Here is a 56,659-nt window from a genome sequence, read left to right as displayed (position 1 = left end):
GTCGACGATCACCACGTCGAAGGCGTTGCGCTCCGGCGAGATCGACGCGACGACCTGCGAGATCGGCATGATCCAGGCGGGGACGGCGGACTGCGCCTGGCGCATGGCCTCGCGCGCCGCGACGCGGAACCGCTCCGCGTGCCGGCCGGAGCCGCGTCCGATCGAGGCGACGTGATCGCGATAGGCGTGCAGCGCCTGGATCTCGTCGAAGGTCATGCGGCGCAGGCACTGCCGCCACGCGCTCGCCGTCGCGATGCGGGTGGTGTAGTGCGCGACGTCCTGCTCGGCGGCCTGCAGATCGGCCTCGAGCTGGGCGTCGTCGCCGGGGTGCACGCGCGAGGCGGCCCAGGAGACCGCCCGGCGCCACGACCAGGCGGCGGCCAGCTCGGGCACCCGCACGTCCCACACGGGGTCGTCCGCGGTGCGGGCGACGAGGTCGAAGAGAGCGGGCGCCTTGGTGCGCAGGCGCAGCGCGAGCAGATCGAGCGCGCCACGGTCGTCCCGGTCGGCACGGGCCGCGTCCCAGGCACGACGGGCGTCGCGGATCGGTCCGTACCGGTACTGGCGCAGCGCGGCGACGAGGGCGTCACCCTCGGGTGAGGGCCCGCGCTCGACGATCTCCTGGACCTGGACCCGCACGGCGTCCAGCCTGCTGTGCGCGTCCCGGGCACCGGCCGCCGCGGAGATCGCGATCACCTGGCGGGCGGTGCTGTCTGTCTCGGCGAGGTCCTTGGGGCGCGGCGCGTGCTCGGAGAGGGCCTGCATCGCTTCGACCAGGCGGTCCCGCTCCGCCACGAGCCGCACGACGGTGCGCGCCCGCAGGAGTTGGTCGGCCGCCTGGCTGAGCCGCTCGCTGCGGCTGCGGGTGGACGTCCGTCCCGACGGGTCGGTGGCGGGCGCCTCCAGCCCGAGGGCGCGCAGCACGTCGCCCACGCGGCCGATGACGTCCTCCACCTTGAGGTGCTGGGAGGCGGCCCGCAGATGCGCCTTGTCGGCGCCCTCGACACCGTCGACGACGATGCCGAGGCCGGTCTCCTCGAACTGCTTCTGCTCGGGCTTGCGGAACCGCTTGCGCGGCTCGTTGCCCATCGCGAGGTAGCGCGCGTAGTCGTCGATCGCGGCGCGATCGTTCGCATCCGGGGTGTCGCTGAGCTCGACCACGACGCCCTCGAGCTCGCCGTCGGCGTTGCGTGCGGTGGCGATCTGCTCCTCGAGCCCGGTCAGCCGCGTCGCGAGGTGGGCCCGGTCGCCGATGAGCATGTCCTCGGCGAGCAGCTGCGCCGACGGCGGGTACCTGCGCACCCGATCGACGAGCTCGTGGATCAGGTCCGCCCGGGCGCGGATCACCGTCAGCCGGTCGGCGTCGACGCCGCCGAGGACGTGCGTCAGGGCGCCGCTCTCGGCTCCGGCGAGCGGCGAATCGGCGAGGGTCGCGCAGAGCGACTCGAGGTCGTCCGCGTCGGGGATCTCGGACAGGTCCGGCAGGTTGTGGGCCAGACGACGGGAGAACAGCTCGTCGTTGCGGCGGAGCAGCGCGATGAGCCGGTCGAACTCGCGGGTGTCGAGCGGCGGTACGGCGCCGTCGACCGGCCCCGGCAGCCAGGAGTACTTGTCGGCGTCCCGTCGGACCTGGGCCACGATCTCGGCGGGCTTGCCCGAGTAGGCGGAGGCCACCCAGTCGGAGTCCTCGCTCTCGGCGGTGCGCAGCGACCAGACCTGGCGGACGAGTTCCTCGCGCCGCTCGACGGCCCGGTCCCGCTTGGCGCGCAGGTCGCGGATCTCGGCGTCGGCGAGGGCCTCGGAATAGGTGGACTTGCGCGTGGCGATCTCGGTGACGGACGCCGCGAGCGAGGCGGAGCCGTCCTTGGTGACGTCGGTGACGGAGACGACGAGCTGGCGCACGTCGGGCGGCAGCTTCTCCTCGAGCACGGCGAGGGCCTGGGCCTTCTCCGAGACGACGAGGACCCGCTGCCCCTTGGCCAGGAGCGCGGCGAGCAGGTTCGCGATGGTGTGCGTCTTGCCGGTGCCGGGCGGCCCCTCCACGACGACGCCGGAATCGGCGCCCATGTGCGCGAGGATGTCCCGCTGCTCGACGTTCGAGGGCAGTACGTAGTAGGCCTCGTCGAGCAGCTCGAGCGGGCTCATCGCGCCGTCCGCGGCGAGCTGCCGGATCCGCTCGTCGGAACTGACGGCCTCGACCAACTGCGCCAACCCGATCGGCACGTCCCGGTCGGGATCGGCGACGTCGGCCTTCATGGCGTCGTAGAACCCGAGGAGCGGCGCGGAGCCGCGGGTGCGCAGCAGGAGCGCGGGCGCGAACTCGATGTGCGCCGCCCCGCCCTCGGTGGCGGCGCCGAGCCACTTCTCCGTGAACGCCTGGCACGCGGGGTCGAGCACGGTGCGCGCGTTCTCCCGCAGCGCGGTCTGCAGCTCGGCGGAGCCGGACAGATCGAACGACGGGAGGCCGGCGAGCAGCAGCGAGTCCTCGACGCGGGGAACGGAGTCGCGCGGGAGCACGACCGTCAGCCGCTTGCCCCGACGATCGCGTTCGAGCAGCACCGGCTGCGTCAGCAGGTGCGCCCGGATGGCGGTGTCGCCGTCGCGGGCGGTGAGCAGCCCCGAGGCCAGCACCAGCTCGACCGATTCGGGGTGATCGGCCAACTCGTCGAAGATCCGGAGGAGCCGCGCGTGCGGCGAGTCCGGGGCGTCGTCGCGCGGCACCGTGAAGATCGTGGCGCCCGGCTTCGCGTCGGCATCCCAGCTGTCCGTCAGCGCGCCCTCGCCGGTCAGCGGGAGCACGGCGAGGTGGTCATCGAGATCCCGCGCCACGACCGAGCGCGACCGGATCAGCTCGTCCAGGTACTGGAGCAGACGAACGACGCGATCCCGACGGCCACCGGGGCCGTCGCCCTGGTCACCGGCGGCGGTCATGCGCTCCTCGAGTCTCTCGGGTCGGCTGCAACCGACAGTCGGCGCGCCCGGTTCGAGCTACACCTTGACTAAAGGTTAATACATCTGTCAGCGAACACCGACCGGGTCGTCAACGCTTGCGACCCGCCCGGAACCGCGACTTACCCGCGCTGGGCCTGCCCGACGGTGCGCCGGGGTCGAGTTCCAGGTTGATCAGCTGGCCGGAGATCCGGGTGCGCTCGAGCGCGTCGAAGACGTCACGTCCCAGGTCGTCGGGCAGTTCGACGATGCTGTGGTCGGGCCGGATGCTGATGTGCCCGAAGTCGCTGCGGCGCAGTCCGCCCTCGTTGGCGATGGCGCCCACGATCTGCGACGGGGTGGCGTGCTGCCGCTTCCCGACCGCGATCCGGTACGGCACCATCGGCCGCCCCGTCTTGCGGTGGGTCGACGGTTCACGATCGCGATCCCGGTCACGGTCCCGGCCGCGCGCGGGGCGCGAGTCCCGGTCGCCGAAGTCCCGGTCCTTGCGGTCGCGCGCATTGCGCTCGCGCTCGGGCGGGTCGGGCTTGAGCAGGAACGAGGCACCGTCGCGCGACTGCAGGGCGAGCGCAGCGGCCACGTCGACCAGCGGCACGTCGTTGGCGCCCACGTAGTCCTCGATGAGGCGGCGGAACAGCTGCAGGTGGTCGTTGGTGAGGTTCTCTGTGATCGACTCGCCGAACTTCTCCACGCGGTGCGCGTTGACGTCCTCCACCGATGGCAGGCCGATCTCGGTGAGCGGCTGCCGGGTGGCCTTCTCGATCGCGCGCAGCAGGTGCCGCTCGCGGGGCGTCACGAACAGCAGCGCGTCGCCCTTGCGGCCGGCGCGGCCCGTGCGGCCGATGCGGTGCACGTAGGACTCGGTGTCGTGCGGGATGTCGTAGTTCACGACGTGGCTGATCCGCTCCACGTCGAGGCCGCGGGCCGCGACGTCGGTGGCCACGAGGATGTCGATCTTGCCGTCCTTGAGCTGGCCGATCGTGCGCTCGCGCTGCGCCTGCACGATGTCGCCGTTGATCGCGGCGGCCGCGTGCCCGCGGGCGCGCAGTTTCTCGGCGAGCTCCTCGGTGGCCGACTTCGTGCGGACGAAGATGATCATCCCGTCGAACTCCTCCACCTCGAGGAGGCGGGTGAGCGCGTCCAGCTTGCGCTGGTGGGCCACCTGCAGGTAGCGCTGCGTGATGTTCGACGCGGTGGCCGTCTTCGCCTTGACGGTGACCTCGACCGGGTCGTGCAGGTACTTCTTGGAGATCTTGCGGATCGCCGGCGGCATCGTGGCCGAGAACAGCGCGACCTGCTTGAACTCCGGGGTGTCGGCGAGGATCCGCTCGACGTCCTCCTGGAAGCCCATGGTGAGCATCTCGTCGGCCTCGTCGAGCACCAGGAACTCGAGGTTCGACAGGTCGAGCGTGCCCTTCGCGAGATGGTCGATCACGCGGCCGGGGGTACCGACGATGATCTGGGCGCCGCGGCGCAGCCCGCTCAGCTGCACGCCGTAGCTCTGGCCGCCGTAGATGGGCAGCACCGTGATGTCGGGCATGTGCACGGCGTACTTGCCGAAGGCCTCGGAGACCTGCAGCGCCAGTTCGCGCGTGGGCGCGAGCACCAGCGCCTGCGGCTTGCGGCTCGCACCGTCGATCTTCGACAGCACCGGCACGGCGAACGCGGCGGTCTTGCCGGTGCCGGTCTGCGCGAGGCCCACGACGTCGCTGCCGGAGAGCAGCGGCGGGATGGTCGCGGCCTGGATCGGCGACGGGTTCTCGTAGCCGACCTCGGCGAGTGCGCGCAGGACGCGCTCATCGATACCGAGGTCGAGGAAGGTCACGGGTTCGGCTTCGTTCTCCGGAGCCTGCGCGTCGTTGACGACGGCGGCGGGGGCGGTGCTCTCAGCACCGAATTCATCAGACATTGTTTCCCCAGCATATGCGGTATCCGTCGCGCACGCGAAACACTATCGGATTCGGACATCCTCCGATAGGTTGTGGGCATTCCACTATCTGTATGAGGAGATGAAGTTGCGCATCGAGTCCACGGAACCGACCCGGACCCACGCACCGTCCGACAACCTGACCACCCGGGTCCGCGAGCTGGCCGCGTCGGCACCGTCGACGGAACTGTTCCTGCGCCCGTCCGGTTCCGGTTGGTCACCCGTGACCGCCGCGCAGTTCAACGAGCAGATCACGGCCGTCGGCAAGGGCCTGATCGCCCGCGGGGTCGAAGCGGGCACCCGCATCGCGATCATGAGCCCGACGCGCTACGAGTGGGCCCTCCTGGACTACGCCAACTGGTCCGTCGGCGGTTCGACGGTGGCGGTCTACGAGTCGAACTCGGCCGCGCAGGTCGAGCACATCCTCACCGACTCCGCGTCGATCGCGCTCATCACGGACTCGCGCGCGACCGCCGACCGAATCGCCGAGGGCGTGCCCGCGGGCACGCAGGTGTGGGTGATCGACGAGGGCCTCGTCGACGCCCTCGTGGCCGACGGTGCCGGTGTCACGGACGAGGATTACCTCGCCCGCGCGACCGCCGTCGAGGCCGCAGCGGAGGCGACCCTGGTCTACACGTCGGGCACCACGGGCAAGCCGAAGGGCGTGGTGCTCACGCACGACAACCTGCTCAGCGAGTACGACGCCATCCACGAGGGCCTCGACACGATGGCCGGGAAGAACGCCAGCACGGTGATGTTCCTGCCACTGGCCCATATCTTCGCCCGCGCGATCTCGGTGGCCGCGGTGCAGCACTCGATCCGCGTCGCCCACACGGCCGACCTGTCGAACCTGACCGGGCTGTTCGGCGAGCTCAAGCCGACGTACATCCTCAGCGTGCCCCGGGTCTTCGAGAAGGTCTACAACACGATGAGCGCCAAGGCCGAGGAGGGCGGCAAGGGCAAGATCTTCAACGCCGCCGTCGAGACGGCGATCGAGTTCAGCAAGGCCCAGGAGACCGGCGGCGCGGGACTCGTGCTCAAGCTCAAGCACGCCCTCTTCGACAAGCTCGTCTTCTCGAAGCTCCGCGAGGCGCTCGGCGGCAACTGCACCTGTGCCGTCTCGGGCGGCGCCCCGCTCGGCGCGCGCCTCGGCCACTTCTTCCGCGGTGCCGGCGTGACCGTCTACGAGGGCTACGGCCTCTCCGAGACCAGCGCCGCCATCACCTGCAACACCCCCACCGAGCAGCGGGTCGGCACCGTCGGACGGCCCGTCCCCGGCAATGAGGTGGCGATCGCCGAGGACGGCGAGATCCTGCTCCGCGGCCCGGTCGTCTTCGGCGGCTACTGGGGCCTGCCCGAGGCCACTGCCGATGCTCTCCGGGACGGCTGGTTCCACACCGGCGATCTCGGTTCCCTGGACGCCGACGGCTACCTGTCGATCACGGGCCGCAAGAAGGAGATCCTGGTGACCGCGGCGGGCAAGAACATCGCGCCGGCGCAGACCGAGGACGCGCTGCGCCAGCATCCGCTCGTCTCGCAGGCCATGCTCCTCGGCGACAAGCAGCCCTTCGTCGGCGCGCTGATCACCCTCGACCAGGAGGCCCTGCCGGGGTGGCTCTCGGCGCACGGCCTGCCCGCCGGGATGACGCTCGAGGAGGCGGCGACGAACGAGACCCTGCTCGCCGAGATCGGTTCCGCGGTGGCCACCGCGAACTCGCTGGTCTCCAAGGCCGAGCAGGTGAAGAAGTGGAGTGTGCTGGCCACGGACTTCACCATCGAGGGCGGCGAGCTCACCCCGACGCTCAAGGTCAAGCGCAACATCGTCATGGACAAGTACGCCGACGACGTGGCCGCGATCTACGCCTGAGCCACTCCCCCACGGAGAACGCCGCCCACTCCCTTCGGGGAGCGGGCGGCGTTCGTCGTCTCTCGCGGACCTACAGGTCGAACTTCGCCCGGATCTCGTCGGAGTTCTTCTTCTCGAAGTAGAAGCCGAGCAGCGGAATGGTTCCCGCGAGCAGCGTCAACAGGAAGCGCGGCGCCGGCCAGCGCACCTTGACGCCGAGGTCCAGGGTCAGGATGAGGTAGATGAAGTAGCCCCAGCCGTGGATGATCGCGATGAAGCCGAGCCAGCCCGGGATCGGCCAGTCGAAAGCGGGCGCCAGCAGGTACTTGTAGATCATCTCGGCACAGAGGATGAGCAGGAAGTAGCCGGTGAAGTTCGCCATGAACCGGTAGCGCTTGAGCGCGCTGGCCACCTGGCCGCGGCGCTTGGCCGCCAGCTTCTCCGCCGTCGGCGCGGGTGCGTCGGTCACTTCTTCTCCTCGGTGTGCTCGCTGCCCGCCAGTTCGGCGAGGAGCTTGTTGTACTCGTCGTGCGCTGGATCGTCCGGTGCGGTGTCCGGGTTCGACGATGCGGTCGTGGCCCGGCTGGGCAGGAAGCCCTCGGGGATCGCGGTGAGCGTGGCCGCGGCCTTCGCCACGGAACGCGGCTCGGTGGCCTCGGGTTCCGCCGCGAGCGGCGGGCCCTCGCTTTCAGCCTCGGCGACGAGTCGGTCCTGCAGCTCGGCCTCATCCTCGAGCTGCACGAACCTGCGGTAACCCCACACGGCCGCGACGGCGAACAACGGCCACTGCAGGGCGTAGCCGAGGTTGCGCGCGGATCCCGCGGTGGACTCGAACCGGCCCCATTGCCACCAGCCGAGAGCCAGGAACGCCACCGCCGCGATCGCCACGAACGCGATCAGCGCGGGACGATGGCGACGACGTTTCACGCCCTCGACGGTACCCGTCAACCCGCTCGTGTCCGAATACCGGTATCGTGACCTGCGCCGCAGCAGAATCGTTCGCTGCCGCACGCGCCCGTGGCGGAATTGGCAGACGCGCTGGATTTAGGTTCCAGTACCTCCGGGTGTGGGAGTTCAAGTCTCCCCGGGCGCACTGGGTATCCCAGCAGGTCGTCGCTTCATCCGCCCCGTGTTCGACGTCGACGGTGGGCTGCGCCCTCATCAAGAACGACCGCGAGTCACCGGCAGTCGCTCAGCTCATGCTCCACGCTATGACAGCCAGCACCAGCCCGCCAACGATCCACGGCCACGTGCGGCGGCGTTTCGGCGCAGAGCCACGCTCGTCAATCATCACTCCTGTGTACCAGGGCCACGTGCTCTCCGCGGTCCACGACCGTCGCGCCAGGTAGGAGTGCACAGCGCCCCGGAACTGTTACATCTCACCCGACGGTGCGCCGTCGACCTCGGGCCCGGTGTCGGGAGCGTAATTGGCGAGGCGGATCAGGAAGGCGAACGCACCGAAGGCCAGGACGAGCATCATCACCCGGCCGAGGCCGACCGCGAATCCCGGCACATCGCCACCCGTGATCGCCGCGAGGAACGATGCACCCGCGATCATGAGACCGATGTCGCAGAGCCCGAACGCCACCGAGGCGACAGAACCCAGGATCGCGGCGCCGCGGCCGAGCGCTAGGAGGCCGAGCCCGCCCAGCGCGATGACAGCCAGGCCGACCAGCACGAGATCGATGCGGATGTTCGACACGAGGCCAGCGGTCAGACCGCCCGCCCCGGACTGGAGTACGCCCGCGACGAGCGGCAACGTGAAGGAGAGGGTTGCCGCAGCCCCCATCCGATGACCATGATTCATGATGTTTAACATATCCCAAAGGATCACGAAGGGCACTGGTCGTGACGGTGCAGGGACAGGAAAGCGCGGTTGGCCCGACGCGGAAACAGCGCTCGACACGAAACCGATTCGCCCCGGCTATCACAGATCAACGCAATCCCGGGAATAGACAACACAACACAGGATACTGTTTCGGAGAATTCGCCTCACCGATTCTCATGAACAAAGATCCAGGCGACAGCACGATTCCCCGCCACAACGGATCCCTTTTCTGTGAATGCCTATGAATTCTCTTCGGCTGACTTCAGCTTGGCCCAGGTACGTTCGGCGAGGTGGCCCGGACCGGCATCCACCGATGCGACCGGGCGACGACGAAAGGAGAACACCATGCTCACTCGTTGGAAGATCGCCGCTACCACCGGCGCAGCCGGCGCCCTCGTCCTGGCCCCCGCCGCGATGGCGCAGGCGGCACCGTCGGACCCCGTCCCCGGGACGAACTGCACCGTCGGCCAGGTGGAACGCGCCCTGATGGCCGTAGCACCCGAGGCGGCCACGGCCGTGAACCAGGTCCCGGGCGGCCGAGCCGAGGCGGAGCGGATCCTCACCCTGCCGCCGGCTGAGCGCACGGCGCGTATTCACGAGCTGGGGCGGCAGAACCCTCAGCTCGCGGCGTACTACGCGCAGAACGAGGGGAAGATCAATCACACGATCGGTGTGGTCGCTTCCACCTGCGCGCAGTACTGACCGCCCGTACGACGAAAGGCGCCGATTCCCTGCGGGGAGTCGGCGCCTTTCGTCGTCGAGAATCAGGAGATCGGGATCTCCTTGATCTTCGAATCCGGCTTCCCCGTGGTCTTGCAGTAGACGATCGCCTGCTGCTGCAATCCGCTCACGATGATCGCCGAGGGCTCCTCGTTGTGCTTGTCCTTGTACAGCTTCGTCACCTGCTCACGCTGATCCGCGTCGGACATCTTCTGGTAGTTCTCGCAGGTGGTATCGCCGCCCTGCTTCGTGCACCCGGTCAGGGTGAGCGCAGCGACGGCGAGCACCGCCGCCCCGAATCGAACACCGGTCGTGGTCATACCCATGATCTGCACCTGCTTCACACTCGTCGGATCGGAACGCTCTGTGACGCTACCGCCACGTGACTCAGTCGACGCAGGGAATCTCGCCACCGCGGAGCGTGGTCCCGGCGTCCGGGACCGGCCCGGCCGTGGCCGACGGTGCCGTCGTCGTGGTGGCGGGGGCGCGCGGCGCCGTGTAGCCCACCGGGTTCGGGACGGGCGTCGCGCCGGCGGTGGATGTGCTCGAGGCCGACTCGTCCGAGTCCCCCTCGGGCACCGACTGCCCGAAGGCCTTCTGCACCTGGGTGCGGATCGCCTTGGGGTCCACCAGGTTCACGGCCTGCTCGTCGATCGTCGAGTAGCCGAGCACGGGGAGCGTCGTGAACGTGAGGTTGGTACCCGCGATCTGGCCGGCCTGCTGCGCGAACTCCTGCAGATTCCATCCGTCGGAGACCACGACGTCCTTCTGCGCCACCGCGATGAGCGACTGCAGCTTCCGGATGTCCCCGAAGACGCCCTGCTTCTGCAACTGCACCATGACGCCGGCGATGAACGCCTGCTGGCGATGCGTGCGATCGAGGTCGCCGTCGGCCAGGCCGTGCCGCTGCCGCACGAAGGCGAGCGACTGGGCCGCGTTCAGCTTCTGGCGCCCGGCGGGGAAGGCCGCACCGGAGTAGCTGTCGCGCACCGGGTTGTTCAGGCACACCTCCACGCCGCCGAGGGTCTTCGCCAGGTCGTAGAAGCCGACGAGGCTCACCTCGGCGAAGTGGTCGATCGGCACGCCGACGAGCTTCCCGACGGTCGCGATGGTCGCGGCGCGCGCGGACTCGCGGGACTTGCTCTCGACGTCCTTGCGGTCCGTGATGCCCTTGGCCGCGAGCTTGTCCGCGACCTCCGCCTTGCGGGTGCCGTAGGCCTCCTTGATCTTGCCCTTCGACCGGGAGTCGACGCCGACGAAGCTCACGTAGTCATCGCGCGGAATGGAGAAGGCGGTGACCTTCTTCCCGTCCGCGGGCACGTGCATGAGGATCAGGGTGTTCGTGTTGTAGCCGCCGTTGTCGCTGGTCCCGGCATGCAGTTGCTTGAGGACGTCGGCAGGCAGGTCGTCGCCGTTCTGGTCCTTGCGGGTGTCCAGACCCATCAGCAGGATGTTCTTGGCCCCACCGCTGGACTTGGCGACCTTGGCCTCGGCGAGGGCCCGGGAGACGTTGAATCCGCCGATCACGAGATTGGTGCTCCACCACAGCGTGCCGGTCACGGCGAGCACGACCACGGACAGCAGCGCGATGGCCACGCGGCCACCGCGGCCCGCCGACGGTCTGCTGTTCACGACGCCACGATACCGTGCCGCGGGGACCTACTCGGGGACGCGCGCCGCCAACTCGCGGAGAGGTTCCACCAGCGAACTCAACGCTCGCGCACGGTGACTCACAGCGTTCTTCTCGTCCGCGGACATTTCAGCGGCCGTCACCGCGGAGCCCTCCGGCAGGAAGACCGGGTCGTACCCGAAGCCGCCTTCGCCCCGCCCTTCCCGCAGGATCGCTCCGCGCCAGGTGCCGCGCACCGTCGTCTCACCGGTGCCGACCACGAGAGCGCAGGCCGAGACGAACTCTCCCCCGCGCCGCGCGTCGGGCACGTCGGCGAGCTGCGCCAGAAGCAGCGCCGTGTTGGCCGCGTCGTCGCCGTGGCGGCCGGACCAGCGGGCCGAGAGCACCCCCGGCATGCCGTTCAGCGCGTCGACGCAGATCCCGGAGTCGTCGGCGAGGCACGGCAGGCCGGTGCGCTCGTACCCCTGCCGGGCCTTGATCAGGGCGTTGCCCTCGAACGACGGTGCGTCCTCCGGCAGTTCGTCGAAGGGCGGGACCTCGTCGAGCCCGACGACCTCCAGCCCGACGATGCCCGCGTCCGCGACGACCTGGCGCAGCTCGCGGAGCTTCTTGGCGTTCCGCGAGGCCAGGAGCAGCCGGGTCACTGCCCGAACTTCTTCTTCTGTTCGCCCTCGAACTCCGGCAGCACGCCGGGGTACGGCGCCGCGAGCGCCTCCTTCTGCACCGCGAACAGCTTCTCGGTGCCCGCGATCGCGGAGTCGAGCATCCAGTCGAGGGTGGTGCGGGCGAAGGTCGCGCCCTCGCCGGTGCCCTGCACCTCGACGAGGGTGCCGGTGTCCGTGGCGACGACGTTCATGTCGACCTCGGCGCGCGAGTCCTCCTCGTAGGGCAGGTCGAGACGGACGCGGCCGTCGACGACGCCCACCGAGACCGCGGCGATGGCGCACGAGATCGGCTGCGGGTCGGTCAGTTTGCCCGCGGCGCCGAGGTAGGTCACGGCGTCGCACAGCGCCACGTAGGCACCGGTGATCGATGCGGTGCGGGTGCCGCCGTCGGCCTGGAGCACGTCGCAGTCGATGGCGATCGTGTTCTCGCCCAGCGCGGCGAGGTCGATGCAGGCGCGCAGCGACCGGCCGATGAGCCGTGAGATCTCGTGCGTGCGGCCGCCGACCTTGCCCTTGGTGGACTCACGACGGCTGCGCTCGTGCGTGGCGCCCGGGAGCATCGAGTACTCCGCGGTCAACCAGCCCTGGCCGGAGCCACGGCGCCAGCCGGGCACCCCCAGCTCGACGCTCGCGGTGCACAGCACCTTAGTGTTGCCGAACTCCACCAGCACCGAGCCCGCGGGGTTCTGGGTGAATCCCCGGGTGATGGTCACGGGGCGGAGTTCGTCGTCGGCCCTGCCGTCTGCGCGTCTGCTCACGCGCCCAGCCTATCGCCTCGGACCGACGGCGGTGCTACAGCTCGAAGACGTCGCCGCCGGTGACCGCATGGACCGGACCGTCGTACACGGAGCGGGCCTCGGCGAGCACCGCCTCGCGCGACGTCCAGGGCGGGATGTGCGTGAGGAGCAGCCGCCCGACGCCTGCCTCGGCCGCGGCCCGGCCCGCCTCCACACCCGACAGGTGCACGCCGACAGGACGATTGTCCGGATCGTGCGTCCAGCTCGCCTCCGCGAGCATCACGTCGGCGCCGCGGGCCAGCTCGACGAGGTTGTCGCAGACGCCCGTGTCACCGGTGTAGGCGAGTACCCGCCCGCTCGGCGCGGTGATCCGCAGGCCGTGGGATTCGGGCGGATGGAACATGCGGAAGGGCCGCACGGTGAAGCCGCCGACCGCGTGGTCCTCCCCCTCCGTCCAGGAGGAGAAGTCGAAGGTGTCGGAGATGTCGTCGAGCATCGCCGCCGTCTCCGCGGACGCACGCCCGATCCGCTCCGGAGTGTCCGCGGGACCGATCAGCCGGGCGCGACCCGAGGCGGGCTGCGGATGGTAGCGGCGCCACACGAGGAGCGAGGGCAGATCGAGACAGTGGTCGGCGTGCAGGTGCGAGAGCATCACCGTGGCGGTGTTCGGATCGACGCGCTGTTGCAACTCACCGAGCACCCCGGGCCCGAAATCCATCACGACCGGCTCGTGCCCGTCCGCCTCCAAGAGGTATCCCGAACAGGCCGCCCGAGGACCACCGACACTGCCGGAACACCCGAGGATGGTGAGACGCATGACGCACATGCTGCCAGATGCGCGATCGTCACGAGGCAATCGCGCCGACCTGATGAGAATTGCCAGGTCCGGACTCGCTGCGGGCGCGGCGCCCGAGGAGCACCGCCGCGAGGACGCCACCGACCGCGCCCCACAGGTGCGCCTGCCAGGAGACTCCCGGCTGACCGGGCAGGACGCCCCAGAGCATGCCGCCGTAGAGCACCATGAGCACCACGCCGACGATCAGGTCGAGCGGCTTGCGTGTGAACAACCCCCGTGCCGCGAGGTACGTCATCCAACCGAACAGCACGCCGGACAGCCCGATCACGACGGTGTTCGCGCCGCCGGTGATCCACACGCCCACGCCGGAGAACAGCCAGATGATCGCCGTGGCGAGGAGGAATCGGCCCGCGCCGGCGAGCAGTCCCACGAAGCCGAGGATGAGCGCCGGAAGGCTGTTGGCGGCCAGGTGCTCCCAGCCGCCGTGCAACAAGGGCGCGAGCGCGATGCCGCGGACGGCGTCGCCGCTCTCGCGGGGATGGATGCCCCACTGGTCGAGGGAGTTGCCCGCCACGGAGTCGACGGCCTCGATCAGCCACAGCACCGCCACGAAGACGACGATCGCGATGGCGGACCTCCCCGCCGTGCTGCCGGCCACCCGCCGCACGGGCGAGCGCTCGTCGTTGCTGGGAACCGTCATGGCGACCTCCTCGCGCGAGCGGAGGCGGGTGGGTGCGTCAGTCACGCCCAGAGCTGGCCGTCGAGGGCCTCCTCCGCATCTTCCAACGTACCGTCGTACGCACCGGTCGACAGATACTTCCATCCCGCATCCGCGACCACGAAGGCCACGTCGGCCCGCTCCCCCGCCGCCAGCGCCTTCTGCGCGACACCGAGCGTGGCGTGCAGCACGCCACCCGTGGAGACCCCGGCGAAGATCCCCTCGTCGTCGATGAGCTGCCGCATCCGGCGCACCGCGTCGTAGGAGCCCACAGAGAACCGGCGGGTGAGCACCGACTCGTCGTAGAGCTCCGGCACGAAGCCCTCGTCCAGGTTGCGCAGCCCGTAGACGAGCTCGCCGTAGCGCGGCTCGGCCGCCACGATCTGCACTCCGGGGACGTGCTCGCGCAGGTAGCGCCCGGTGCCCATGAGCGTGCCGGTGGTGCCGAGCCCGGCCACGAAGTGGGTGATCTCCGGCAGGTCGGCGAGCAACTCGGGGCCGGTGCCCGTGTAGTGCGCGCGGGCGTTCGCGGGGTTGCCGTACTGGTAGAGCATCACCCAGTCGGGGTGCTCGGCGGCGAGCTTCTTCGCCTCGGCGACGGCGCGGTTGGAGCCGCCCGCGGCGGGCGAGGAGACGATCTCGGCGCCGTACATGGTGAGCAACTGTCGCCGCTCCGCGGAGGTGTTCTCCGGCATGACGCACACCAGGCGGTAGCCCTTCAGCTTCGCCGCCATCGCGAGGCTGATGCCGGTGTTCCCGGACGTCGGCTCGAGGATCGTGTCGCCCGGGCGCAGCCGGCCGTCCTCCTCCGCCTCGGTGATCATGCGCAACGCCGGACGGTCCTTGATCGACCCCGTCGGGTTGCGGTCCTCGAGCTTGGCCCACAGCCGCACGTGCGGCGCACCGTCGGCCTCCTCCCAGCGGGGAGACAAGCGCGGCAGCCCGACCAACGGCGTCCCGCCGAGGGACTCGAGGAGCGAGCCGAACCTAGCCACCGGCGCGGCGGGCGAGGCGGGCACGGTGGGACGGCACCGCGGCACTCACCGCGATCCTCCGGCTACGGCGGGCAACACCGTGACGGTGCCGCCGTCGGCGACGGGGGTGTCCAGGCCGCCGGTGAACCGCACGTCCTCGTCGTCGACGTAAACGTTGACGAACCGGTGCAGCGCTCCGTCCGCGACGAGCCGGTCCCTGATCCCGGCGTGCCGGGTCTCGAGGTCGTCGATGACGGCGGCGAGCGTCGTACCCTCGGCGGGCACGCGCTTCTGATCGCCGGTGAGCGGCCGCAGGATGGTGGGGATGGACACGGTCACGGACATCAGGACTCCTCGATGTGGACGGGCTCTTCGGTGATCACGGACTCGACGATGCGGTAGCTGCGGACCTCGGCATCGGGGCCGAGCTCCTCGCGGGTCGAGATGAGCACGTAGTGGGCGTTCGGCTCGGACGCGAAGCTCACATCGGTGCGGGAGGGGTAGGCCTCGGTGGCCGTGTGCGAGTGGTAGATGACGACCGGCTCCTCGCCGGCCTCGTCCATGGCGCGCCAGACGCGCAGCTGCTCGCCCGAGTCGAACCGGTAGAAGGTGGGCGAGCGCTCGGCGTTGAGCATCTCGATCAGGCGCTCCGGACGGTCGGAGCCCTCCGGTCCGGCGATGACGCCGCACGCCTCGTCGGGGTGGTCGCGGCGCGCGTGCGCGATCATCTTCTCCACCAGCTCACGCCGGATGGTCAGGCCCGTCTCGGTCACGCCCCGAACAACCGCACGGGGCGCGGAGCTATTCCGCCTCGCGGTCGAGCATCACCGAGACCAGCACGTCGAGCATCGCCGACAGCCAGTGGTAGACGTCCACGTGGCCGGCGCGACCGGGGTCGTCGGAGGACGGCCCGTCGGGCAGGTCCGCGGTGATGCCGAGCAGGGTGCCCAGCGCGAGCCGCAGGTCGTTGATGCAGGTCAGCCAGTCCTGGGCCTCGGACTCGGTCAGGGTGACGGTGCCGGCCCGCTCGGGCAGGGTGGCCAGGACGGTCTGGGCGGCGTCCCGCTTCGCGTCGATGACCTCGGGCTCGTTGAGGGAGCGCAGGGCGCCGTTGAGGTCGCGCGCCAGTTCGCCCGACGGTGCGTCGTCCGCCCCGGGGGCGTTCGCGTCGGCCCGGTAGAAGTCGGGCAGCAGACGCTGCAGGACGGTCTCCTGCGGCGGCTCCGCATGCCCGGTGCGCAGCCCGGTCAGCTCGGCGAGATCGTCGTGCGGAGCCGAGTCCTCCCGCTCGTCGAACAGCTCGACCAGGGATCCGACGAGGGACCGGACGAGGCCGACCTCCTCCGGATCCATCTTCGAGACGAAGCGGACATCGCCGCGCACGCCTCGCTTGACCTGCCAGTTACGCACTCAGTCGTCGCGCTGCATCGTCGCCCACAGACCGGCCGCATGCAGCTTGCGGACGTCGGCCTCCACCTTGTCGCGGTCGCCCGTGGAGACCACGGCCTTCCCCTCGGTGTGCACCTGCATCATCAGTTCCTTGGCTTTGGCCGTGCTGTAGCCGAAGAGCTTGCGCAGCACGAAGGTCACGTACGACATGAGATTGACGGGATCGTCCCAGACCACCGTGACCCAGGGCTTGTCGATCGCCTCGTCGGTCTTGCGTTCGAGCACCGCGGACGTGCCGGGCTGGGCGGCGCCGCCCCCGGGACCTCCCGGTGCCGCTGCGCTGCTGTCGGTCATGGTTCTAGGGTACCCAGTGTGACGGTAGATGAAAACGGGACCGACATCCCCTGGCGCAGCTCGGCCCTGCTCACCGATCAGTACGAGCTGACCATGCTGGCCGCGGCCCTCAAGGACGGCACCGCGCACCGTCCGTGCGTCTTCGAGGTCTTCGCGCGACGCCTGCCCGCGGGCCGCCGGTACGGCGTCGTGGCCGGTACCGCGCGCGTGCTCGACGAGCTCCGTCGCTTCCGGTTCGGGCCCGACGAGCTCGCCGTCGCCGAGCGCTTCCTCGATCCCGAGACGCTGGCCTGGCTGAAGGACTACCGCTTCACCGGCGAGATCGACGGCTACCGCGAGGGCGAGCTGTACTTCCCCGGGTCGCCGCTCCTGACGGTGCGCGCGAGCTTCGTCGAGGGCGTGATCCTCGAGACCCTGATCCTGTCGATCCTCAACCACGACAGCGCGATCGCCTCCGCGGCGGCCCGCATGGTCTCCGCGGCCGCCGGCCGGCCGCTGATCGAGATGGGCTCGCGGCGCACCCACGAGCGCGCCGCCGTGGCCTCCGCACGGGCCGCGTACCTGGCGGGGTTCGCGACCACGTCCAACATGGAGGCCGCCCGCACCTACGGCGTCCCGTCGGGCGGGACCGCGGCGCACGCCTTCACCCTGCTGCACACCGGCCCGGACGGGCCCGACGAGGAGGCCGCGTTCGCGGCCCAGGTCGCCGCGCAGGGACCGGGGACGACGCTGCTGGTGGACACCTACGACATCACGGAGGGCGTGAACCGCGCCGTGCGCGCCGCGGGCCCGGAGCTCGGCGGGGTCCGGATCGATTCCGGAGACCTCGGCATCATCACTCGGCAGGTCCGCGCGCAGCTCGACGGCCTGGGCGCCACGAAGACGAAGATCGTCGTCTCGGGCGACCTCGACGAGTACGCGATCGGCGCCCTGCGCGCGGAGCCCATCGACGTCTACGGCGTGGGCACGTCCCTGGTCACCGGATCCGGCGCGCCCACGGCCGGGATGGTCTACAAGCTGGTCGAGGTCGACGGTATGCCGGTGGCGAAGCGCAGCTCGCACAAGGAGACCCAGGGCGGCGAGAAACGCGCGGTACGCCTCGCTCGGAGCACCGGGACCATCGTCGAGGAGGTGCTCTTCCGGCCCGGCGCCACGCCGACCGTGCCCGCACGCCTGACCGCGACGCCGCTGCAGATCCCGCTGGTACGCGCCGGCGAGCAGGTCGAGGGGCTCCCCGGCCTGGAGGACGCCCGCACGCACCTGCGCGAGGCGCTCGTGACGCTGCCCTGGGAGGGCCTGGGCCTGTCGAACGGCGAGCCCGCGATCCCGACGCGGTTCGAGGAGAAGCGATGACGACGGCGCTGGTGGTCGTGGACGTGCAGAACGATTTCTGCGAGGGCGGCTCGCTGGTCGTGGCGGGCGGCGCGCAGGTGGCGCGGCGCATCCACGACGACCTGCTGGAGTCATACCCGCTGATCGTCGCGACGCGGGACTGGCACATCGATCCGGGCGGGCACTTCTCCGCGACGCCGGACTTCGTGGATTCGTGGCCGGTGCACTGCCGGGCGCGTACCGCCGGCGCGGAGTTCCACCCGAACCTGCGGCTGCCGCTGCGCGTGCCGGTGTTCAGCAAGGGCGCCTACTCGGCGGCCTACTCGGGTTTCGAGGCGCATGACGCCGACGGCGCCTCACTCGCGGAATGGCTCGCCGCGCACGGCGTCTCGCAGGTCGACGTGGTGGGCATCGCCACCGACTACTGCGTGCGGGCCACCGCTCTCGACGCCCTCGCCGCCGGCCTGACGGTGCGCGTCCTCGCCGACTACACCGCGGGCGTCGCAGAGGAGTCCAGCCGCGCCGCGCTGGCGGAGTTCACCGCCGCCGGGATCACTGTGGCCTGACGCCGGATCCGGTTCAGCCCGGGCGCCGCGCGAGGAGCGCCTCCAGATCCTCGTGCAGTGCGTCGGGGTACTGCATCGGCAGGGAGTGCGTCCCGTCGGGCCACACGCGGACCGTCGCGTTCGGCAGCGTGCGCGCCCGCGCCGCGGCCGCCTCGGTGTCGGTGACGGCGCTCCTGCCGCCGAGTCCGACGAAGACGGGCATCGTGAGCCGCGCGAGCGCGGCGTCGTCGGGCTGCACCGGCGTCGGGAGCGCAGCGCGGTACCCGGCCGCCCCGGCGTCGATCATGGCGCCGATCGGGCTCTCTCCGGTGTCGGCCCCGTCGGCTCCGCCGATCGACGCGAGTCCCTTCCGCCGCCAGGATTCGGGCAGGAAGGGCAGCGCCGAGGGCAACGTGGAGACGTACATCTGCCAGCGCAGGCCCGCGAAGACGAGGATCGGCTCCCACAGCGTGAGCGTGGCGACCCGCTCCGGGAACCGGACGGCGAGGTTCGCGGCGCTCCACGCGCCGAACGAGTGCCCGACGAGGTGCACGCGGCCGAGCCCGAGGCCGGCCAGCGCCTCCGCGAGCCAGTCCGCCTGATCCTCAGGGCCGGCGAACGGCCGATCCTGCACGCTCATCCCGGCGTCCCCCAGCGCGTCGAGGGCGTAGACCTCCCGGCCGCCGAGGCGGGCGAGCACGTCCGCCCACATCGGCACGCCCGAGGACCGGCCCGGGACGAGGACCACCGGCGCCGTGCCGGGCACGGGCTCGCCGAACCGGTAGGCGCGGACGATGCCGTAGCCGGTGCGCACGTCGCGGGTCGCGGTCGGCGCGGGCAGGTCACGGAAGGCGCGGTCGTACCGGGACAGGTACGTCTCGCGCGCGCCCGCCGACCGCCAGTAGCCGACGGGGCTCGGGTCGCGCACCAGGTACGCGCCCGCGGCGCCGAGCACCACCATCGCCGCCAGCCCGATCGCCACCGCTCGGCGGATCCGTCGTCCCATCACACACCTCCTTGGCAATGCATATGCATCGTATCAACGTCGCGATGCGTGTGCATTGCTACGATCGGCGGGTGCCGAAGAAGGTCGACCACGAACAGCGCCGCGCGGAGATCGACCGTGCCGTGTGGGCGATCATCGCGGAGGACGGCGTCGCGGCCGTGACCCTGCGCTCCATCGCCGCGCGCGGCGGGATCTCGATGGGACGGGTCCAGCACTACTTCCCCACTCGCGAGGCGATCGTCGCGCACGCACTGACCTCGTACCTCGCCCTCGCAGGGACGTCGAACCCCGTTCCCGAGGACCGCCGCGAAGCGCTGCTCATGCTGCTCACGCACGCGATCCCCCGCGACGGGACGCGCCGGCTCGGCGCGAAGGTCTGGTACGCCTATCTCGCCGAGGCCGTCACCGACCCGGGTCTCCGTGCGATCGTCGACGAGGCGCTCCGGGGCACCGAGGATCTCGTGACCGAACTGCTCGACGGCGACCGCGGGCGTGCACGCCTGCTGCTCGCCGCCGCGGACGGCCTGGCCTACCGGGCACTGATCGGCGTGATCACGCCGGACGACGCCGACGCTGCCGTCCGCTCGCTCGCCGGGCTCAGCCGCGAACCCGATTGAGGTAGTTGTACACCGTGAACCGGGTCACGCCGAGCGCCTCGGCCACCGCCTCCGCCGACTTGCGGTAGGCGAACGCGCCGCGCTCCTCCAGCAGGCGCACCGCACGCTGCTTCGCGGCCCGGTCGAGCTCACCCAACGGCGAGCCGAGCTCGACCGCGAGGTTCGCCAGCAGGGAGTCCAAGTCCCCCGCCGTCGGCTCGACCGCCGGGAGACGGACTGCGGCGACGACCTTCCCGTCCCACACCAGCGGAACGTCACCGGGCCGCCGGGCATCCGGTTCGACGATCTCTCCGTCGAGCCGGGCGACGAGCTCGCGGACGGCCTCCACCAGCGGATGGTCGACCCCGGAGTGGGGTGCCGGCTCAGTCATCGGCGCGGTCGATCTGCACGGTGATACGTGTGGCGCCGCCCGCGAAGGCCCCGGCCAGCGCCTCACGCAAAGCATCGAGCACCGCGCCCGCCTCCCCCTCCACCGACGTGCCGAGCGGGCCGAAATCATGCTCGAGCCTCCGAGCCCGGAGCACCTCCACGGCCCGCTCGGCATGCGAGGGCACCGCCCCCTCACCCTCGAAGGGCTCGCTGGTGAATTCCGCGGTCAGACGCATGTCCGCATCGTAACCCCGACGAATTTTCAACAAACTGTTGACGTGACTCAGATCACATGTCATTCTTCGATGAGTGGAAAACTTCTTCCGCAGACCGAAAGAAGGCAGGTCAGATGGACCTCGAAGACTTCAACTCGGCGCCTGAGGCCGATATTCGGGCGACTCTACTCGCGTGCTGCGACGTCCGCTCGTGGAGCGATGCGGTCCTCGCCGGGCGCCCGTACGCCGACGCCTCCGACGCCCTGCGCGTGGCCGGCACCGCAGCCCTGGAGTTCACCCCCGACGACGTGGACCGCGCGCTCGCGGCGCACCCGCGGATCGGCGAACGCGCCGCGGGCGCCTCGACCGAGGCCGCCTGGTCGCGCAAGGAGCAGGCGGGCGTCGCCACCGATGCCCGGACCCAGGCCGAGCTCGTCGCCGGGAACCGCGCCTACGAGGACCGGTTCGACCGCGTCTTCCTCATCAACGCGGCGGGGCTTGACGCGAAGACCGTGCTGGCCCAGCTGCATCGGCGCCTCGAGAACACCCCCGAGGCGGAAGCCGCCGAGGTGGCGGCCGAGCTGCGCGGGATCGCCCTGCGCCGCCTGGCGCGCGTACTCGAACTGGAAGACGAACTCGCAGAGAGGCGTTCATGAGCACCGTCACCACCCACGTCCTCGACACCGCGCGCGGCGTGCCCGCCGCCGGCGTCCCGATCCGGATGGAGCGCCTGGGCCCCGACGGCACCGTCGACCCGGTCGCGCAGGGCGTCACCGACGACGACGGCCGGATCCGCGACCTCGGTCCGGACGACCTCGCGGCCGGGGTCTACCGCCTGACCTTCGACACCGGCCGGTACGCGGCCGCCACCGGCCAGGAGAACTTCTTCCCCGAGGTCTCCATCGTCTTCAACCTCAGGGCGGAGGGCGGCTCCGTCCCCCACCACCACGTCCCACTGCTCCTCAGCCCGTTCCACTACTCCACCTACAAAGGAAGCTGACCACCATGGCGATCCACTTGGGCCCCAACCAGTACGGCAAGGCGGAGAACCGCGTGGTGCGGATCTACCGCGACACCGCCCGGCACACGATCCGTGACCTCAACGTCTCCTCGGCGCTGCGCGGCGACTTCTCCGACGCGCACATCAGCGGAGACCAGGGCGCCGTGCTGCCCACCGACACCCAGAAGAACACCGCCTTCGCCTTCGCCAAGGAGAAGGGGATCGGCGCCATCGAGGACTACGCCCTCACGCTCGGCGGCCACTTCATCGACTCCACCCCGAAGGCCGACGGCGCGCGCATCGAGGTGCACGAGTACCCGTGGGACCGCATCCAGGTCGACGGTGCCGGCCACGACCACGCCTTCGTACGCTCCGGCGGCGGCGTCCGGTCCACGATCGTCAACGTCGACGGCCGGGGTGCGGATCGTCGCGCCCACGTCGTCTCCGGCATCCACGATCTGACGCTGCTCAAGTCCACGGGCTCCGAGTTCCACGGCTTCCTCAAGGACAAGTACACGACGCTGCAGGAGACCGACGACCGGATCCTCGCCACCTCCCTCGTCGCCAAGTGGCGCTACGACCACACCGAGGTGGACTGGGACAAGTCCTTCGACTCGATCCGCGCGATCATGTTGCAGCGCTTCGCCGAGATCCACAGCAAGGCCCTGCAGCAGACCCTGTACGGCATGGGCGAGGCAGTGCTGGAGCAGCATCCCGAGGTCGCGGAGATCAAGTTCTCGGCGCCCAACAAGCACCACTTCCTCGTGGATCTGGCGCCCTTCGGCGTCGAGAACCCCGGCGAGGTGTTCATCGCGGCGGACCGCCCGTACGGCCTGATCGAGGCGAGCGTCGTACGCGACGAGGCCTCCGATGCCGGCTCGGCGTGGCACGGCGTCCCCGGATTCTGCTAGGTAGGCGACGAGAAATGGCCACCTCCACCGCCGCGGTCGAACGGCCCGAGGACGAGAAGCTCCCCCTCGGACGCACTTTCATCTACGGTCTCCAGCACATCCTCACGATGTACGGAGGCGTGATCGCTCCCCCCTTGATCGTGGGCGGCGCGGCCGGACTGTCCGCCACCGACATGGGCCTGCTGGTCACCGCCGGCCTCTTCGTCAGCGGCCTGGCGACGATCCTCCAGACCATCGGCGTCGGGCCCTTCGGGGCGCGCCTCCCGATCGTGCAGGGGCTCTCGTTCGCGAGCGTCTCGACGATGACGGCCATCGCCAGGGACGGCGGCGTGCGTCCCATCTTCGGTGCGATCATCGTCGCGGGCCTCATCGGACTGGCGCTCTCGACGATCTTCGCCCGGCTGATCCGGTTCTTCCCGCCGGTCGTGACGGGCACCATCATCACCGTCATCGGGCTGTCGCTGCTCCCCACCACCTTCACCTGGTCGATGGGCGGCGCGGGCGCCAAGGATCTGGGCTCGATGGCCAATATCGGCCTCGCCGGACTCACGCTCCTCATCATCCTGGTGATCAGCCGGCTCTTCCAGGGCGCGGTCTCCCGGCTCTCGATCCTCATCGGCATCGTCGTCGGTACCGGCATCGCGGCCTGCTTCGGCAAGGTCGACTTCTCCCGCGTCGGCAACGGCCCGGTCTTCGCGCTGCCGCCCGTGATGCACTTCGGCACGCCGACCTTCCAGATCGGCGCGATCATCTCGATGACCATCGTGATCCTGGTGATCATGACGGAGACCACCGCCGACATCCTCGCCATCGGTGAGATCGTGGACACCCCGGTGGATGCCAAGCGCGTCGCCGCCGGTCTGCGCGCCGACATGTTCTCCACCACCGTCGCTCCCGCGTTCAGCGCCTTCCCGTGCAGCGCGTTCGCGCAGAACGTCGGCCTCGTGGCGCTCACGGGGATCAAGAGCCGGTACGTCGTGGCCATGGGCGGCGGCATCCTCGCCGTCCTCGGCCTCCTGCCCGTGGTCGGCCGTGTCATCGCCGCGATCCCGTACCCCGTCCTCGGCGGCGCCGGCATCGTGCTGTTCGGCTCGGTGGCGGCGAGCGGCATCAAGACGCTCTCGCGGGTGGACTTCGACGGGAACCTCAACATGGTGATTGTGGCGGTCTCCCTGAGCATGGGGATGATCCCGGTGGCGGCACCGAAGTTCTGGGACGCCTTCCCGACCGCCGTCGGCACGATCATGCACTCGGGCATCAGCGCCGCCGCCGTGGTCGCCGTGCTGCTCAACATCCTGTTCAACGAGATCAAGGCGGGCAACCGCCCCGACGTCTCCGTCTTCGCCGCCGCGCGGGACGAGCGCGGCAACCCGATCCCGAAGCGCGACTGAGAAGCCGCATCGACGGCCGACGGCCGTACGTCTCGACCGGAGCCGGGGTGCACCACGCACTCCGGCTCTCGTCTTTCCGGAACCCCTTGACGTGACTACCATCACATGCCACAATTCCATAGTACGGAAATGATTTTTCCAACAGGCGAAAGCTTGCAGGTCGTATCGGACCTCGCCAGAACCTGCATCGCCCGTACGTCCTGCCTGACGAAGGAGTCCTCATGAACGCGAACGCCCCCGCCCAGTACACGGTCAACTGCTCGATCCTCCTGGCCGACACCCCGATCTTCGAGCGCCCTCGCGTGGCCCGCGAGGCCGGCTTCGAAGCGGTCGAGTTCTGGTGGCCCTTCCCGACGTCCGTGCCCAGTGACCGGCAAGTCGACGCCTTCGTCACCGCCGTCGAGGACGCGGGTGTACAGCTGACCGGGCTCAACTTCGCCGCCGGCGACATGCCGGGCGGCGAGCGCGGCCTCCTCTCCGATCCGGCCCGCGTCACGGAGTTCCGCGACAACATCGACGTCACCCTCGGCATCGGCGAGCGCCTGGGAACCCGTGCCTTCAACGCGCTGTACGGCAACCGGATCGACGGCGTCGACCCGGCCGAGCAGGACGCGGTGGCCACCGAGAACCTCGCCGCCGCCGGGCGCGCCGCGGCCGCCATGGACGCCATCGTCCTGATCGAGCCGGTGAGCGGCGCGCCGCGCTACCCGCTGCTCACCGCGGCGGACGCCGTCGCCGTGATCGACCGCGTCCGGGAGCAGTCCGGTGTCGACTCCCTCCGGCTGCTCGCCGACCTGTACCACCTGCAGGTCAACGGTGACGACGTCACCGCCGCGATCGACGCCTACGCGGACCTGATCGGCCACGTGCAGATCGCCGACGACCCCGGCCGCGGGGAACCCGGCACCGGCACGCTCGACCTCGACGGCCACCTGGCGCACCTCACCCGCGTCGGCTACCGCGGTCCGATCAGCCTGGAGTACAAGCAGACCCAGGACGATCCCTTCGCCTGGCTTCCCCGCGAGCAGCGCTCCGCCCGCATCACGGCCGCCTCCTGACCGCCCACCCCGTGACCCTCTCGATCGACGACCCGACAAGGACTCGACAATGACGAACATCGCCTTCATCGGACTCGGCATCATGGGCAGCCCCATGGCCGTCCACCTCGCGAACGCCGGCCACACCGTCGCCGGTTTCAACCGCACGCCCGAGCGGGCCAAGCCCCTCGTCGACGCGGGCGGCCGCGCCGCCGCGTCGATCGCCGACGCGGTGGCCGACGCCGAGGTCATCGCCGTCATGGTGCCGGACTCCCCCGACGTACAGGCTGTGCTGGCGGGTGACGGCGGCGTCTTCGACAACGCCCCCGCGGGCGCGCTGATCATCGACTTCTCCAGCATCCGGCCCGACGTGACGACCGACCTCGCTGAGCAGGCCCGCGACCGCGGATTCCGGCTGATCGACGCCCCCGTCTCCGGCGGTGAGGCGGGCGCGGTGAACGCGGCGCTCTCGATCATGGTCGGCGGCTCGCCCGAGGACTTCGCCGCGGCGAAGCCGGTGCTGGACGTGGTCGGCAAGACCATCGTGCACGTCGGCCCCAACGGCTCGGGCCAGACGGTCAAGGCCGCCAACCAGCTCATCGTGGCCGGCAACATCCAGCTGCTGGCCGAGGCGATCATCTTCCTCGAGGCCTACGGCGTGGACACCGCCGCGGCGGTCCGGGTGCTCGGCGGCGGCCTCGCCGGCTCCGCCGTCCTGAACCAGAAGGCGCAGAAGATGCTGGACCGCGAGTTCGAGCCCGGCTTCCGGATCGAGCTGCACTACAAAGATCTCGGCATCGTCACCGCCGCCGCCCGCGAGGCCGGCGTCGTCGCACCGCTCGGCGGCCTCGTCGCCCAGCTCATGGCCTCCGCCCGCGCCAACGGCGACGGCCCGCTCGACCACTCCGCGCTGCTGCGCGGCGTCGAGCGCCTGTCCGGCCGGACCTCGTAACCAGACGACCCATTGGAGAACTGACATGGCCCGTATGCGTGCCGCCGAAGCAGCGGTCAAGATCATGGAGCTCGAGGGCGCCACTCAGGCGTTCGGCGTTCCGGGCGCCGCCATCAACCCCTTCTACGCCGCGATGCGCGCGCACGGCGGCATCGGCCACGTGCTGGCCCGCCACGTCGAAGGCGCCTCGCACATGGCGGAGGGGTACACCCGGGCGGAGGCCGGCAACATCGGCGTCTGCATCGGTACCTCCGGCCCTGCGGGCACCGACATGGTCACCGGCCTGTACTCCGCCATGGCCGATTCCATCCCGATCCTCGCGATCACCGGGCAGGCACCCGTGGCCCGGCTGCACAAGGAGGACTTCCAGGCCGTCGACATCGCCTCGATCGCGAAGCCCGTCACCAAGATGGCGGTCACCGTGCTCGAGCCCGCGCAGGTTCCCGGCGTCTTCGCGCAGGCCTTCCACCTCATGCGTTCGGGTCGGCCCGGCCCCGTCCTCATCGATCTGCCCATCGACGTGCAGCTCGCCGAGATCGAGTTCGACCCGGACACCTACACCCCGCTCCCCGTGCACAAGCCCGCCGCGACCCGGGCCCAGGCCGAGAAGGCGCTCGACATGCTCGCCGCCGCCGAGCGCCCCCTCATCGTGGCCGGCGGGGGCATCATCAACGCCGACGCCTCCGAGAAGCTGGTGGAACTGGCCGAGCTGCTGGACGTCCCGGTGATCCCCACCCTCATGGGCTGGGGCACGATCCCGGACGACCACCGCCTGGCGGCCGGCATGGTCGGCCTGCAGACCGCGCATCGCTACGGCAACGCGACGATGCTCGCCTCGGACTTCGTGCTGGGCATCGGCAACCGCTGGGCGAACCGGCACACCGGCGGCCTCGACGTCTACCGCGCGGGCCGCACGTTCGTGCACATCGACATCGACCCGACGCAGATCGGCCGGGTCTTCGCCCCCGATTACAGCATCGTCTCCGACGCCGGGGCCGCGCTCGATCAGCTCGTGGAGATCGCCCGCGAGCGCAGGTCCGCGGGCGCCCTCGCGGATCGCTCGGCGTGGGTCGAATCCTGCGCCGAGCGCAAGCGGACCATGCAGCGCCGCACCCACTTCGACGACATCCCGGTGAAGCCGCAGCGGGTGTACGAGGAGATGAACAAGGTCTTCGGGCGGGATACGCGGTACGTCAGCACCATCGGACTGTCGCAGATCGCGGGCGGGCAGTTCCTGCACGTCTTCAAGCCGCGCCACTGGATCAACTGCGGCCAGGCGGGCCCGCTCGGCTGGACCATCCCCGCCGCACTGGGCGTGGCCAAGGCCGATCCGTCGGCGGACGTGGTGGCACTGTCGGGCGACTACGACTTCCAGTTCATGATCGAGGAACTCGCGGTCGCGGCCCAGTTCAACCTGCCCTACGTTCATGTCGTGGTGAACAACTCGTACCTCGGCCTGATCCGGCAGGCGCAGCGCGCCTTCGACATGGACTTCCAGGTGCAGCTGGGCTTCGACAACATCAACGCCGATACCAGCGACACCCACGGCGACGCCTCCACTGACAGCGGCTCCGACCCCATGCCGCCGGCCCCCAAGGGCTACGGCGTCGACCACGTGAAGGTCGCGGAGGGACTGGGCTGCAAGGCGCTGCGGGTCACCGATCCCGCCGACATCGCGGCTACCCTGGTACGGGCGCAGAAGACGGCGCGCGAGCACAAGGTTCCCGTGGTCGTCGAGATCTTCCTGGAGCGCATCACCAACATCGCGATGGGCACCGAACTCGACAACGTCGCCGAGTTCGAGGACCTCGCGTCCGTCGGCGCCGACGCGCCCACCGCGCTCCTGCTCCTGGACTAGGTGGACGACATGACGACGGTGCTGCTCGCGCCCGACAAGTTCAAGGGTTCGCTCTCCGCGGCCGGTGTCGCGGAGGCGCTGGCCCTCGGCATCGCGGACGTGGCCCCGGACTGGGTGTGCGTGCGCGCCCCGATCGCCGACGGCGGCGACGGCACCGTCGACGCCGCCGTGGCCGCGGGCTGGGAGCGGGTCCCCCTGGACACCACCGGCCCGACGGGGGTTCCGCACACCACCTCGTACGCCCGCCGGGGCGACGCCGCGGTGGTGGAGCTCGCGTCCGCCGTCGGGCTCGAGCTCCTGCCCGACGGCGTGCCGGACGCGTTGGGCGCCACGACCTTCGGCCTGGGGACGGTGATCCGGCACGCCCTGGAACACGGCGCCCGGTCGATCGTGATCGGTCTGGGCGGGAGCGCGTCGACCGACGGTGGCGCGGGCATGCTGCAGGCGCTGGGCGTGCGCATCACCGACCGCGCGGGTGAGCCGGTGCGGCCGGGCGGGACGGCGCTGCTGCAGGCGGCGCGCGTCGACCTCGCCGGCCTCCTCCCGGAGGCCCGCTCGGCGCGGTTCACGCTCGCCTGCGACGTCGACAACCCCCTCCTGGGACCGCACGGCGCGGCCGCGGTCTACGGGCCGCAGAAGGGCGCCGCAGCGTCCGACGTCACCCTGCTCGACGGTGCGCTGCACACCTGGGCGGACCGGGTGGCGGAGGCGACCGGCGAGGACCTCCGGGAGACGCCCGGCGCGGGGGCCGCGGGCGGGACGGGCTTCGGGGCGATGGCGGTCCTCGGCGCGGTGCCGCGACCGGGCGTCGACATCGTGCTCGAGCTCGCCGACTTCGCCGGCAAGGTCCGGGTCGCGGACCTCGTGGTCACGGGCGAGGGCTCGCTGGACGAGCAGTCGCTGCACGGCAAGGCGCCGGTCGGCGTCGCGGCCGCGGCGCGCGCGGCGGGCGTGCCCGTCGTCGCGGTGGCCGGGCGGAGCACGCTCACGCCCGAGCAGATCGGCGCCGCGGGCTTCCGCAGCGCGCGGGCCCTGTCCGACCTCGAGCCGGACGCCGCGAGATCGATGGCGCACGCCGCCGACCTGGTGCGGCGGATCGGCAGGGCGATCGCCGCTGACCCCCAGGGCGCCTGAACCGGATCCGTGCCGCGCTCAGCCCCGCCGGTTGCGCCGCAGCCACGTCTCGATCTGGCGTTCGCCGCGCGCTGTCACCCACCGCCGCGCGACGGGCGAGAGGCGCGCCGCCGCCTGGAAGGGCAGGTGATTCGCCCACGCCACCGGCACGGCCCACGGCAGCTCCAGGGGCAGGCCGAGGTCGCGCAGGCCGGCAGGGCCCGCGAAGACGGCCTCGAGGCTGCCCAGGTAGCGCTGATGGAAGATGCGGCGCACCGCCTGCGCCACCGGGTAGTCGTGCCTCCCCCAGTTGCCGTACAGGGCGCGACCGAGCACCGCCGAATCGGCGTCCGGGCCGGGTGCGTACTGCCCGATCTGGACCATGCGGCGACGGCCCTCCCCCTCGGTCACGGGCAGGACGTGCTCGTCGATGCCGAGCAGCCAGCCGACGTAGCGCCACAGGGCCATCACGTCGCGGCCCTCCGCCGCGGAGACCGGCATGCCCAGGGCGCGCAGGCCGATGAGGAAGGTGGTGGAGAACAGGCCCAGTGTGCCGAGCTGGTCGGACTGGTTGATGGGCATGCCCCACTCCGCGGTGTCCCAATCGTCGCGGCGCAGCAGCGCGGTGTTGGCCAGCCCGTGGACGACGCGGACCTTCACGGCCGAGCGCCAGCCCTGCTCGTGCGGGCGCATCGCGCCCCCGATGATCTCCGCCCACCACTGCGTCGTCTCGTGGATCCGCGCGTCGACGCCCTCGACGAGGCGGCCGGTCGCGACGAGCTGCCGCGTGGTTGCGGACGTGGTGTACCCGGTCATGAGGGAGGCCGTCGCGAGGACGTCGAGGCCCAGCGAGCCGGAGCGCCGGCACACCGCCGCGCCGCGCGCGCAGGCGTCGAAGTCGACCCATGCGGGCGTCGCCGCCGGTCCGGTCGCGTCGAGCAGTTCCCTCAGTACCGGGACGGCGCTCTCCCCGGTGCCGAGTGCCTCATCGAGCTCGCGCATCGAGAAGGCGCGATCGTCGATCATGGCGCGCCCGAGCCGGTTCCCGAGCTCGTCCCCGCGGCTGACGCCGTCACGGGCCCATTCGATCTCGTCGGGGGTGAAGGGCCGGCGGTCGCTCTGCAGGAGCCGGAGCGGCAACGTGGTCCGCGCCGCCCATTTCGGGTCGCGATCGAAGCGCTCAGGGGTGCCGGCGGTGCGCGGGGCTGCGATGGTCATGCCCCGAATGTACGCCGATCTGGCCACAGTGTGTAGCCACAATTTCCCCGGGGCTAGTCCGGCGTCCCCCGAAGTCGCCGCAGCACGGCCGTGAGCTCGCGGTTCCCGAGGATTCCGGCGACCATGATCTCCTCGATCCGCTGCGGTTCGGCGTCGATCCGGCCGGAGCGCGCGGCGATCGCCAGGTCGATGCCTCCGACGACGATGAGCCGCGCCGACAGCCGCGCGTCGAGCGGATCGGGCGGGTCGTCGAGCAGTTCCGCGGCTTGGGCCGCCATCGCTCCGGCGAGCAGGTCGATCAGCGCCTCCCGCCGGGCGCGGAGCCCGGGATGCAGGTCGGCGCCCATGAGGAGCACGGCCCGGCGCGGATCGACGTTCATCGAGGCCAGGGAGGCGCGCACACCCGCGCGGACCTTCCGCTCGATCCCCTCGGCGCCGCCCTCCGGCACCGCTGAGATCGCGGCCTGGGCATCGGCCACGACCGAGGCGGCCATCGCGTCGAAGGCCTCGGCGAGCACCTGATCGGGCGAGTCGAAGGTCTCGCGGAAGTACCGGGCGTGCAGACCCGACTCCGCACACAGCGAGCGGGCGCTCACGGCACCCACCCCGTCCCGCGCGGCGACGGTGAGCGCGGCGTCGACGAACCGCGCGCGGCGCTCATCGCGCCGCGCCTCGGCGCTGACGCCGCTGTAGCGACGCCCGTCGGTCCCGGTCATCGGGCCAGCGTAGCGGCCCGCGTCGCCCGGAGCCGCCCGCCGGTCAGGCCGAGGCGGCGAGGATCTCACGCGGATCGAAGGTCACGTTCACCTCCGTGATGAGGCCGTTCTCCACGTGCGTCCAGTTGGCGACCGCGGTGGCGGGCGCACCCCCCATCCCCAGGTCGAACCAGGTGATGACGTCGGTGTCATCGGCGACGCGTGCGCGTACCGCGAGGGAATCGGTGGCCCCGGCCATACCCGTGAGGCCGGCGAGGAACTCGTCGGGCCCGGTGGCCACGCCGAAGACGCCGGCGAATCGGCAATCGGGGGCGAGATGGGAGCGGAGCGGGGCGAAATCCTTGGCCTCCCAGCAGGCGAAGTAGATCTCGGCGAGGCGGCGGGGGTTCATGTTCTCGGTCATGACTCCACCCTGCGTCCCCGCTGCGCATAAATCCAACAGCTGATACCGATGAGAAGTATCATCATCAGTGATGGAACTTCACCAGCTCCGCTACCTCGTCGCCGTCGCCGAGCACGGCTCGTTCACCGCGGCCGCCGACGACCTGCACGTCGCACAGTCGGGCGTCTCGGCGCAGGTCGCCAAGCTCGAGCGCGAACTGGGGCACCGCCTCCTCGACCGCCGCGGGCGCACCGTCGGGCCCACGACGGAGGGGATCGCTCTCCTGCCGCACGCCCGTGCGGCCCTGGCGGCCGTCGACGCCGTGCGGACCGTCGCCGACGAGCTCTCCGGTGTCGTCCGCGGGCACGTACGGCTCGGTACCGTGATCGGTTGCACCATCCCCGGCTACCTCGCGGGCTTCGCGGCCTTCCGCGCGGCGCACCCCGGCGTCACCGTCGACGTCGTGGAGGGCAATTCGGACGACCTGGTCGCGGACCTCGTCGGCGGCGCGCTCGACGTGGCCCTCGTCGCGCACGCCCGGCGCCTGCCGGACGCGCTCGTGATGCACCGCCTCCTCCGCGAGCCGCTCACGGTCGCCGTGCCCGCGGGGCACCCGTGGGCCGGGCGGGACCGGGTCGACTGCGCGGATCTCGCGGGCGCGACGGTACTGTGCCTGCCGCCCGGCACGGGCGTGCGCACCGCCCTCGAGATCACCTGCGCGGCCGAGCGAGCCTCGGTCGAACCCGCGGTCCAGGCGCACTCCCCCGAGGCGCTGCTGGCGCTCGCGTCGCACGGCGCCGGCGTCGCGGTGCTCACCGACTCGATGGCGGCGGGCCGCGCCGGGCTGACGACCGTCCCGCTCGCCCGGTCCGCTCGGACGAACCTGTCCCTCGCGACCCGGGCGGCACCGTCGGCCGCGGCGGGCGCGATGACCCGCACCCTCCTGGACCACCTCGCGCCCGGTTGAAGGCCGCACGGGCTTCCAGCGTCCGTGACACGGGCCGCGCTGCGCGGTCGTCCCCCCTCCCGCCGGTAGACTCTCCGGGTGACTGAACCGCCGATCGTGCCGAAACTGCTGGACACCGCGGTCACCGCACTCGGCGGCAGCAAGCGGGACGGGCAGGTGCGGATGGCCGCCGCCGTCGCGCACTCCCTCGACACCGGCGAGCACCTCGCCGTCCAGGCCGGAACCGGCACCGGCAAATCGCTGGCCTACCTCGTCCCCGCGATCCGGCACGCCGTCACCTCGGGCAAGACGGTCGTCGTCAGCACCGCGACCATCGCACTGCAGCAGCAGCTCGTGGACCGCGACCTGCCGCGGCTGGCGAAGGCACTGAAGAAGGACCTGAACCGCGAGCCGGAGTTCGCCATCCTCAAGGGACGCGGCAACTACCTGTGCCTGAACAAGCTGCACAGCTCCGTCGCCTCCGAACCCGACAGCGAGGAGCTGTTCGACCCCTTCGCCGCCTCACGACTCGGCCGCGAGATGAAGCGCGTGCGCGAGTGGAGCAGCGACACCGAGACCGGCGACCGCGACGAGCTGACGCCCGCCGTGAGCGACCAGTCCTGGCGGCTGGTCAGTGTCGGCGCACGGGAGTGTCTCGGCGCCACCAACTGCACCTACGGCCAGGACTGCTTCGCCGAGGCCGCGCGCAAGCGCACCGGCCAGGTGGACATGGTGGTCACCAACCACGCCCTCCTCGCGATCGACGCGATGACCGAGGTCAAGGTGTTGCCCGACCACGACGCCGTCATCGTGGACGAGGCGCACGAGCTCGTCGACCGGGTGACCTCCGTCGCCACCGCCGAGCTGACGGGCGCCGTGGTCGCGGCCGCGGCGCGGCGCGCGGGCAAGCTCGTGGAGGAGGAGATCGCCGACGCCCTCGTCGCCGCGTCGGAGGGCCTGACCGGGCTCCTCGACGAGTGCGGCACGCGGCGCTGGCTCGGCCTGCCTGACGGTGCCGGCCCCGCCTTGGCCGCCGTCCGCGACGCGGCCTGGGCGACGCGCACCGCCGTCGGTCCCGCGCGCGGCGCGAATCTCGACTCCGACGCCGCCGCGGCCCGCAGCGCCGCCCTCACCGCGCTCGACGAGGTGCACGACACCGCGGTCCGCGTGCTCACGGCCTTCGACGAGCCCGATGAGTCCAAGCGCCGGGATGTGGTGTGGACCTCGGACGTCCCCACCCGCGGCGGCGGATTCCGCCGGACCCTGTACGTCGCACCGCTGTCCGTCGGCGGGTTGTTGCGCACCAAGCTGTTCGGCGAGTCCACGGTGGTGCTCACCTCCGCGACCCTCGCCGTGGGCGGCGCCTTCGACACGGTCGCCGGCTCGTGGGGCCTGCCGCGCGCGGGCGGCTCCGGCGCGCCCGAGCCCGATCGCGACCCTGCGCTCGCCACCGGCAAGAAGCCCGAGGCGAAGCTCGAATGGAGTCACATCGACGTCGGCTCCCCCTTCGACTACACGAAGTCCGGCATCCTCTACGTGGCCACGAAGCTGCCCCCGCCCGGCCGCGACGGGACCGCGCCCGCGATCCTCGACGAGATCGAGACCCTGATCACCGCCGCGGGCGGACGCACCCTCGGACTGTTCAGCTCCACGCGCGCGGCGAAGGCCGCCGCCGAGGCGCTGCGCGAGCGGCTGGACACCCCGATCCTGTGCCAGGGCGAGGGGAACACCGGCCAGCTGGTGCGCGATTTCGCCGCCGACCCGGCGACCTCGCTGTTCGGCACGCTCAGCCTGTGGCAGGGCGTGGACGTGCCCGGCCCGTCGCTCTCCCTCGTGCTCATCGACCGGATCCCCTTCCCCCGCCCCGACGATCCGCTGCTCACCGCGCGGCAGCGCGCCGTCGAATCGCGCGGGGGCAACGGGTTCATGGCAGTGGCGGCCACGCACGCGGCGCTGCTCCTCGCCCAGGGCGTCGGCCGGCTGCTGCGCTCGACCGACGACAAGGGCGTCGTCGCCGTCCTGGACTCGCGCCTCGCAACGGCCCGGTACGGAGGCTTCCTGCGGGCCTCCCTGCCGCCGTTCTGGGAGACCGCGAACCGCGACACCGCGGTGGCCGCACTGCAGCGACTCTCACAGTCCTGAGGCCCCGTTCCGGAACCGTCCGGGCACAGACGGAGAAGCCCGCAGGTCCGGGTGCCCGGAGCCCTGGACGGGGCCGGAGTACCCGCCCGTAATCCGATCGCGTCGACTACCGTTGACCCGGTGACAGGGCGCATCGGCATCGACGACATCGAGCCCGTGGTGTCGGGCGGGCAATACCCCGGCAAGGCGGTCGTCGGCGAGGTCGTGCCGGTGTCCGCGACGGTCTGGCGCGAGGGCCACGACGCCGTGGCGGCCTCGGTGGTCGTGACGGCGCCGGACGGGACCGCGACGTACGTCCGGATGTCCCCGGCCGCGGAACCGGACCGTTTCCACGCACTCTTCCGACCGGACCTCGTCGGCTACTGGTCGCTGCGGATCGAGGGCTGGTCCGATCCCGCCACCACGTGGCGCAGCGCCGTGCAGAAGAAGCTCGCCGCCGGGCAGGGACCCGCGGAACTCGCCAACGACCTCGAGCTCGGGGCGCGCCTGCTCGACCGCGCCGCGCCGGGCGTGCCCGACGGGGACCGCGCCGCCGTCCTCGCCGCGGCCGCCGCGCTGCGCGACGGCGACCGCAGCCTCGTCGAGCGGACGGGCGCCGCACTGCATCCCGACATCACCCGGCTGCTGCAGCAGTACCCCGTGCGCGACCTCATCACCAAGTCGCGCACCTACCGGGTGTGGGTGGACCGCACCCGCGCCCTGTTCGGCTCCTGGTACGAGCTCTTCCCCCGCTCCACCGGCGGCTGGGACCACGAGGGCAGGCCGGTGCACGGCACCTTCCACACCGCCGCGGAGGACCTGCCGCGCGTCGCGGACATGGGCTTCGACATCGTCTACCTCCCGCCGATCCATCCGATCGGCAGGCTCAACCGCAAGGGCCGCAACAACACTCTCACCCCGGACGAGCACGACGTGGGCGTGCCGTGGGCGATCGGTTCCGACGAGGGCGGGCACGACGCGGTGCATCCCGCGCTGGGAACACTCGAGGACTTCGACTACTTCGTCCAGCGCGCGCGGGACCTCGGCATGGAGGTGGCGCTCGACCTGGCGTTCCAGGCGGCGCCGGACCACCCGTGGGCACGGGAGCACCCGGAGTGGTTCACCGTGCTGCCGGACGGCACCATCGCGTACGCCGAGAACCCGCCGAAGAAGTACCAGGACATCTATCCGATCAACTTCGACGAGGACCGCACCGGCATCTACCGGGAGCTGCTGCGGGTCACCTTGTTCTGGGTGCAACGCGGCATCGAGATCTTCCGGGTGGACAACCCGCACACCAAGCCGCCGGACTTCTGGCACTGGCTCATCGCGGAGGTCAAGAAGGTCAACCCGAACGTCCTGTTCCTGGCCGAGGCCTTCACCCGGCCGGCCCGCATGTACGGCCTGGGCAAGCTGGGCTTCACCCAGAGTTACACCTACTTCACGTGGCGCACCGCCAAGTGGGAGCTCGAGGAGTTCGCCCGCGAACACGCCGCGAAGGCCGACATCTGCCGGCCGAACCTGTGGGTGAACACGCCGGACATCCTGCACGAGAGTCTGCAGCACGGCGGGCCGGGCATGTTCGCCATCCGCGCGACGCTCGCCTGCACGCTGTCCCCCAGCTGGGGCATGTACTCGGGCTACGAGCTCTACGAGCACGTCCCGGTCCGCGAGGGCAGCGAGGAGTACCTCGACTCGGAGAAGTACGAGCTGCGTCCGCGTGACTTCAAGGCCGCGCAGAGCCGCGGGGAGTCGCTGGAGCCGTGGATCACGCGACTCAACGAGATCCGCCGCCGGCACCCGGCGCTGCAGCAGCTGCGGAACCTGCACTTCCACGCGGTCGACAACGACGCCCTCATCGCCTACAGCAAGCACGACCCGAACACGGGCGACGTGGTACTGGTCGTGGTGAACCTCAACCCCTTCGGGGCCGAGGCGGGGAACGTCTGGCTGGATCTTCCTGCGCTCGGGATGGACTGGCACGAGCGCTTCCCCGTGCGCGACGAGGTCTCGGGCGAGGTCTACCACTGGGGTCAGGCGAACTTCGTGCGGCTGGAGCCCTGGCGCAACGTGGCCCACATCCTGGTGCTGCCGCAGCTCGACACCCGCACGCGCCGGGAGCTCTCCTATCGGGAGCCCTGACGATGCACTCCGCCGCCCGCCGAACCGCCGAGGAAGGCCCCACGCGATGACCGAGAACCCCGCCGCCGCAGCGGCCGTCGATCCCGACACCGCCGCGCGACTGCTGTCCGGCACGTACCACGACCCGCACGCGATCCTGGGCGCCCACCCGACGGTCCGCGGCACGGTGCTCCGGGCGCTCAAGCCCGGCGCGACCGCGGTGGCGGCGGTGATCGGCGGGGAGCACTACCCCCTCGCCCAGCTGCAGGGCGCACTGTGGGGCACGGAGGTCCCCATCTCCGACCTCGCCGACTACCGGTACGAGGTGCTCTACCCCGCGGGCAGCACCGTGGTGGCCGACGGCTACCGGTTCCTGCCGACGATCGGCGAGCTCGACCAGCACCTGATCTCGGAGGGCCGGCACGAACGGCTGTGGGACGTCCTGGGCGCGCACCTGCGCAGCTACTCCACGCCCGACGGCGAGGTCACGGGAACGTCCTTCGCGGTATGGGCGCCGAACGCCCGCGGCGTCACCGTGATCGGCGATTTCGAGTACTGGTCCGGCGAGTCGTACCCCATGCGCACGCTCGGCTCCTCGGGCGTCTGGGAGGTCTTCGTGCCCGGCGTCGGCGACGGTGCCGCGTACAAGTTCCGGATCTTCACCGACGACGGCGGCACCGTCGAGAAGGCCGACCCGATGGCGCGGCGCACCGAGGTTCCCCCGGCCACCGCGTCGATCGTCACGCACAGCACGCACGAGTGGCGCGACGGCGCGTGGATCGCCGAGCGGGCCAAGCAGATCCCCACCGACCGGCCGATGAGCACCTACGAGGTGCACCTGGGCTCGTGGCGGCAGGGCCTGAGCTACCTGGACCTCGCGCACGAGCTGGCGGACTACGTCACCGAGACCGGCTTCACGCACATCGAGCTGCTGCCCGTGGCGGAGCACCCCTTCGGCGGCTCGTGGGGTTACCAGGTGACCTCCTACTTCGCGCCCACATCCCGGTTCGGCACCCCCGACGAATTCCGCGAGTTCGTGGACGTGATGCACGCGCGCGGTATCGGCGTGATCATGGACTGGGTGCCCGCGCACTTCCCGAAGGACGCCTGGGCGTTGGCCCGGTTCGACGGGCGGCCGCTCTACGAGCACGGCGATCCGCAGCGCGGCGAGCAGCTGGACTGGGGCACCTACGTCTTCGACTTCGGCCGCCGCGAGGTACGGAACTTCCTGGTGGCCAACGCCCTCTACTGGTTCGACGAGTTCCACGTCGACGGGCTGCGCGTGGACGCCGTCGCATCCATGCTCTACCTCGACTACTCCCGCCCCGAGGGCGGCTGGACGCCGAACGTCTACGGCGGGCGCGAGAACCTCGAGGCCGTGGAGTTCCTGCAGGAGATGAACGCCACCGTGCACAAGCACTTCCCGGGCGTGGTCACCGTGGCCGAGGAATCCACCAGCTGGCCGGGCGTCACCCGGCCCACCAACCTGGGCGGCCTCGGCTTCACGATGAAGTGGAACATGGGCTGGATGCACGACACCCTGGGCTACCTGGGGCGCGATCAGGTGCACCGCAACTTCCACCACCACGAGGTCACCTTCTCGCTGATGTACGCGTGGAGCGAGAACTTCGTGCTCCCGATCAGTCACGACGAGGTGGTGCACGGCAAGGGCACGCTGTGGACGCGGATGCCGGGCGACGCCCACACCAAGGCCTCCGGGGTGCGAGCGCTGCTGGCCTACATGTGGGGGCACCCGGGCAAGCAACTGCTGTTCATGGGCCAGGAGTTCGGGCAGGTCCGTGAGTGGTCCGAGGAGCGTTCCCTCGATTGGGACAGCCTCGACGGCTGGGAGGGCGAGCTGCACGCCGGGATCCAGGCGCTCACCAGGGATCTCAACGCCGCGTACCGCTCGCATCCCGCCCTGTGGAGCCAGGACACCACCCCGTCGGGCTACGAGTGGGTGGACGCGAACGACTCGCAGAACAACGTGCTCAGCTTCCTGCGCTGGGGCAGCGACGGATCCGTCGTGCTGTGCCTCTACAACTTCTCGGGGCAGACCCACGAGCGCTACCGCGTGGGCGTGCCCTTCGACGGTGCCTGGCGCGAGATCCTCAACACCGACTCCACGGCCTACGAGGGTTCCGGCGCCGGCAACATGGGCGGCGTCACCGCCGAGAAGCGGTCGTGGCACGGCCGCGAGGCCTCGGTGGAGGTCGTGCTCGGCCCGAACTCGGCCGTGTGGCTCACCTTCGACGGGAAGTCCGAGCCCGTCCGGTGATGCGCGAACTCGCGCACGGCGTCTGGTTCGGTTCCGGCACGCACGTCAACTTCCTCGCCCTGGTCGACGGTGCCGACGTGACCCTCATCGACGCGGGCTGGGCCGGCGACGTGGACCGGGTCGAGGCCGCACTGGCATCGATCGGGCGGCGACCGCAGGACGTACGCGCGATCCTGGTGACGCACGCGCACATCGACCACGTGGGCGGGATCGCGAAGCTGCACGAGCGGTACGGCACACCGGTGCTGGCGCACCCGGACGAGATCGCGCACGCCCGCGGCGAGGCGCACGAGCAGGCGGCGCCGCTCGACCTGGTGCCGATCGCCTGGCGTCCGCGCACCTGGCGCTGGATGGCGGACGTCGCCCGGGTCGGAGTGCTCGGGCACGTCGCGATGCCCTATGCGCAGTCCTTCGCGGTGCCGCCCTCCGGGGCGCCGCTGGACCTGCCGGGGGCGCCTGTCCCGGTACCGTGCGCGGGGCACACGTCGGGCCACACGGCCTTCCTGCTGCCGGGCGGCGTGGTCGCCACGGGCGACGCGCTGGTGACAGGGCATCCCCTGTCGGGATCGACCGGGCCGCAACTGCTTCCCGGCTTCTTCAGCCACGACGTGCCCCGCACCGTCGCGACCCTCGACGCGATCGCCGCGCTCGACGCCGATCAGCTGGCCCCCGGCCACGGTGAGCCGTGGCGCGGGGACCCCGCCGACGCGGTCGCGCAAGCGCGCGCTACTTGCAGGTGACGATGATCTCGAAGTCCTTCGAGACCATGCCCGCCATCGGGTTCGACATGCTGGCACCGCTCGCGGTACCGGTGATGGTGTAGCGGTCACCGTCGACCTTGACGGTGGCCTTGCCGACACCCGGGCCGACCGCGAGGGCGGTGCCGTCGACGGTGATGCCGACGGTCTCGACGGTGGGCGGGTTCCCGGACTTGAGGGTTGCGCCGACGCCGCCCGAGGTGCCTCCGGCGCCGATCGCGAAGCGGTCGCCCTGCTTGGTGCAGCCGACGTTGCTCAGGTCGACGCCCGTGAGGTCCTTGCCGTCCACCTTGACGACGGTCTTGGCATCGGTGCTTCCCGAAGCGGTGTCCGAGCCCTTATCGGAGCCGCCGCCGCAGGCGGCCAGTCCGATCGACGCGAAGACCACCGCGGAGGCGATGACGAGGGAGCGATTCATAGCGAGTCTCCTTAGACACGGAACCGAATTCGGGCATTCGCCCGAAAGGAGAAAAGCACACCTCACTGTGCGGCGGGTGAGTTCTCGACGTTCTCGTCCCGCTCCACCGCGCCGGTGACACCCCACCGCGCCAGGAGATCCTCCATGATCGGCACCGCGGTGCTGGCGCCCGGCGACGCGCCGAGCAGCCCCGCGATCGTGCCGTCCGCGCCGGTGACCAGCTCGGTCCCCTGCTGCAGGACGCCGATCCGGCGGCGGTCCGGCGTCACCAGCTGCGCCCGCTGGCCGGCCGCGACGAGTTCCCACTGCGCCGGATCCGCATCCGGGTAGAAGCGCTGCAGCTGGGCGAACTTCGCCCTCCGGCTCGCCGCCAGCTGGCCGATCAGATAGCGCACGAGGGACAGGTTCTGCAGCCCGGCGGCCGTGATGACGTGCAGATTCCCCGGCCGCAGCGTGCGGAAGAAGTCGGTGAGCCGTCCGTGCTTGAGCAACTTGGTACTGAACGTCGCGTACGGGCCGAACAGGAGGTGATCGGCACCGTCGACGTACCGGCGGTCCAGGTGCGGCACCGACATCGGCGGTGCGCCGATCGCGGCCTGGCCGTACACCTTCCCGTCGAGCCGGCGCGCGACCTCGGGATCGGAGCAGCGCAGGAAGGCGGCGCCGACGGGCAGGACCGCGTAGCCGCGCACTTCGGGCAGGCGCGCGCTCTGCAGCAGGCGCAGTGCGTTGCCGCCAGCGCCGACGAAGACGCGCCGGGCACGGATGTCGAACCGGCCCTGCGGACTCCGCCCGCGCACCGACCAGCCCGCGAGGGTGCGCCGCAGCCGAGTCACCTCGTGCCCGTAGCGCACCTCGCCGCCGGCGCTGGTGACGATCGACACCAGGCCGCGGGTGAGCGCCCCGAAATCCACGTCGGTGCCGCCGGGATGCCGGGTGGCGGCCATGCGGCCCCACATCGATTCCGGCCCGCGCCCCTCCATCACGAGCGGCGCCCACTGCCGGATCGTCTCCGGGTTCTCGGTGTACTCCATCGCGGCGAACGCGGGGTGCGTGCGCAGCGTCTCGTACCGCTGCCGCAGGTAACTCATGTCACGCTCGCCGAAGACCACGTCGAGATGCGGGACGGTGTGCAGGAAACCGCCGTCGAGGCCGCCCGTGGCGACGAGTCCGTCCCACCAGGCCCGGCTCCGGGCGAACTGCTCGACCATCGACACCGGCTTGGTGCCGTCGGTGGGGTCCGGCATGTAGTTGAGTTCGCAGAAGCCGCTGTGCCCGGTGCCGGCGTTGTTCCACGGCCCGCTGCTCTCCGTAGCGAGACCGTCGGCACGTTCGAGGAGAACGATCCGCCAATCGGGGCGCTGCTGTGTGAGCATCGCGCCGAGCGTGGCGGACATGATGCCGCCGCCGATCAGGACGACGTCGGCATCGAAACCCTGGGTGGAGTGCGTGTGCATCGGAGACCTCCTGGACGACTGCGGGTACCGCTCCAGCGTCGGCTCCCGACCATCCATCCGTCCAATGAAGTAATGCGCGCGTATCATCCGAATATGGATCAATGGTTGTCCCTGTTCGCGCCGCAGCTGCAGGCCCTCGCCGAGCTCGCCGCCCACGACGGCCACATGACACGCGCCGCGGAGACTCTCGGGGTACCGCAGTCCTCCATGAGCCGGAGGATCCACGCGTTGGAGAACGACCTGAAGACGCCGCTGCTCGTCCACTCCGGCCGCACTGTGCGCCTCACGCCCGCCGGATCGGCCCTCGCGGCGCGCATCCGGGAACCGCTGCACGAGCTGGCCCTGGCGATCGACGCGGTGGTCGACGAGGGCGACGGCGAGCACGGCACGGTCCGGTTCGGCTTCCCACTGACGATGGGCACCGGCGATCTACCGGACCTCCTCTCCGCGTTCCGGCGGGACCACCCCGGCATCACCGTCACCCTCAAACAGGGCCACGGCTCCGCCCTCGTGCGCGACCTCGAGAACGGCGCGCTCGACCTCGCGGTGACCATTCCGCCGCCGGAGCGTCTGCAGCACACCGTGATCGGAGCGCAGGAGATCCTGGCGACGCTCCCGGCGGGCCACCCGCTGGCCGAAGCTCCGCGGATCCACCTGGCCCGGTTGCGCTTCGAGACCTTCATCGCCAATCCGCCCGACTACCACCTGCGGGGCAGCACCGAGCAGTGGTGCGCCGCGGCGGGCTTCGCGCCCGAGATCGCCGTCGAGGTCACCGAGTTCGCGACCATCCGCGAGCTCGTCGCGCGCGGCCTCGGAGTGGCCCTGCTCCCGCACGACGACCGCGCACCGTCGGAGACGGTGGAGGTGCCCCTCGTCGGCGAGCACCGTCGCGCGATCGCGCTGGCCCGGGCCACCACGACGCTCGCTCCCGCCGCCCGGCACCTGCACGACTTCCTCCTCGCCGAGGCCGCGCACCGCGCGTAGGCGATCGGTTACAGCAGCAGCTTCTTCTGCACCTTGCCCATCGGATTGCGGGGCAGGTCGTCGACGAAGCGGATCTCGCGGGGCCGCTTGTGCTTCGACAGCGTCTCCCCCACGAACTCCACGATCGCGGTGGCGGCCGCGTCATCCCGCGGACCGTCGGAGACGACGAAGGCGACCAGCCGCTGGCCGAGGTCCTCGTCGGGCAGTCCGACGACGGCGGCCTCGCGGACGTCCTCGTGACCGAGCAGCGCGGCCTCGATCTCGCCGGCGCCCACGCGGAAGCCGCCCGTCTTGATCAGGTCGGTGGACGCGCGGCCCACGATGCGGTGGAAGCCCGACGGGTCGATGACCGCGACGTCGCCGGTGTCGAACCAGCCCTCGCCCACCCAGGACTCGGCCGTCGCCTCGGGGCGGCCGAGGTACTGCGTGCCGACCATGGGGCCGCGGATCTGCAGTGCCCCGATCGTCTCTCCGTCGTGCGGAGCCTCCCCGCCCGTTTCCGCGATGATCCGCGACTCGACCCCCGCGATCGGCAGGCCCACCCACCCCGGGCGACGCTCGCCGTCGGCGCGGGCGCTGACCGTGATGAGGGTCTCCGTCATGCCGTAGCGCTCCACGATCTCGTGGCCCGTGAGCTCGCGGATCTTCTCGAAGACGGGCGCGGGCAGCGGCGCGCTGCCGGAGATCAGCAGGCGGGCATCGCGCAGTGGCGCAGCGGATTCCGGATCGCGGGCGATGCGCGACCACACTGTGGGCACGCCGAAGTACATCGTGCCGCCCGCGGCGGCGTACGCCTCGGGCGTCGGCTTCCCGGTGTGCACGAGCGGGCTCCCCACGCGCAGCGGCCCCAGGACGCCGAGGATCAGCCCGTGCACGTGGAAGAGCGGCAGGCCGTGCACCAGGGTGTCGTTCGCGGTCCAGTCCCAGGCGTCGGCGAGGCCGTCGATGCACGCCGCGATCGCCGCACGGCGGATCGGGACTCCCTTCGGCGCGCCCGTCGTGCCGGAGGTGTACATGATCAGGGCCGTCGCTTCGCCCGCCGGCTCGGGCAGCGCGTGCCAGCCGCGGGCGTGCTCGCGCACCGGCACGGCCGGAAGCCCGTGCGGATCGGCGGGCGTCGTACCGAGCCATGCCTGCGCGCCGGAATCGGAGAGTACGTGGGCGATCTCGGCCGTCCCCGAATCGGGCGGGACGGGCACCACCGGTACGCCGGCGCGGATCCCTCCGACGATCGCGATCACCGTGGCGAGCGTCGGCTCGGCCCACACAGCGACCGGCCCGCGCACGCCCAGTCCACCGAGTCGTTCGGCGACGGCGGTGGTGGCACCGATCAGTTCCGTCCGCGTCAGCGTGCGCCCGCCGACGGTGACAGCCGGCTCACCATCGGATCCGGGCGGGACGGGCGTGACGATGTGGGGCAGCAGCATGTCCCCAGCCTAAGCCGCCGCTGTCCGGCCGCGCGGGCGGCTCGGCCGGGTCGGTGCGCCCGGACCTACGCGGCGCGGCGCTGCAGGCGCGCCTCGAACGCGGCCTCGAGGAACAGCGCCGTGATCTGGACGGCCTGCGCGCTCTCGGGCGTCGCTCCGGCGAGCACCGGGAAGGCGTGCACCCCGCCCTCGTACAGGTGCAGGTCGCAGGGCTGCCCCGCGCCGTCCAGCCGGGCGTGCAGGCGCTCGGCGTCCACGCGCAGCATCTCCTGCGTGCACGCGATGACGAGCGTCGCGGGAAAGGCCGCGGGGTCGATCTCGGTCGCGTCGTCGTGGCCGCGGGGCGCCACCGGGCCGCGGTCGAAGAAGTCGCGCAGGCCCCGCAGCTTGCCGACGGTGAGGTAGGCGTCGTCGATCTCGTATCGCGGGTCGCCGTCCTCGACGGTCGGGGTGAGCAGCGGCGAGAAGCCGAAGTAGGCGACGGGGCTGCGGGCCGCGTCCAGGTGCGCGAGCTCCACGACCTTGGCCGAGATGTAGCCGCCGGCCGAATCGCCGCCGACCGCCACCTGGCGGTACCGGCCGGAGTCGGCGACCGCGCGGTACACGCGGTAGCCGTCGTCGACGGAGGTGCTGACGCCCACGTCGGGCAGCTGCCGGTAATCGACGTTGTAGACGGTCACGCCCAGCGCCCGGGCCAGGGCCGCCGCCACCCGACGGTGCGTCGCCGGCCCGCCGGCGAGGAAGGCCCCGCCGTGGTAGTAGCAGATCGCGGTGTCGGAACGGAGGGTGCCGGACGTCGGAACGAGCCGCTCCACCTGCACTCCCGCGAGCTCCATGCGATCGACCTCGACGTCGCCGGGCATCCAGCCGATCAGCTTGGCGAGGCCCTCCCCGAGCGCGAGAGGACCGAAGGACCAGGACCGCACCGGGTACAGGCCGATCAGCGGCTTGAGCAGCAGGCGGGCGCCCGCGATGGCCAGCGCCGACTGGGCACTGACTCCGCGATGCTCGGTGACCGACATCATCGTCTCCTCTCGCCCGGCCCGCTGTGGGCGAGGCAGAACCGGTTCAGACTAAGCCGGAGCAACCGATAGAGCCAGTGAATCCACCTATCAGCGCGCCCGGCGTGTCCCGGTCGGCGGGGTCGAGAAGCAGTGACCCGGGCCACTCGATGCTCAGCCGGAGATGCCCGTCCGCTCCACTCCCGCCGCGATCCAACGCTGCGCTACCAGGAAGAACGCCAGGAGCGGGGCGATCGATACCAGCGCCGCCGCGAACATCGCGGGCACGTTCACCGACTGCGCCGTGATGTAGCTCGAGAGCACCAGCTGGACCGTCCAGGACTGCGGGTCCTGCCCGATCACGAGCGGCCACAGGAACGCGTTCCAGCTGCCGACGAAGGTGATGGTGGCGACCGCGGCCGTGACGGGCCCCGCGCCGGGCAGCGCGATCGCCGCGAAGATCCGGCCCGGTCCGGCCCCGTCGAGCACCGCCGCCTCCTCCAACTCCCGGGGCAGGCCGAGGAAGTGCTGCCGGAACAGGAAGACCGCCGTCGCCTGGAACAGGCCGGGGATCACCAAGCCGCGCAGCGACGACACCCAGCCGAGCGTCGAGACCATGACGAAGGTCGGGACGAAGGTCACCGCGGCCGGGACCAGCAGCGTCGCGAGGACCACCGCGAAGACCCTGCCCGCGTACGCGACGCGGATCCGCGCGAAGGCGTAGCCCGCCGGGAGCGCGACGGCGATCGTCCCCACCGTCTGCAGCACCGCCACCGTCGTCGAGTTGAGCAGCGCGCGGCCGAGCGGGCGCGCCTCGTCGGAGAAGATCGCCCGGACGTTGTCGCCGACCGGCGCCCGCGGCAGCCAGTCCCCCGTCGCGACGTCCATCGAGGTCCCGATCGCACCCCGGACCAGCAGGTACAGCGGCAGGAGGAACAGCGCCGCCAGGCCGATCAGCAGCACGGAGCGCACCACCCGCGCGGCGCCGCCGGTCACAGTTCCTCCCGTCGCCCGAACAGGCCGGTGAACCGCCCCTGGGCGAGCGCGATGAGCCCGATCAGGACCGTCAGCAGGATGCCGCCCGCGCCGCCGTGGCCGAAGTCCTGACCGTTGCCGACCGCGACGTAGTACAGGTAGACGAGCGGCGGGCGGGCGTACGGGGGGTAGCCCTGCGCGGTGGCCATCACGCCGTAGAACTCGTCGAAGGCCTGGAAGGCGTTCACCGTCGCGAGCAGCAGCACCGCCACCGAGACGGCGCGCAGCTGCGGGAACGTGATCCGGGCGAAGACGGTCCAGGGCGACGCCCCGTCGAGCGCGGCCGCCTCGTACAGCTGCTTCGGCACGCGCTGCAGGGCCGCGAGGAACAGGATCATGTAGAAGCCGAGCTGCAGCCACAGCCGCAGCGTCACCAGCACCAGCCAGTACCAGGGCGGATCCACCACCGACAGCCAGGCGACGGGTTCGGCCCCCACCGTGCGGAGCGCCGAGTTGGCGACGCCTGTCGGCACGCCGGGGAAGATCGCGCCCCGCCAGATCAGCGACGCGGCGACGTAGCTGCACGCCACCGGGAGGAAGAAGACCGACCGGAGGAAGGGCTGGAAGCGGCGCACGCCGTTCACCAGGACCGCGAGCGCGAGCGAGCCGGCGAAGGTCAGCGGCACGACGACCGCGGCGAAGACCACGAAGGTGAGCAGGCTGGACCGGAAGGCGGGGTCGCCCAGCATGTCCCGGTAGTTGTCGAGCCCCACGAACCGCGTCGGCGTGACCGTGTTGTGGGCGTCGAACAGACTCAGCCAGACGCTCCAGCCGATCGGGACGACGACGAAGACCAGGAGCCCGAGCAGGAAGGGCCCCGTCATCACCCAGAACCAGAGATGGGGCGAATCGCGCAGGGCCCCGCGGACGCGGGATCCGGCGGGCCGGACCGGGCGGACGGACATCAGTTCGGGAACCGCTCGAGTTCCTTCTCGACCACCGTCGCGACCGCGCGCAGCTCCGTCATCGGATCCGCGCCGCTGCGGATCACCCGGTCGAGCGCGTCCCGGTACGTGGTGGAGCTGCGCGGGGTCCACAGCAGCGGGGTCTGCGGATGCCCGACGGTGTTCACCAGGTCGGCCGCCTCGTTGTACAGGCCCGTCGCGAGCTTCGTGGCCTGCGGGACCAGCGAGCGGCGCGCGGGGACGTGCAGGCCGTAGCTCTGCGCCCAGTCGAGCTGCAGATCGGTGCGCTGCACCCACAGCCACTGCACGAACTTCTTCGCGCGCTCCACGTCGCCGTGGGCGTTGACGGCGGCGCCGTACGCGCCGAAGGGCACGCTGGTCCCGCCGTTGGGCCCGATCGCCGGGAAGGGCTTCACACCGAAGTCGTCGCCGAGGGCCGCGCGGATCGCGGGCAGGGACCACAGCCCCGTCCACTGCATCGCGGTCTGGCCCGCGATGAAGGCACCGGGATCGGACCAGTCCTGCGGCGCGCCGAGCAGCAGATCACCCGAGGTGAACAGTGCGCGCATCGTGCGCAGACCCGCCGCGACCTCCTCGTCGACGAAGCCGGGCCGGCGGTCCGCGGTGAGGTAGTCGTGGCCCGAGGACCACAGCAGCACGCCGCCGAGCACGTCGGCGCCGCCGTTGTTGCCGAGGAAGAGCCCCTTGACGGTACCGCGGTTGAGCGCCCGCGCGGCCGAGACCAGCTCGTCGAGCGTGCGCGGGGGCACCACGCCCGCCTGGTCCAGCATCGACTTCCTGTAGACCAGCAGCTGCATGTCGGTGACCTGCGGGATGCCGTACACCCGGCCCTTGTACGTCATCCGGTCGAGCAGCGCCGGCGTGAAGTCCGACCGGGCATCGCCCAGCAGATCGGTGAGATCGGCCACCTGACCGGCCGCGATCATGTCGATGGTGGGCCCGTTCCCGAACTCGAAGACGTCCGGACCGTCGCCGCTGACGAGGGCCGAGGAGATCTTCTGATCGAAATCGCCCGGGAAGGAGTCGACCCGGACCCCGCCGCCCGGGAATTGGGAGGCGTAGCGCGCCAGGGCCGCGGAGGCACCCTGCTCGCCGTACTGGTGGAACCAGGCGCGGACGTCGCCGCCCGCGCCGCCCCGACCGGTGTTGCCGCCGCACGCCGCCAGCGCGCCCGCGAGGGTCAGCCCGCCGATCCCCGCCAGCATCGCGCGACGGGACACACCGTAGTCAGACACGCGGGTAAGTATCGCAAACCCACGGCGAAGATGTGGGCCCGGCCGGAACGGGCCGGCTCAGAACAGGGCGGCCGCCAGCCCGCGCCGCGCCTCCAGCACGACCGGGTCCGCCGGGTCGAACAGGTCGAACAGCTCCAACAGGCGGGTGCGCAGCGCCGTGCGGTCGTCACCGAAGGTGGTTCGAATCGCGGTGATCAGACGCTCGAAGGCGCGCGCGGGTGCGCCCGCCAGGAGCTCCTCATCGGCCGCCGCGAGCGCGAGCTCCACCGCCTCCGCGCCCGTCGCGCCGCCGGCGTCCGCCCGCTCGATCGCGCCCGGCTCGCCCTTCGTCGCGCGGGCGAAGAAGGCCATCTGCTTGACCGCGGCCGCCGCCTCGGCATCGCCCGGGTTCGCGTGCAGGATCGCCTCGTACGCCGCCCGGGCGCCCTCGTAGTCGCCGTCCGCCGCGAGCTGCTCGGCCGCCTCGCGCCGCGGATCCGACGGTGCCTCGCCCGCCGTCACGCCGCCACCGAACTCGGGCGGGAGCTGCGAGAGCACGTCGTCGAGCCACTGCCGGGCCGCCGCTTCGGGCTGCGCGCCGGCGAAGGCCGTGACCGCGCGCCCGCCGGCCACCGCGATCACCATCGGCACCGACTGCGCGCCGAAGGCCTGCGCGACGCCCGGCGCACCGTCGACGTCCACGCGGGCGAGCGTCCACCGGCCCGCGTCGTCGGCGGCGAGTTTCTCGAGCACCGCCGACATCGCCTGCGACTGCTCGCTGTAGGACGCCGCGAGGAGCACCACGACGAGCCCGTTCCCGGACCGGTCGATGACCTCGACGGGGAAGTTCTGGTCCGTCACGTCGACGACGCCGGGCCCGGAGGCGGCCCCGGGCGCGTCCTCACCCGACGATGCCGGGCGTGCCTGCTGCGCGGCCTTCGCCTCCGCACGGGCCTTGAGGCCCGAGAGGTCGACCGCGCCCGCCATCGCCGCGGCCGTGCGCAATGCCCGTTCCTGATCCTGCCTGGAAGCGCCTCGAGGTGTAGTCACCCCTCCATCTTGGCACGCCCGCCGCGGGGGCCGCCGACGGCGACCGCCCGGGCTCCGGGGTCAGAGGTAGCGCAGTTGCTCGGTGTCGAACCGCCACGACGCGGGGCCCGGTTCGGGCATCCCGGCGGCGGCGAGCTCGGCCCTTCTGGGCCGGTACCAGCTGGTGAGCGGCACCGCGTCGACGATGTGGACCGCATCCGGGTACTGGCCGTGCCGTCCGGCGAAGGCGTCGGTGATCTCGTCGGCGGTGAGCTCCGCGTCGCCCCGCAGGGTGACGGCGGCGACCACGCGCGGCGCGCCGCCCGTGCCCGGATGGTCGGCACCGTCGGGCTGCTCCCCCGGCACCTGGTAGACGACGGCCTGGTCCACCTGCCCGAGCTGTTCGAGCACGTCGGTGATGGGGATCGAATAGACGGGCCCCCGCTCGGTGACCGCCACCGTGCGCACGTCGTCGACCAGCCAGTAGTCGCCGTCCTCGTCGCGCCGGAAGAGGTGCCCCGTCGAGAACCAGGCGTCGCCCGGCCGGAAGACGCCGCGCAGCAGCACGTCGCGGTGCGTGACATCGGGGTCGGCCCGGCCGATGAGGACGCCCACCTCGCCGTCGCCCACCTCCTGCAGGAAGCCGTCGCCGTCCTCGACGAACCGGCCCGAGTCGAAGTAGTAGTCCACGAGCGCGACGTCGGCACTGCCCGGCAGGCGCCGGCCCTTCGCGCCCGGCTTGCCGCCGCGCACCTTGGCGAGCACGATCTCGCCCTCGGTGGAGGCGTAGAACTCGATGACCTGGGCGTCGAAGGCCTCGCCCACGCGCCGCGAGAGCTCGGCCGACATCCCGGAGCCGATGAAGGCGCGCACCGGGTGGTAGCGCGGGATCTCCAGTCCGGGGGTGTCGAGCACCGCCCGCATGAGGTTCCAGGTGTAACAGACGACGGTGACGCCGTACCTCTGCACCTCGACCATGAACCTGTCCGGGTCGAAGTCCCGGGTGAGCGCGATCCGCGAGCCGCCCGCCAGCGCGCCGCCGAGGCTCGTCATGAGGCCCGAGCTGTGGCTGAGCGGCGTGAGGCAGTAGACGGTGTCGCTGTGCGAGAGCCGCGCGGCGGAGGCGGTACCGAAGGCCGACAGCGCCCACCGGCCGTTGGTGACCCGCTTGGCGCGCAGGCGGCCGCCCACCTCGGAGAACATGACGAAGGCGAGGTCGCGCCCGAGGCCGGCATCGGGCCGGTACCACCGCGGGATCCGCACGTTGTCGGGATCGACCTGCTCCAGGTCGACCAGCTCGGCGCCGAGGTCCTGCCCCGCCGCCCCCGGACGGTCGCGCCGGTCGCCGCCGCCCACGACGAAGACGCGCTCGGCGACGGCCACCGCATCCTCCGCGTGCTCCGGGTCGGTGACGATCGCGGTCGCCTCCCCCAGGCGCAGGGCCGCGGCGTAGTCGGTGCCGGGCGGCAGCAGCACTGCCACGGCCCCGAGCCGGGACAGCGCCGCCATCGCGACCAGCGCCGAGGGCCGGGTGTGCATGAGCACCCCGACGTGCTCGCCCTGCCGCACACCGACCTGGATCAGGCCGCTGACCACGCGATCGATGCGCTGGTTGACCGCCTGCTTGGTGTGCACGCGGTCCTCGTAGAGGAAGAGCTCGCCGTGCGGGTCTCCCGCGGCCTGCTCGGCGAGGAGCTTGCCGAGCGAGACCTGGGTGTGCGCCTGCAGCTGCCCGAGGCGGGCGAGTTTCGGCAGGCCGCGTGTGACCTCCCGCGCGACGGCGGTGGCGCCCGCCGCGGCCCCCGACGCCGCATCGAGTACGTCGCGCGCGGCGACGAAGCCGACCGTCGCGATGCCGCCCAGGCCCGCGACCAGCGGATTGACGCCCACGTCGCGGCCGTCGTCCGGCTGCATCTCGGTGACGTTCTCCGGCTGCGGGCCACGCCCCTCGAGCCAGTTCATCCACTGCGAGACCGTCGGGTAGGTGACGGCGCCGGCCGAGCTGCCGACCACCAGGCCGAAGTGCCCGGCCGAGACCTGCGCCTCGTAGACCGTCGCCTTGGGCGCAGCCTGGAGGATGCCGCGTACGGCGCTGGGCCGGCCGATCTGGTCGGACAGCCCGACGAAGGCCAGCACCGGGCAGGTGATCGAGGCCAGCGAGACGGCCTCGCCGTCGATCGCGAAGCCACCCGTGAGCATGCGGTTGTGCACGACGAACTGCTTGAGCAGGTCGGCCACCGCCGGCCCGGCGTAGGCGACCCAGCCGTCGGCCTCGAGGAAGCGGCGCTGGTCCTCGCGCGGCAGCAGGGCGTCACGGTCGTGCAGCTGCCGGACGAAGTCCAGCCGCGACCGCACCGCCTTGACCGGGTTGAGCATCTCGAAACCGCGCTGCACCATCCAGCTGGGCAGGTAGAAGCGGTTGAAGACGTGGTCGGCGACGAACTCGGCGCCCTTGTTCACCAGCGCCGGCGGCGCACCCAACGGCAGGCCGGCCGAGATGTCGACGGGGCTGCCGAAGGTCACCAGGCTGGCTATCGACCGCGACTGCCGGTACGCGGCGACCTGATAGCAGAACATGCCGCCCTGCGAGTAGCCGCCGATGTGCACGTCGCGACCGCGCAGCGCCGTCACCTGGTCGATGGCCCTGGAGATGGCGACGACGTGGTCCGCGAGGTTGCGCTCGAGGCCGCCCTCCTCGCGGTCGGGCGCACCGAAGTCGATCACCCACGGGTCGAGGCCCGCGCGGTGCAGCACCGAGACGGCGCCGTTGTGCTCCGTGACGTCGAAGACGTTGGCGTCGACCATCATGGGCGGCACCAGCAGGATCACCGGCCGGTCGTCCTGTGCGGGGTCCGGCGCGCGGTCCGCGAAGTAGCGCCGCAGCCGGTACATCGGTGAACGCTCGACGACGGTGAACTGCGAGGGCTTCGCGCCGGTCTCGAGGCCGCCCTGCGTGAGCACCTCGAAGCCGTTGCGCGCGGTCGCCGCGAGGCGGTTCACCGACGCCTCGAGCGCCTTCCCGCCGGGCAGTCCGCCCAGGATGTCCACCATGTGCCCCACCTCTCCACAGCGCCGGTCAGCGACTCAAGGTACCTGCAGGCGAGGCGCCGTGCCGGACTAACCGCCGATCGCGTCGGCGGGCTCGGCCGCCGTCGCCGCGGCCGCCGGGGCGTCGAGCTTGCCGGCGCGCTGCGCCCACACCTCGAAGACCACGGAGCAGAACGGGACGACCGTCGCCACCAGGCCCAGGACGAGGGTCTTGACATCCCACGTGAGTGCCCGGGCGACCGCGAAGGTGAGGATCACCAGCACGATGAAGACGATGCCGTGCGCCATGCCGGGCACCCGCACCGCGCCGGGCTCGTCGTTGACGCGCTTGATGATCATGCCGATGATCAGCGCGACCCACGTCAGGGCCTCGACGACGGCGACGACCTTGAACGAGGTGATGAGGTTCTTGGTGTTCACGGCTTCCTTCACTGCTGGGGAACGGTGATGATCAGCGCGTCGCCCTGGCCGCCGGCGCCGCACAGGCCGGCGGCACCGGTGCCGCCGCCGCGGCGGGCGAGTTCGAGCGCGAGGTGCAGGACGATGCGGGCGCCCGAGGCGCCGAGGGGGTGACCGATGGCGATGGCGCCACCGTCGACGTTGACCTTGTCGGCGTCGACGCCCAGGTCCGCGGTGGACGCGAGGCCCACGGCCGCGAAGGCCTCGTTGATCTCGAGCAGGTCGAGATCGGCCGGGGTGATGCCCTGCTTGTCGCAGGCCTTCTTGATGGCGTTCGACGGCTGGTGCTGCAGCGACGAGTCGGGGCCGGCGACGACGCCGTGCGCGCCGATCTCGGCGAGGTAGGGCAGGCCGAGCTCCTGCGCCTTGCTCTTGCGCATGACGACGACGGCGACGGCGCCGTCGGTGAGCTGCGAGGCGTTGCCGGCGGTGATGCTGCCGTCCTTGGCGAAGGCCGGGCGCAGCTTCGCCAGCGACTCGGCGGTGGTGTCACCACGGACGCCCTCGTCCTCGGTGACGCGGATCGGCTCGCCCCGGCGCTGCGGGATCTCGACGGGGACCACCTCGTCGGCGAACTTGCCGGCGGCCCAGGCGGCGGCGGCCTTGCGGTGCGAGTCGGCGGCGAAGACGTCCTGCTCCTCGCGCGAGTAGGTGACGGTGTCGGTGGTGTTGAGCTGCTCGGTGAGGCCGCCCATCGGCTGATCCGTGAAGACGTCGTGCAGGCCGTCGTAGGCGGTGTGGTCGAGCATCTCGATGCTGCCGTACTTGTGGCCCTCACGGCTGCCCGTGAGGATGTGCGGCGCCTGGGTCATCGACTCCTGGCCGCCGGCCACGACGACCTCGTACTCGCCGGCACGGATCAGCTGATCCGCGAGCGCGATGGCGTTGATGCCCGACAGGCACATCTTGTTGATGGTGAGAGTGGGGACGTCCCACGGGACGCCGCCGCCGATCGCGGCCTGGCGCGCGGGCATCTGCCCGGCACCTGCGGTGAGGACCTGGCCCATGATCACGTAGTCGATCGTCTGCGGGTCGACGCCGCTCTTCTCCAGTGCGCCGCGGATCGCGACCGCACCCAGATCGGTGCCGGACTGCGACTTGAGCGAGCCGAGCAGCTTGCCGAAGGGCGTCCGGGCGCCGGCGACGATGACCGTGGGATCCTGATGGGGTGCGGACGAAGCCACTTCGTTCCTCCTAGTGGGCATGGGTCTTCCACCTCAAAGCTACATTCGAGGCATGACAGAGAGCCAATCGCAGTCCTCCGATCACGACGGCCACGGATCGCATCCGGCGGCCCACGGGGTTCCCGCCCAGTACCTGCTGGGCATCGATCACGTCGGTGTCGCCGTGTCCGATTTCGACGCCGCCCTCGAGTGGTACGCCCGCGTGCTGGGCATGGTCTGCACGCACGAGGAGATCAACGAGGCGCAGGGCGTCCGCGAGGGCATGCTCTCCCCCGCATCCCTCCTCGCGGCCGACGGCGCACCGTCGAGCCAGGCCCAGCTGCAGGTGCTCGCTCCCCTGACCCCCGAGTCGACGATCGCGAAGTTCCTGGACCGCAACGGGCCGGGCATGCAGCAGCTGGCCTACCGCGTCTCGGACCTCGCGGCGGTCACCGCGCACCTGCAGGAGCAGGGCGTGCGCCTGCTATACGACGCCCCCCGGAACGGCACGGCGGGCTCGCGGATCAACTTCCTGCATCCGAAGGACGCGGGAGGGATCCTGGTCGAACTGGTCGAACCCGCACGGTGACCTGAACCGGCCCGTAATTCGGACCTTTTGCGACTGCTGACGCCGCGCGCACGCGCAGCCCACGTACCATCGGTGCATGGCGAATTCGGACAACGCATCGGGTGGCCCGGCACCCGCACCGTTCGCGGTGGTCCTGCGCGGGTACGACCGGGACCAGGTCAGCGAGCAGTTCCACCGCTACCAGGCTGAACTGCGCGTTCTCGCTGCGGACCGGGACGCCGCGTCGGCCCACGCCCGCGAGCTGACGGACCTCCTCGACGAGGCGCAGGACGAGATCGACAACCTGCGCCGCGAGGTGGACCGGCTCAGCGTCCCGCCCACCAGCGCCGAGGGCATGAGCGACCGCATCGCCCGCATGATGCGGCTCGCCTCCGACGAGGCGTCGGAGATCCGCGCCGCGGCCGAGAACGAGTCGGCGGAGATGCGCTCGCTCGCGCGACAGGAGGCGGAGGCCACCCGTCGCGAGGCCGATCGCCTCCGCGCCGACATGACCGCGCGCCGCGAGGCCATGGAACGCGAGCACGAGAAGACGATGGAGCAGGCGCGCGCGGAGGCCGAGCGCATCACCGCGGAGGCGAAGGCCGAGGCGGAGAAGCTGGCGCAATCCGCAGCGGACAACCGCGAGCGTGTCCAGAACGATTTCGACATGGCGATGTCGATGCGGCGCGACAAGGCGATCCGCACGATCACCGAGCTCGAGGAGGCCTCGAAGGAGGAGGCCCGCGAGCGCATCGACTCCGCGAACGAGCGCGCGGAGCAGACGCTCAACACCGCGAACGCCACCGCGGAGCAGAAGCTCGAGGACACCAACGCCCGCATCGCAACACAGGTCGCGAACGCCCGGCGGATCACGGAGGACATGCAGTCGCTGCGCGCCTCGATCCTGGATCAACTCGAGACGGTTCGCCGCCAGCTCTCGCTGGTCCCCGAGGCACTCGCCACCGGCGACGGCGAATCGCAGGTCGTCGACAAGCGCATCGAAGCCGCGCCCTTCAGTGCCGCGCCGGCCCCGAAGGCCGAGCACGTCGACGACGACGGCCCCACGGCGGCGCAGCGCGCCCAGCAGGTCCTGGGCACGGACGAGTTCGCGTCGGCGGACACCGTCGCCATCACGACCGCATCGCCGGACGCGTCCCCGTCGACGTCGGGATCCCCGACGGTCTCGACGCAGGACACCGTGGCGATCAACACCGTGAAGCGGTAGTCAGCGCGCCCGCCGGCCGGCCTCCCTGGTCCAGCATCCGCTGTGCCAGTGTCGTCGGTCGGCGACGCCCCCGTGTTCTGCGGCGGGCCACACCACGACGTGCGCGGTTCCCGTCGGAATGGCCTGGTGGCATCCCGGGCACCGGTACTCCTTGACCGCGCCCGTACCGGTGACCGTCCGGACCTGGTACGCCTCGTCGCCCAGTTCGACCCTGGAGCCGAATCCTCCCCCGCTCAGCGGGCGATGCCCCTCTCGCGCCGCAGCACGCTTGCGGGACACGGGCCTGCGGCCCATCAGAAGAGCTTGTAGGACGTGTCCTCGGTGCCGCGCAGCACGTCGTAGTCGACGGTGACGCACCGGATGCCCCGGTCCTCGGCGAGGGTCCGCGCCTGGGGCTTGACCTGCTGGGCCGCGAGGATCCCCGTGACGGGCGCGATCAGCGGGTCCCGGTTGAGGAGCTCGAGGTAGCGGGTGAGCTGCTCGACGCCGTCGATCTCCGCTCGCCGCTTGACCTCCACCGCCACCGTGCCGCCGTCGGCGTCCCGGCACAGCAGGTCGACGGGGCCGATCGCCGTCATGTACTCACGCCGAATGAGGGTGTATCCCTCGCCGAAGGTGTGGGTGTGCTCCGCGAGGAGCTCCTGGAGGTGCGCCTCGACGCCGTCCTTCACGAGTCCCGGGTCGACGCCCAAATCGTGGCTGCTGTCGTGCTCCACCTCGCCGATGAGGATGCGGAGCTGCTCCTCGGCCTTGTTCCGAACGATCCACAGCTGGTGCCCCTCGGGCAGGCCCTCGGACTCCGCGTCCGACGGTGCCGTCTCGAGCCAACAGGGCGGGCTCATCCAGTTCAGGGGCTTGTAGGCACGATCGTCGGCGTGGATGCTCACGGAACCGTCGGCCTTGACCAGGATGAGGCGCCGGGCCATGGGAAGGTGGGCGGTCAGCCGGCCCACGTAGTCGACCTGGCATTCGGCAATCACGACACGCACGGCAACCACCTTACGGCACGGGGTCGACGGTCCCGCCGCCCCGCGGTGGTATTCCGGTGCGGAGTTCGCGCCGTGTGGAGTGCGGCGATGTGCGCAGAACGCCGCGGTGTGCGGACACGAAGAAGACCCCCGTGCCGGGAGCATTGCTGCTCACCGACCCGAGGGTCTTCTCCTGTATCTAATTTTAGTCCGGCGGTGTCCTACTCTCCCACACCCTCACGAGTGCAGTACCATCGGCGCTGGAGGGCTTAGCTTCCGGGTTCGGAATGGAGCCGGGCGTTTCCCCTCCGCTATGGC

56 protein-coding genes, 1 tRNA gene and 1 rRNA gene (1 of these 58 cut by a window edge) are annotated in these 56,659 nt (G+C 71.3%); 22 read left to right on the top strand and 36 right to left on the bottom strand.

Annotated elements, in window-relative coordinates:
- On the bottom strand, positions 1–2,931 hold the 5' portion of the coding sequence (locus FK268_RS18350) for a PDDEXK-like endonuclease domain-containing protein (RefSeq protein ID WP_146436690.1). The gene continues 1,287 nt to the left of window position 1, outside the view; 2,931 of the gene's 4,218 nt are visible here — the first part of the coding sequence; it begins with the start codon at positions 2,929–2,931; its stop codon lies off the left edge, out of view.
- Between the two features lie 109 nt (positions 2,932–3,040).
- Complete coding sequence (locus FK268_RS18345; protein ID WP_231707140.1) at positions 3,041–4,858, bottom strand: DEAD/DEAH box helicase; 1,818 nt, start codon at positions 4,856–4,858, stop codon at positions 3,041–3,043.
- 106 nt (positions 4,859–4,964) lie between these two features.
- Between FK268_RS18345 and FK268_RS18340 the strand changes: the two genes are divergently transcribed.
- Positions 4,965–6,743, top strand: a complete 1,779-nt coding sequence (locus tag FK268_RS18340) for an AMP-dependent synthetase/ligase (protein WP_146436688.1) — start codon at positions 4,965–4,967, stop codon at positions 6,741–6,743.
- A gap of 70 nt (positions 6,744–6,813) precedes the next feature.
- On the opposite strand, the gene FK268_RS18335 is transcribed toward FK268_RS18340, so the two are convergent.
- On the bottom strand, positions 6,814–7,191 hold the full coding sequence (locus FK268_RS18335) for a DUF3817 domain-containing protein (RefSeq protein ID WP_231707139.1): 378 nt from the start codon (positions 7,189–7,191) through the stop codon (positions 6,814–6,816).
- Positions 7,188–7,649 (bottom strand): transcriptional regulator, encoded by a 462-nt coding sequence (locus FK268_RS18330; RefSeq protein ID WP_146436686.1) that lies wholly within the window; start codon positions 7,647–7,649, stop codon positions 7,188–7,190. Before FK268_RS18330 ends, FK268_RS18335 begins: the two co-directional genes overlap by 4 nt.
- 84 nt (positions 7,650–7,733) lie before the next feature.
- On the opposite strand from FK268_RS18330, the gene FK268_RS18325 reads away from it, so the two are divergent.
- Positions 7,734–7,815, top strand: a tRNA-Leu gene (locus FK268_RS18325).
- Positions 7,816–8,094: 279 nt separating this feature from the next.
- Here the strand turns inward: FK268_RS18325 and FK268_RS18320 are convergent.
- A complete protein-coding gene (locus FK268_RS18320) occupies positions 8,095–8,529 on the bottom strand; it encodes a hypothetical protein (RefSeq protein ID WP_158636152.1) in 435 nt (144 codons plus the stop codon).
- Between the two features lie 366 nt (positions 8,530–8,895).
- Here FK268_RS18320 and FK268_RS18315 point away from each other — a divergent pair, with 366 nt between their 5' ends.
- Positions 8,896–9,252: a hemophore-related protein gene (locus tag FK268_RS18315; RefSeq protein WP_146436682.1), complete on the top strand. Its 357-nt coding sequence runs from the start codon at positions 8,896–8,898 to the stop codon at positions 9,250–9,252.
- Positions 9,253–9,314: 62 nt separating this feature from the next.
- Here the strand turns inward: FK268_RS18315 and FK268_RS18310 are convergent, their stop codons facing one another.
- The 11 genes from FK268_RS18310 to clpS form a co-directional block, all read right to left on the bottom strand.
- Positions 9,315–9,596 carry a hypothetical protein gene (locus FK268_RS18310; protein ID WP_158636151.1) on the bottom strand — a complete coding sequence of 94 codons (282 nt, stop codon included), beginning with the start codon at positions 9,594–9,596 and terminating at the stop codon, positions 9,315–9,317.
- A 61-nt stretch (positions 9,597–9,657) separates the two neighbouring features.
- Positions 9,658–10,902, bottom strand: a complete 1,245-nt coding sequence (locus FK268_RS18305; RefSeq protein WP_146436678.1) for an LCP family protein — start codon at positions 10,900–10,902, stop codon at positions 9,658–9,660.
- Between the two features lie 27 nt (positions 10,903–10,929).
- A complete protein-coding gene (locus tag FK268_RS18300; RefSeq protein WP_146436676.1) occupies positions 10,930–11,544 on the bottom strand; it encodes a non-canonical purine NTP pyrophosphatase in 615 nt (204 codons plus the stop codon).
- Positions 11,541–12,323, bottom strand: coding sequence for a ribonuclease PH (rph, locus tag FK268_RS18295; RefSeq protein WP_068536789.1), 783 nt, complete (start codon positions 12,321–12,323; stop codon positions 11,541–11,543). Before rph ends, FK268_RS18300 begins: the two co-directional genes overlap by 4 nt.
- A gap of 34 nt (positions 12,324–12,357) precedes the next feature.
- Positions 12,358–13,119, bottom strand: a complete 762-nt coding sequence (locus FK268_RS18290) for a cyclic nucleotide-degrading phosphodiesterase (protein WP_146436674.1) — start codon at positions 13,117–13,119, stop codon at positions 12,358–12,360.
- 28 nt (positions 13,120–13,147) lie between these two features.
- Complete coding sequence (locus FK268_RS18285; protein WP_146436672.1) at positions 13,148–13,798, bottom strand: rhomboid family intramembrane serine protease; 651 nt, start codon at positions 13,796–13,798, stop codon at positions 13,148–13,150.
- Between the two features lie 41 nt (positions 13,799–13,839).
- The gene (locus FK268_RS18280; RefSeq protein ID WP_146436803.1) at positions 13,840–14,811 is read right to left on the bottom strand and encodes a PLP-dependent cysteine synthase family protein; all 972 of its coding nucleotides are present in this window, start codon (positions 14,809–14,811) and stop codon (positions 13,840–13,842) included.
- A gap of 45 nt (positions 14,812–14,856) precedes the next feature.
- Entirely contained in the window at positions 14,857–15,135 is a 279-nt protein-coding gene (locus tag FK268_RS18275; protein WP_146436670.1) for a MoaD/ThiS family protein, read from the bottom strand.
- Positions 15,135–15,563: a M67 family metallopeptidase gene (locus tag FK268_RS18270; RefSeq protein ID WP_269434236.1), complete on the bottom strand. Its 429-nt coding sequence runs from the start codon at positions 15,561–15,563 to the stop codon at positions 15,135–15,137. The genes FK268_RS18275 and FK268_RS18270 overlap by 1 nt, the downstream gene beginning before the upstream one ends.
- A 28-nt stretch (positions 15,564–15,591) precedes the next feature.
- Positions 15,592–16,200, bottom strand: a complete 609-nt coding sequence (locus FK268_RS18265; protein WP_146436668.1) for a DUF2017 domain-containing protein — start codon at positions 16,198–16,200, stop codon at positions 15,592–15,594.
- Positions 16,201–16,533: an ATP-dependent Clp protease adapter ClpS gene (clpS, locus tag FK268_RS18260; protein WP_146436666.1), complete on the bottom strand. Its 333-nt coding sequence runs from the start codon at positions 16,531–16,533 to the stop codon at positions 16,201–16,203.
- Between the two features lie 93 nt (positions 16,534–16,626).
- On the opposite strand from clpS, the gene FK268_RS18255 reads away from it, so the two are divergent.
- Together FK268_RS18255 and FK268_RS18250 are read left to right on the top strand one after the other, a co-directional pair.
- Positions 16,627–17,886 (top strand): nicotinate phosphoribosyltransferase, encoded by a 1,260-nt coding sequence (locus FK268_RS18255; RefSeq protein ID WP_231707148.1) that lies wholly within the window; start codon positions 16,627–16,629, stop codon positions 17,884–17,886.
- Positions 17,883–18,431 (top strand): isochorismatase family protein, encoded by a 549-nt coding sequence (locus tag FK268_RS18250; RefSeq protein WP_146436664.1) that lies wholly within the window; start codon positions 17,883–17,885, stop codon positions 18,429–18,431. Before FK268_RS18255 ends, FK268_RS18250 begins: the two co-directional genes overlap by 4 nt.
- A gap of 13 nt (positions 18,432–18,444) precedes the next feature.
- Here FK268_RS18250 and FK268_RS18245 read toward each other — a convergent pair whose 3' ends face one another.
- Positions 18,445–19,416 (bottom strand): alpha/beta fold hydrolase, encoded by a 972-nt coding sequence (locus FK268_RS18245; RefSeq protein ID WP_146436662.1) that lies wholly within the window; start codon positions 19,414–19,416, stop codon positions 18,445–18,447.
- A gap of 71 nt (positions 19,417–19,487) precedes the next feature.
- Between FK268_RS18245 and FK268_RS18240 the strand changes: the two genes are divergently transcribed.
- Positions 19,488–20,033, top strand: a complete 546-nt coding sequence (locus FK268_RS18240; protein ID WP_158636150.1) for a TetR/AcrR family transcriptional regulator — start codon at positions 19,488–19,490, stop codon at positions 20,031–20,033.
- Here the strand turns inward: FK268_RS18240 and FK268_RS18235 are convergent.
- Positions 20,014–20,403: a helix-turn-helix domain-containing protein gene (locus FK268_RS18235; protein WP_146436658.1), complete on the bottom strand. Its 390-nt coding sequence runs from the start codon at positions 20,401–20,403 to the stop codon at positions 20,014–20,016. The genes FK268_RS18240 and FK268_RS18235 overlap by 20 nt on opposite strands.
- Complete coding sequence (locus FK268_RS18230; protein ID WP_146436656.1) at positions 20,396–20,638, bottom strand: thiamine-binding protein; 243 nt, start codon at positions 20,636–20,638, stop codon at positions 20,396–20,398. The genes FK268_RS18235 and FK268_RS18230 overlap by 8 nt, the downstream gene beginning before the upstream one ends.
- A 113-nt stretch (positions 20,639–20,751) precedes the next feature.
- On the opposite strand from FK268_RS18230, the gene uraD reads away from it, so the two are divergent.
- From uraD to FK268_RS18190, 8 genes are all read left to right on the top strand, one after another.
- A complete protein-coding gene (uraD, locus tag FK268_RS18225) occupies positions 20,752–21,273 on the top strand; it encodes a 2-oxo-4-hydroxy-4-carboxy-5-ureidoimidazoline decarboxylase (protein WP_146436654.1) in 522 nt (173 codons plus the stop codon).
- Positions 21,270–21,617, top strand: coding sequence for a hydroxyisourate hydrolase (gene uraH, locus FK268_RS18220; protein ID WP_146436652.1), 348 nt, complete (start codon positions 21,270–21,272; stop codon positions 21,615–21,617). Before uraD ends, uraH begins: the two co-directional genes overlap by 4 nt.
- 5 nt (positions 21,618–21,622) lie before the next feature.
- Entirely contained in the window at positions 21,623–22,528 is a 906-nt protein-coding gene (gene pucL / locus FK268_RS18215; RefSeq protein ID WP_146436650.1) for a factor-independent urate hydroxylase, read from the top strand.
- A 14-nt stretch (positions 22,529–22,542) separates the two neighbouring features.
- Positions 22,543–23,919 carry a nucleobase:cation symporter-2 family protein gene (locus FK268_RS18210; RefSeq protein WP_146436648.1) on the top strand — a complete coding sequence of 459 codons (1,377 nt, stop codon included), beginning with the start codon at positions 22,543–22,545 and terminating at the stop codon, positions 23,917–23,919.
- Positions 23,920–24,140: 221 nt separating this feature from the next.
- Positions 24,141–24,977, top strand: a complete 837-nt coding sequence (locus tag FK268_RS18205; protein ID WP_146436646.1) for a hydroxypyruvate isomerase family protein — start codon at positions 24,141–24,143, stop codon at positions 24,975–24,977.
- Between the two features lie 49 nt (positions 24,978–25,026).
- Positions 25,027–25,908, top strand: a complete 882-nt coding sequence (locus FK268_RS18200) for a 2-hydroxy-3-oxopropionate reductase (protein WP_146436645.1) — start codon at positions 25,027–25,029, stop codon at positions 25,906–25,908.
- Positions 25,909–25,933: 25 nt separating this feature from the next.
- Complete coding sequence (gene gcl, locus FK268_RS18195) at positions 25,934–27,766, top strand: glyoxylate carboligase (protein ID WP_146436643.1); 1,833 nt, start codon at positions 25,934–25,936, stop codon at positions 27,764–27,766.
- Between the two features lie 9 nt (positions 27,767–27,775).
- Complete coding sequence (locus FK268_RS18190; protein WP_146436641.1) at positions 27,776–28,900, top strand: glycerate kinase; 1,125 nt, start codon at positions 27,776–27,778, stop codon at positions 28,898–28,900.
- 18 nt (positions 28,901–28,918) lie between these two features.
- Here FK268_RS18190 and FK268_RS18185 read toward each other — a convergent pair whose 3' ends face one another.
- From FK268_RS18185 to FK268_RS18175, 3 genes are read right to left on the bottom strand one after another with little or no spacing between them, the layout of a single operon-like run.
- Positions 28,919–30,097: an oxygenase MpaB family protein gene (locus FK268_RS18185; RefSeq protein ID WP_146436639.1), complete on the bottom strand. Its 1,179-nt coding sequence runs from the start codon at positions 30,095–30,097 to the stop codon at positions 28,919–28,921.
- 53 nt (positions 30,098–30,150) lie between these two features.
- Positions 30,151–30,813 (bottom strand): TetR/AcrR family transcriptional regulator, encoded by a 663-nt coding sequence (locus FK268_RS18180; RefSeq protein WP_146436637.1) that lies wholly within the window; start codon positions 30,811–30,813, stop codon positions 30,151–30,153.
- A 43-nt stretch (positions 30,814–30,856) separates the two neighbouring features.
- On the bottom strand, positions 30,857–31,216 hold the full coding sequence (locus FK268_RS18175; protein ID WP_146436635.1) for a nuclear transport factor 2 family protein: 360 nt from the start codon (positions 31,214–31,216) through the stop codon (positions 30,857–30,859).
- A 70-nt stretch (positions 31,217–31,286) separates the two neighbouring features.
- Here FK268_RS18175 and FK268_RS18170 point away from each other — a divergent pair, with 70 nt between their 5' ends.
- From FK268_RS18170 to FK268_RS18150, 5 genes are all read left to right on the top strand, one after another.
- On the top strand, positions 31,287–32,162 hold the full coding sequence (locus tag FK268_RS18170) for a LysR family transcriptional regulator (protein WP_146436633.1): 876 nt from the start codon (positions 31,287–31,289) through the stop codon (positions 32,160–32,162).
- Between the two features lie 78 nt (positions 32,163–32,240).
- Entirely contained in the window at positions 32,241–34,283 is a 2,043-nt protein-coding gene (locus FK268_RS18165) for an ATP-dependent DNA helicase (protein WP_146436631.1), read from the top strand.
- Positions 34,284–34,403: 120 nt separating this feature from the next.
- A complete protein-coding gene (locus FK268_RS18160; protein ID WP_146436629.1) occupies positions 34,404–36,404 on the top strand; it encodes an alpha-1,4-glucan--maltose-1-phosphate maltosyltransferase in 2,001 nt (666 codons plus the stop codon).
- Between the two features lie 46 nt (positions 36,405–36,450).
- Positions 36,451–38,661, top strand: a complete 2,211-nt coding sequence (glgB, locus tag FK268_RS18155; protein ID WP_146436627.1) for a 1,4-alpha-glucan branching protein GlgB — start codon at positions 36,451–36,453, stop codon at positions 38,659–38,661.
- The gene (locus FK268_RS18150) at positions 38,661–39,401 is read left to right on the top strand and encodes an MBL fold metallo-hydrolase (protein WP_146436625.1); all 741 of its coding nucleotides are present in this window, start codon (positions 38,661–38,663) and stop codon (positions 39,399–39,401) included. The genes glgB and FK268_RS18150 overlap by 1 nt, the downstream gene beginning before the upstream one ends.
- On the opposite strand, the gene FK268_RS18145 is transcribed toward FK268_RS18150, so the two are convergent.
- Both FK268_RS18145 and FK268_RS18140 read right to left on the bottom strand, forming a co-directional pair.
- Complete coding sequence (locus FK268_RS18145; RefSeq protein ID WP_146436623.1) at positions 39,388–39,837, bottom strand: lipoprotein LpqH; 450 nt, start codon at positions 39,835–39,837, stop codon at positions 39,388–39,390. The genes FK268_RS18150 and FK268_RS18145 overlap by 14 nt on opposite strands.
- 62 nt (positions 39,838–39,899) lie before the next feature.
- A complete protein-coding gene (locus tag FK268_RS18140) occupies positions 39,900–41,381 on the bottom strand; it encodes a malate:quinone oxidoreductase (RefSeq protein WP_146436621.1) in 1,482 nt (493 codons plus the stop codon).
- A gap of 6 nt (positions 41,382–41,387) precedes the next feature.
- On the opposite strand from FK268_RS18140, the gene FK268_RS18135 reads away from it, so the two are divergent.
- Positions 41,388–42,278: a LysR family transcriptional regulator gene (locus tag FK268_RS18135; protein ID WP_146436619.1), complete on the top strand. Its 891-nt coding sequence runs from the start codon at positions 41,388–41,390 to the stop codon at positions 42,276–42,278.
- An 8-nt stretch (positions 42,279–42,286) separates the two neighbouring features.
- Here FK268_RS18135 and FK268_RS18130 read toward each other — a convergent pair whose 3' ends face one another.
- The 9 genes from FK268_RS18130 to FK268_RS18090 form a co-directional block, all read right to left on the bottom strand.
- On the bottom strand, positions 42,287–43,705 hold the full coding sequence (locus FK268_RS18130) for an acyl-CoA synthetase (RefSeq protein WP_146436617.1): 1,419 nt from the start codon (positions 43,703–43,705) through the stop codon (positions 42,287–42,289).
- A gap of 65 nt (positions 43,706–43,770) precedes the next feature.
- Positions 43,771–44,727, bottom strand: a complete 957-nt coding sequence (locus tag FK268_RS18125) for an alpha/beta hydrolase fold domain-containing protein (RefSeq protein ID WP_158636149.1) — start codon at positions 44,725–44,727, stop codon at positions 43,771–43,773.
- A 153-nt stretch (positions 44,728–44,880) separates the two neighbouring features.
- Entirely contained in the window at positions 44,881–45,702 is an 822-nt protein-coding gene (locus tag FK268_RS18120; RefSeq protein WP_146436613.1) for a carbohydrate ABC transporter permease, read from the bottom strand.
- On the bottom strand, positions 45,699–46,646 hold the full coding sequence (locus FK268_RS18115; RefSeq protein WP_146436611.1) for a carbohydrate ABC transporter permease: 948 nt from the start codon (positions 46,644–46,646) through the stop codon (positions 45,699–45,701). Before FK268_RS18115 ends, FK268_RS18120 begins: the two co-directional genes overlap by 4 nt.
- On the bottom strand, positions 46,646–47,902 hold the full coding sequence (locus tag FK268_RS18110; protein WP_231707137.1) for an ABC transporter substrate-binding protein: 1,257 nt from the start codon (positions 47,900–47,902) through the stop codon (positions 46,646–46,648). Before FK268_RS18110 ends, FK268_RS18115 begins: the two co-directional genes overlap by 1 nt.
- 57 nt (positions 47,903–47,959) lie before the next feature.
- Entirely contained in the window at positions 47,960–48,931 is a 972-nt protein-coding gene (locus tag FK268_RS18105; protein ID WP_231707136.1) for a tetratricopeptide repeat protein, read from the bottom strand.
- Between the two features lie 60 nt (positions 48,932–48,991).
- Positions 48,992–51,961, bottom strand: a complete 2,970-nt coding sequence (locus FK268_RS18100) for an alpha/beta fold hydrolase (RefSeq protein ID WP_146436609.1) — start codon at positions 51,959–51,961, stop codon at positions 48,992–48,994.
- A gap of 66 nt (positions 51,962–52,027) precedes the next feature.
- A complete protein-coding gene (locus FK268_RS18095) occupies positions 52,028–52,378 on the bottom strand; it encodes a DUF3817 domain-containing protein (protein WP_231707135.1) in 351 nt (116 codons plus the stop codon).
- A gap of 8 nt (positions 52,379–52,386) precedes the next feature.
- The gene (locus FK268_RS18090; protein ID WP_231707134.1) at positions 52,387–53,601 is read right to left on the bottom strand and encodes an acetyl-CoA C-acetyltransferase; all 1,215 of its coding nucleotides are present in this window, start codon (positions 53,599–53,601) and stop codon (positions 52,387–52,389) included.
- A gap of 52 nt (positions 53,602–53,653) precedes the next feature.
- Between FK268_RS18090 and mce the strand changes: the two genes are divergently transcribed.
- Both mce and FK268_RS18080 read left to right on the top strand, forming a co-directional pair.
- Positions 53,654–54,169, top strand: a complete 516-nt coding sequence (mce, locus tag FK268_RS18085) for a methylmalonyl-CoA epimerase (protein ID WP_146436602.1) — start codon at positions 53,654–53,656, stop codon at positions 54,167–54,169.
- Between the two features lie 76 nt (positions 54,170–54,245).
- Positions 54,246–55,373 carry a coiled-coil domain-containing protein gene (locus FK268_RS18080; RefSeq protein WP_146436600.1) on the top strand — a complete coding sequence of 376 codons (1,128 nt, stop codon included), beginning with the start codon at positions 54,246–54,248 and terminating at the stop codon, positions 55,371–55,373.
- On the opposite strand, the gene FK268_RS18075 is transcribed toward FK268_RS18080, so the two are convergent.
- The 3 genes from FK268_RS18075 to rrf all read right to left on the bottom strand — a co-directional run.
- Positions 55,374–55,667 (bottom strand): Rv1322 family protein, encoded by a 294-nt coding sequence (locus tag FK268_RS18075; protein ID WP_193560303.1) that lies wholly within the window; start codon positions 55,665–55,667, stop codon positions 55,374–55,376.
- Positions 55,667–56,362: an endonuclease NucS gene (nucS, locus tag FK268_RS18070; protein WP_193560302.1), complete on the bottom strand. Its 696-nt coding sequence runs from the start codon at positions 56,360–56,362 to the stop codon at positions 55,667–55,669. Before nucS ends, FK268_RS18075 begins: the two co-directional genes overlap by 1 nt.
- Before the next feature lie 187 nt (positions 56,363–56,549).
- Positions 56,550–56,659, bottom strand: a 5S ribosomal RNA gene (gene rrf / locus FK268_RS18065); the annotation flags it as partial.

The organism is Tsukamurella sputi (assembly GCF_007858445.1).
Classification (GTDB): Bacteria; Actinomycetota; Actinomycetes; order Mycobacteriales; family Mycobacteriaceae; genus Tsukamurella; species Tsukamurella sputi.
The sequence above is the reverse complement of the archived record's forward strand: the minus strand, read 5'-3'. Positions and strand labels throughout refer to the sequence as shown.

Excerpts from the sequence above, each read along its gene's own strand:
- FK268_RS18345 (WP_231707140.1), bottom strand. The coding sequence starts at position 4,858 with ATGTCTGATGAATTCGGTGCTGAGAGCACCGCCCCCGCCGCCGTCGTC.
- FK268_RS18320 (WP_158636152.1), bottom strand. The coding sequence starts at position 8,529 with ATGAATCATGGTCATCGGATGGGGGCTGCGGCAACCCTCTCCTTCACG.
- FK268_RS18315 (WP_146436682.1), top strand. The coding sequence starts at position 8,896 with ATGCTCACTCGTTGGAAGATCGCCGCTACCACCGGCGCAGCCGGCGCC.
- FK268_RS18310 (WP_158636151.1), bottom strand. The coding sequence starts at position 9,596 with ATGGGTATGACCACGACCGGTGTTCGATTCGGGGCGGCGGTGCTCGCC.
- FK268_RS18290 (WP_146436674.1), bottom strand. The coding sequence starts at position 13,119 with ATGCGTCTCACCATCCTCGGGTGTTCCGGCAGTGTCGGTGGTCCTCGG.
- FK268_RS18285 (WP_146436672.1), bottom strand. The coding sequence starts at position 13,798 with ATGACGGTTCCCAGCAACGACGAGCGCTCGCCCGTGCGGCGGGTGGCC.
- FK268_RS18275 (WP_146436670.1), bottom strand. The coding sequence starts at position 15,135 with ATGTCCGTGACCGTGTCCATCCCCACCATCCTGCGGCCGCTCACCGGC.
- clpS (WP_146436666.1), bottom strand. The coding sequence starts at position 16,533 with ATGACCGACAGCAGCGCAGCGGCACCGGGAGGTCCCGGGGGCGGCGCC.
- FK268_RS18255 (WP_231707148.1), top strand. The coding sequence starts at position 16,627 with ATGCTGGCCGCGGCCCTCAAGGACGGCACCGCGCACCGTCCGTGCGTC.
- FK268_RS18250 (WP_146436664.1), top strand. The coding sequence starts at position 17,883 with ATGACGACGGCGCTGGTGGTCGTGGACGTGCAGAACGATTTCTGCGAG.
- FK268_RS18245 (WP_146436662.1), bottom strand. The coding sequence starts at position 19,416 with ATGGGACGACGGATCCGCCGAGCGGTGGCGATCGGGCTGGCGGCGATG.
- FK268_RS18235 (WP_146436658.1), bottom strand. The coding sequence starts at position 20,403 with ATGACTGAGCCGGCACCCCACTCCGGGGTCGACCATCCGCTGGTGGAG.
- FK268_RS18230 (WP_146436656.1), bottom strand. The coding sequence starts at position 20,638 with ATGCGTCTGACCGCGGAATTCACCAGCGAGCCCTTCGAGGGTGAGGGG.
- uraD (WP_146436654.1), top strand. The coding sequence starts at position 20,752 with ATGGACCTCGAAGACTTCAACTCGGCGCCTGAGGCCGATATTCGGGCG.
- uraH (WP_146436652.1), top strand. The coding sequence starts at position 21,270 with ATGAGCACCGTCACCACCCACGTCCTCGACACCGCGCGCGGCGTGCCC.
- pucL (WP_146436650.1), top strand. The coding sequence starts at position 21,623 with ATGGCGATCCACTTGGGCCCCAACCAGTACGGCAAGGCGGAGAACCGC.
- FK268_RS18210 (WP_146436648.1), top strand. The coding sequence starts at position 22,543 with ATGGCCACCTCCACCGCCGCGGTCGAACGGCCCGAGGACGAGAAGCTC.
- FK268_RS18205 (WP_146436646.1), top strand. The coding sequence starts at position 24,141 with ATGAACGCGAACGCCCCCGCCCAGTACACGGTCAACTGCTCGATCCTC.
- FK268_RS18200 (WP_146436645.1), top strand. The coding sequence starts at position 25,027 with ATGACGAACATCGCCTTCATCGGACTCGGCATCATGGGCAGCCCCATG.
- gcl (WP_146436643.1), top strand. The coding sequence starts at position 25,934 with ATGGCCCGTATGCGTGCCGCCGAAGCAGCGGTCAAGATCATGGAGCTC.
- FK268_RS18190 (WP_146436641.1), top strand. The coding sequence starts at position 27,776 with ATGACGACGGTGCTGCTCGCGCCCGACAAGTTCAAGGGTTCGCTCTCC.
- FK268_RS18185 (WP_146436639.1), bottom strand. The coding sequence starts at position 30,097 with ATGACCATCGCAGCCCCGCGCACCGCCGGCACCCCTGAGCGCTTCGAT.
- FK268_RS18180 (WP_146436637.1), bottom strand. The coding sequence starts at position 30,813 with ATGACCGGGACCGACGGGCGTCGCTACAGCGGCGTCAGCGCCGAGGCG.
- FK268_RS18175 (WP_146436635.1), bottom strand. The coding sequence starts at position 31,216 with ATGACCGAGAACATGAACCCCCGCCGCCTCGCCGAGATCTACTTCGCC.
- FK268_RS18170 (WP_146436633.1), top strand. The coding sequence starts at position 31,287 with ATGGAACTTCACCAGCTCCGCTACCTCGTCGCCGTCGCCGAGCACGGC.
- glgB (WP_146436627.1), top strand. The coding sequence starts at position 36,451 with ATGACCGAGAACCCCGCCGCCGCAGCGGCCGTCGATCCCGACACCGCC.
- FK268_RS18150 (WP_146436625.1), top strand. The coding sequence starts at position 38,661 with ATGCGCGAACTCGCGCACGGCGTCTGGTTCGGTTCCGGCACGCACGTC.
- FK268_RS18145 (WP_146436623.1), bottom strand. The coding sequence starts at position 39,837 with ATGAATCGCTCCCTCGTCATCGCCTCCGCGGTGGTCTTCGCGTCGATC.
- FK268_RS18140 (WP_146436621.1), bottom strand. The coding sequence starts at position 41,381 with ATGATACGCGCGCATTACTTCATTGGACGGATGGATGGTCGGGAGCCG.
- FK268_RS18135 (WP_146436619.1), top strand. The coding sequence starts at position 41,388 with ATGGATCAATGGTTGTCCCTGTTCGCGCCGCAGCTGCAGGCCCTCGCC.
- FK268_RS18130 (WP_146436617.1), bottom strand. The coding sequence starts at position 43,705 with ATGCTGCTGCCCCACATCGTCACGCCCGTCCCGCCCGGATCCGATGGT.
- FK268_RS18125 (WP_158636149.1), bottom strand. The coding sequence starts at position 44,727 with ATGTCGGTCACCGAGCATCGCGGAGTCAGTGCCCAGTCGGCGCTGGCC.
- FK268_RS18115 (WP_146436611.1), bottom strand. The coding sequence starts at position 46,646 with ATGTCCGTCCGCCCGGTCCGGCCCGCCGGATCCCGCGTCCGCGGGGCC.
- FK268_RS18100 (WP_146436609.1), bottom strand. The coding sequence starts at position 51,961 with ATGGTGGACATCCTGGGCGGACTGCCCGGCGGGAAGGCGCTCGAGGCG.
- mce (WP_146436602.1), top strand. The coding sequence starts at position 53,654 with ATGACAGAGAGCCAATCGCAGTCCTCCGATCACGACGGCCACGGATCG.
- FK268_RS18080 (WP_146436600.1), top strand. The coding sequence starts at position 54,246 with ATGGCGAATTCGGACAACGCATCGGGTGGCCCGGCACCCGCACCGTTC.
- FK268_RS18075 (WP_193560303.1), bottom strand. The coding sequence starts at position 55,667 with ATGGGCCGCAGGCCCGTGTCCCGCAAGCGTGCTGCGGCGCGAGAGGGG.